The sequence below is a fragment of the Povalibacter sp. genome (genome assembly GCF_036735925.1).
Classification (GTDB): domain Bacteria; phylum Pseudomonadota; class Gammaproteobacteria; order Steroidobacterales; family Steroidobacteraceae; genus Steroidobacter.
This window is the reverse complement of the sequence record NZ_DAINNK010000041.1, coordinates 1-47,968: the sequence shown is the minus strand read 5'-3', so window position 1 is coordinate 47,968 and position 47,968 is coordinate 1. Positions and strand designations below refer to the sequence as shown.

General features: G+C 63.7%; 50 protein-coding genes. 16 read left to right on the top strand and 34 right to left on the bottom strand.

All coding sequences use genetic code 11. The features are described 5' to 3' along the window. Positions 1 to 110: 110 nt before the first annotated feature. Positions 111 to 1,151, top strand: coding sequence for a L,D-transpeptidase (locus V7D81_RS13620; protein ID WP_324317130.1), 1,041 nt, complete (start codon positions 111 to 113; stop codon positions 1,149 to 1,151). Between the two features lie 3 nt (positions 1,152 to 1,154). On the opposite strand, the gene V7D81_RS13615 is transcribed toward V7D81_RS13620, so the two are convergent. The 3 genes from V7D81_RS13615 to V7D81_RS13605 all read right to left on the bottom strand — a co-directional run bounded on the left by V7D81_RS13615 (position 1,155) and on the right by V7D81_RS13605 (position 3,209). Beyond that, positions 1,155 to 1,535 carry a response regulator transcription factor gene (locus tag V7D81_RS13615; RefSeq protein WP_324317128.1) on the bottom strand — a complete coding sequence of 127 codons (381 nt, stop codon included), beginning with the start codon at positions 1,533 to 1,535 and terminating at the stop codon, positions 1,155 to 1,157. A gap of 106 nt (positions 1,536 to 1,641) precedes the next feature. Continuing rightward, entirely contained in the window at positions 1,642 to 2,346 is a 705-nt protein-coding gene (locus V7D81_RS13610; protein WP_324317126.1) for a response regulator transcription factor, read from the bottom strand. A 23-nt stretch (positions 2,347 to 2,369) separates the two neighbouring features. Further along, positions 2,370 to 3,209, bottom strand: coding sequence for a sensor histidine kinase (locus V7D81_RS13605; RefSeq protein ID WP_324317124.1), 840 nt, complete (start codon positions 3,207 to 3,209; stop codon positions 2,370 to 2,372). Between the two features lie 168 nt (positions 3,210 to 3,377). On the opposite strand from V7D81_RS13605, the gene V7D81_RS13600 reads away from it, so the two are divergent. Beyond that, a complete protein-coding gene (locus V7D81_RS13600) occupies positions 3,378 to 4,439 on the top strand; it encodes an AraC family transcriptional regulator (protein ID WP_324317122.1) in 1,062 nt (353 codons plus the stop codon). Positions 4,440 to 4,451: 12 nt separating this feature from the next. Here V7D81_RS13600 and V7D81_RS13595 read toward each other — a convergent pair whose 3' ends face one another. The 6 genes from V7D81_RS13595 to V7D81_RS13570 all read right to left on the bottom strand — a co-directional run bounded on the left by V7D81_RS13595 (position 4,452) and on the right by V7D81_RS13570 (position 9,854). Continuing rightward, positions 4,452 to 5,288 carry a hypothetical protein gene (locus tag V7D81_RS13595; protein WP_324317120.1) on the bottom strand — a complete coding sequence of 279 codons (837 nt, stop codon included), beginning with the start codon at positions 5,286 to 5,288 and terminating at the stop codon, positions 4,452 to 4,454. 44 nt (positions 5,289 to 5,332) lie between these two features. Further along, complete coding sequence (locus V7D81_RS13590; RefSeq protein WP_324317118.1) at positions 5,333 to 6,439, bottom strand: DUF1513 domain-containing protein; 1,107 nt, start codon at positions 6,437 to 6,439, stop codon at positions 5,333 to 5,335. A 214-nt stretch (positions 6,440 to 6,653) separates the two neighbouring features. Continuing rightward, positions 6,654 to 8,048 carry a di-heme oxidoreductase family protein gene (locus V7D81_RS13585; RefSeq protein ID WP_324317117.1) on the bottom strand — a complete coding sequence of 465 codons (1,395 nt, stop codon included), beginning with the start codon at positions 8,046 to 8,048 and terminating at the stop codon, positions 6,654 to 6,656. Next, positions 8,048 to 9,265 carry an imelysin family protein gene (locus V7D81_RS13580; RefSeq protein ID WP_324317115.1) on the bottom strand — a complete coding sequence of 406 codons (1,218 nt, stop codon included), beginning with the start codon at positions 9,263 to 9,265 and terminating at the stop codon, positions 8,048 to 8,050. The genes V7D81_RS13585 and V7D81_RS13580 overlap by 1 nt, the downstream gene beginning before the upstream one ends. Positions 9,266 to 9,418: 153 nt before the next feature. After that, entirely contained in the window at positions 9,419 to 9,640 is a 222-nt protein-coding gene (locus V7D81_RS13575) for a hypothetical protein (RefSeq protein WP_324317113.1), read from the bottom strand. A 76-nt stretch (positions 9,641 to 9,716) separates the two neighbouring features. After that, positions 9,717 to 9,854, bottom strand: a complete 138-nt coding sequence (locus V7D81_RS13570; protein WP_324317111.1) for a hypothetical protein — start codon at positions 9,852 to 9,854, stop codon at positions 9,717 to 9,719. A 149-nt stretch (positions 9,855 to 10,003) separates the two neighbouring features. On the opposite strand from V7D81_RS13570, the gene V7D81_RS13565 reads away from it, so the two are divergent. Further along, on the top strand, positions 10,004 to 10,327 hold the full coding sequence (locus tag V7D81_RS13565; RefSeq protein WP_324317109.1) for a hypothetical protein: 324 nt from the start codon (positions 10,004 to 10,006) through the stop codon (positions 10,325 to 10,327). 221 nt (positions 10,328 to 10,548) lie between these two features. Next, positions 10,549 to 13,299 carry a TonB-dependent receptor gene (locus V7D81_RS13560; protein WP_324317107.1) on the top strand — a complete coding sequence of 917 codons (2,751 nt, stop codon included), beginning with the start codon at positions 10,549 to 10,551 and terminating at the stop codon, positions 13,297 to 13,299. 155 nt (positions 13,300 to 13,454) lie between these two features. Here the strand turns inward: V7D81_RS13560 and V7D81_RS13555 are convergent, their stop codons facing one another. The 11 genes from V7D81_RS13555 to V7D81_RS13505 all read right to left on the bottom strand — a co-directional run bounded on the left by V7D81_RS13555 (position 13,455) and on the right by V7D81_RS13505 (position 25,784). Then, positions 13,455 to 14,126, bottom strand: a complete 672-nt coding sequence (locus V7D81_RS13555) for a nitroreductase (RefSeq protein ID WP_324317105.1) — start codon at positions 14,124 to 14,126, stop codon at positions 13,455 to 13,457. A gap of 636 nt (positions 14,127 to 14,762) precedes the next feature. Further along, positions 14,763 to 15,251, bottom strand: coding sequence for a DNA-formamidopyrimidine glycosylase family protein (locus tag V7D81_RS13550; RefSeq protein ID WP_324317103.1), 489 nt, complete (start codon positions 15,249 to 15,251; stop codon positions 14,763 to 14,765). A gap of 118 nt (positions 15,252 to 15,369) precedes the next feature. Then, positions 15,370 to 16,560 carry an ABC transporter permease gene (locus V7D81_RS13545; RefSeq protein WP_324317101.1) on the bottom strand — a complete coding sequence of 397 codons (1,191 nt, stop codon included), beginning with the start codon at positions 16,558 to 16,560 and terminating at the stop codon, positions 15,370 to 15,372. Continuing rightward, positions 16,560 to 17,714, bottom strand: a complete 1,155-nt coding sequence (locus tag V7D81_RS13540; protein ID WP_324317099.1) for an ABC transporter permease — start codon at positions 17,712 to 17,714, stop codon at positions 16,560 to 16,562. The genes V7D81_RS13545 and V7D81_RS13540 overlap by 1 nt, the downstream gene beginning before the upstream one ends. 159 nt (positions 17,715 to 17,873) lie before the next feature. Then, the gene (locus V7D81_RS13535; protein ID WP_324317097.1) at positions 17,874 to 18,563 is read right to left on the bottom strand and encodes an ABC transporter ATP-binding protein; all 690 of its coding nucleotides are present in this window, start codon (positions 18,561 to 18,563) and stop codon (positions 17,874 to 17,876) included. Positions 18,564 to 18,643: 80 nt separating this feature from the next. Continuing rightward, a complete protein-coding gene (locus tag V7D81_RS13530) occupies positions 18,644 to 19,876 on the bottom strand; it encodes an efflux RND transporter periplasmic adaptor subunit (RefSeq protein WP_324317095.1) in 1,233 nt (410 codons plus the stop codon). Positions 19,877 to 20,087: 211 nt separating this feature from the next. Beyond that, on the bottom strand, positions 20,088 to 20,951 hold the full coding sequence (locus V7D81_RS13525) for a c-type cytochrome (protein ID WP_324317093.1): 864 nt from the start codon (positions 20,949 to 20,951) through the stop codon (positions 20,088 to 20,090). Between the two features lie 114 nt (positions 20,952 to 21,065). Beyond that, the gene (locus V7D81_RS13520; RefSeq protein ID WP_324317091.1) at positions 21,066 to 22,187 is read right to left on the bottom strand and encodes a sensor histidine kinase; all 1,122 of its coding nucleotides are present in this window, start codon (positions 22,185 to 22,187) and stop codon (positions 21,066 to 21,068) included. A 185-nt stretch (positions 22,188 to 22,372) separates the two neighbouring features. After that, positions 22,373 to 23,641: a serine hydrolase domain-containing protein gene (locus tag V7D81_RS13515; RefSeq protein WP_324317089.1), complete on the bottom strand. Its 1,269-nt coding sequence runs from the start codon at positions 23,639 to 23,641 to the stop codon at positions 22,373 to 22,375. Positions 23,642 to 23,654: 13 nt separating this feature from the next. Next, positions 23,655 to 25,046, bottom strand: a complete 1,392-nt coding sequence (locus V7D81_RS13510; protein WP_324317087.1) for a GntP family permease — start codon at positions 25,044 to 25,046, stop codon at positions 23,655 to 23,657. A gap of 273 nt (positions 25,047 to 25,319) precedes the next feature. Next, positions 25,320 to 25,784, bottom strand: a complete 465-nt coding sequence (locus V7D81_RS13505; RefSeq protein WP_324317085.1) for a DUF3465 domain-containing protein — start codon at positions 25,782 to 25,784, stop codon at positions 25,320 to 25,322. A 28-nt stretch (positions 25,785 to 25,812) separates the two neighbouring features. Here V7D81_RS13505 and V7D81_RS13500 point away from each other — a divergent pair, with 28 nt between their 5' ends. Then, a complete protein-coding gene (locus V7D81_RS13500) occupies positions 25,813 to 26,364 on the top strand; it encodes a DUF924 family protein (RefSeq protein ID WP_324317083.1) in 552 nt (183 codons plus the stop codon). A 74-nt stretch (positions 26,365 to 26,438) separates the two neighbouring features. Here the strand turns inward: V7D81_RS13500 and V7D81_RS13495 are convergent, their stop codons facing one another. The 3 genes from V7D81_RS13495 to V7D81_RS13485 form a co-directional block, all read right to left on the bottom strand. After that, positions 26,439 to 26,798, bottom strand: a complete 360-nt coding sequence (locus V7D81_RS13495) for an RNA recognition motif domain-containing protein (protein ID WP_324317081.1) — start codon at positions 26,796 to 26,798, stop codon at positions 26,439 to 26,441. 349 nt (positions 26,799 to 27,147) lie between these two features. Continuing rightward, positions 27,148 to 27,666, bottom strand: coding sequence for a Spy/CpxP family protein refolding chaperone (locus V7D81_RS13490; protein WP_324317079.1), 519 nt, complete (start codon positions 27,664 to 27,666; stop codon positions 27,148 to 27,150). A gap of 141 nt (positions 27,667 to 27,807) precedes the next feature. Continuing rightward, entirely contained in the window at positions 27,808 to 28,239 is a 432-nt protein-coding gene (locus V7D81_RS13485) for an RcnB family protein (RefSeq protein WP_324317076.1), read from the bottom strand. Positions 28,240 to 28,435: 196 nt separating this feature from the next. On the opposite strand from V7D81_RS13485, the gene V7D81_RS13480 reads away from it, so the two are divergent. The 5 genes from V7D81_RS13480 (at position 28,436) to V7D81_RS13460 (ending at position 31,348) form a co-directional block, all read left to right on the top strand. Then, positions 28,436 to 28,981 carry a hypothetical protein gene (locus V7D81_RS13480; RefSeq protein WP_324317074.1) on the top strand — a complete coding sequence of 182 codons (546 nt, stop codon included), beginning with the start codon at positions 28,436 to 28,438 and terminating at the stop codon, positions 28,979 to 28,981. A 92-nt stretch (positions 28,982 to 29,073) separates the two neighbouring features. Further along, a complete protein-coding gene (locus V7D81_RS13475; protein WP_324317072.1) occupies positions 29,074 to 29,646 on the top strand; it encodes a type 1 glutamine amidotransferase domain-containing protein in 573 nt (190 codons plus the stop codon). Between the two features lie 17 nt (positions 29,647 to 29,663). Beyond that, positions 29,664 to 30,389: a glutathione S-transferase gene (locus V7D81_RS13470; protein WP_324317070.1), complete on the top strand. Its 726-nt coding sequence runs from the start codon at positions 29,664 to 29,666 to the stop codon at positions 30,387 to 30,389. A 90-nt stretch (positions 30,390 to 30,479) separates the two neighbouring features. After that, positions 30,480 to 30,989 (top strand): hypothetical protein, encoded by a 510-nt coding sequence (locus V7D81_RS13465; protein ID WP_324317068.1) that lies wholly within the window; start codon positions 30,480 to 30,482, stop codon positions 30,987 to 30,989. 20 nt (positions 30,990 to 31,009) lie between these two features. Next, entirely contained in the window at positions 31,010 to 31,348 is a 339-nt protein-coding gene (locus V7D81_RS13460; RefSeq protein WP_324317066.1) for a DUF2195 family protein, read from the top strand. A 7-nt stretch (positions 31,349 to 31,355) separates the two neighbouring features. Here the strand turns inward: V7D81_RS13460 and V7D81_RS13455 are convergent, their stop codons facing one another. The 5 genes from V7D81_RS13455 to V7D81_RS13435 all read right to left on the bottom strand — a co-directional run bounded on the left by V7D81_RS13455 (position 31,356) and on the right by V7D81_RS13435 (position 35,988). Then, positions 31,356 to 32,327 carry an MBL fold metallo-hydrolase gene (locus V7D81_RS13455; RefSeq protein ID WP_324317064.1) on the bottom strand — a complete coding sequence of 324 codons (972 nt, stop codon included), beginning with the start codon at positions 32,325 to 32,327 and terminating at the stop codon, positions 31,356 to 31,358. Between the two features lie 102 nt (positions 32,328 to 32,429). Further along, on the bottom strand, positions 32,430 to 32,990 hold the full coding sequence (locus tag V7D81_RS13450; RefSeq protein WP_324317062.1) for an NADPH-dependent FMN reductase: 561 nt from the start codon (positions 32,988 to 32,990) through the stop codon (positions 32,430 to 32,432). Between the two features lie 178 nt (positions 32,991 to 33,168). Further along, a complete protein-coding gene (locus tag V7D81_RS13445) occupies positions 33,169 to 33,717 on the bottom strand; it encodes a glutathione peroxidase (RefSeq protein ID WP_324317060.1) in 549 nt (182 codons plus the stop codon). A gap of 15 nt (positions 33,718 to 33,732) precedes the next feature. Further along, positions 33,733 to 35,541 carry a carboxylesterase/lipase family protein gene (locus V7D81_RS13440; protein ID WP_324317058.1) on the bottom strand — a complete coding sequence of 603 codons (1,809 nt, stop codon included), beginning with the start codon at positions 35,539 to 35,541 and terminating at the stop codon, positions 33,733 to 33,735. Positions 35,542 to 35,667: 126 nt separating this feature from the next. Beyond that, complete coding sequence (locus V7D81_RS13435) at positions 35,668 to 35,988, bottom strand: DUF6122 family protein (protein WP_324317056.1); 321 nt, start codon at positions 35,986 to 35,988, stop codon at positions 35,668 to 35,670. A 167-nt stretch (positions 35,989 to 36,155) separates the two neighbouring features. Between V7D81_RS13435 and V7D81_RS13430 the strand changes: the two genes are divergently transcribed. Beyond that, positions 36,156 to 36,503: a DUF6152 family protein gene (locus V7D81_RS13430; RefSeq protein WP_324317054.1), complete on the top strand. Its 348-nt coding sequence runs from the start codon at positions 36,156 to 36,158 to the stop codon at positions 36,501 to 36,503. 78 nt (positions 36,504 to 36,581) lie between these two features. On the opposite strand, the gene V7D81_RS13425 is transcribed toward V7D81_RS13430, so the two are convergent. After that, positions 36,582 to 37,499 (bottom strand): aspartyl/asparaginyl beta-hydroxylase domain-containing protein, encoded by a 918-nt coding sequence (locus V7D81_RS13425; protein ID WP_442958352.1) that lies wholly within the window; start codon positions 37,497 to 37,499, stop codon positions 36,582 to 36,584. 258 nt (positions 37,500 to 37,757) lie between these two features. Here V7D81_RS13425 and V7D81_RS13420 point away from each other — a divergent pair, with 258 nt between their 5' ends. After that, a complete protein-coding gene (locus V7D81_RS13420) occupies positions 37,758 to 38,171 on the top strand; it encodes a lysoplasmalogenase family protein (RefSeq protein ID WP_324317049.1) in 414 nt (137 codons plus the stop codon). Between the two features lie 7 nt (positions 38,172 to 38,178). Here the strand turns inward: V7D81_RS13420 and V7D81_RS13415 are convergent, their stop codons facing one another. From V7D81_RS13415 to V7D81_RS13405, 3 genes are read right to left on the bottom strand one after another with little or no spacing between them, the layout of a single operon-like run. Further along, the gene (locus tag V7D81_RS13415) at positions 38,179 to 38,760 is read right to left on the bottom strand and encodes a hypothetical protein (RefSeq protein WP_324317047.1); all 582 of its coding nucleotides are present in this window, start codon (positions 38,758 to 38,760) and stop codon (positions 38,179 to 38,181) included. Between the two features lie 7 nt (positions 38,761 to 38,767). Then, on the bottom strand, positions 38,768 to 39,454 hold the full coding sequence (locus tag V7D81_RS13410) for a HupE/UreJ family protein (RefSeq protein WP_349257656.1): 687 nt from the start codon (positions 39,452 to 39,454) through the stop codon (positions 38,768 to 38,770). Continuing rightward, positions 39,451 to 39,924 (bottom strand): hypothetical protein, encoded by a 474-nt coding sequence (locus V7D81_RS13405; RefSeq protein ID WP_324317045.1) that lies wholly within the window; start codon positions 39,922 to 39,924, stop codon positions 39,451 to 39,453. Before V7D81_RS13405 ends, V7D81_RS13410 begins: the two co-directional genes overlap by 4 nt. A 182-nt stretch (positions 39,925 to 40,106) precedes the next feature. On the opposite strand from V7D81_RS13405, the gene V7D81_RS13400 reads away from it, so the two are divergent. From V7D81_RS13400 to V7D81_RS13385, 4 genes are all read left to right on the top strand, one after another. Beyond that, on the top strand, positions 40,107 to 40,913 hold the full coding sequence (locus tag V7D81_RS13400) for a DUF3750 domain-containing protein (RefSeq protein ID WP_324317043.1): 807 nt from the start codon (positions 40,107 to 40,109) through the stop codon (positions 40,911 to 40,913). Between the two features lie 17 nt (positions 40,914 to 40,930). Further along, a complete protein-coding gene (locus V7D81_RS13395; protein ID WP_324317041.1) occupies positions 40,931 to 41,848 on the top strand; it encodes an acyltransferase in 918 nt (305 codons plus the stop codon). A 98-nt stretch (positions 41,849 to 41,946) separates the two neighbouring features. Beyond that, positions 41,947 to 42,297 carry a YciI family protein gene (locus V7D81_RS13390; RefSeq protein WP_324317039.1) on the top strand — a complete coding sequence of 117 codons (351 nt, stop codon included), beginning with the start codon at positions 41,947 to 41,949 and terminating at the stop codon, positions 42,295 to 42,297. A gap of 9 nt (positions 42,298 to 42,306) precedes the next feature. Further along, positions 42,307 to 43,560 carry an RNA polymerase sigma factor gene (locus V7D81_RS13385; protein WP_324317038.1) on the top strand — a complete coding sequence of 418 codons (1,254 nt, stop codon included), beginning with the start codon at positions 42,307 to 42,309 and terminating at the stop codon, positions 43,558 to 43,560. A 198-nt stretch (positions 43,561 to 43,758) separates the two neighbouring features. On the opposite strand, the gene V7D81_RS13380 is transcribed toward V7D81_RS13385, so the two are convergent. Both V7D81_RS13380 and V7D81_RS13375 read right to left on the bottom strand, forming a co-directional pair. Next, positions 43,759 to 45,804: an AAA family ATPase gene (locus V7D81_RS13380; RefSeq protein WP_324317037.1), complete on the bottom strand. Its 2,046-nt coding sequence runs from the start codon at positions 45,802 to 45,804 to the stop codon at positions 43,759 to 43,761. A gap of 391 nt (positions 45,805 to 46,195) precedes the next feature. After that, complete coding sequence (locus tag V7D81_RS13375) at positions 46,196 to 47,458, bottom strand: hypothetical protein (protein WP_324317036.1); 1,263 nt, start codon at positions 47,456 to 47,458, stop codon at positions 46,196 to 46,198. Positions 47,459 to 47,968: the final 510 nt, after the last annotated feature.

The window sequence follows — 47,968 nt, the reverse complement described above, 5'->3', positions numbered from 1 at the left end:
GGCTGAAGCCGGCCTCCACAGTAAGCATTCGCCGAATGCGGTGAATTCGCGATGCCCGCTGCAGAAGGCGGCGGCTAAGATCGGGCGCGTTACCGAGGTAAGCGCGCCCCATGAAACAAACCCGCAATCTCTGGCAGGCATTGCTGCTGGCAGCCGTCCTGCTGTCGCAGTCCGTCGGTGCCGTTCCTATCTGGGGTGCCAGGCAATCGCAGCCCGCCGACACGCCGCCATCGCAGTTGAAGCACGGCGAGTGGATCTGGCTGGGCGATGCGATCGACACCGGGCCGATGGTGATGGTCGTGAACCTCAGCGAACAGCGCGCCTACGTGTATCGCAACGGCGTGCTGATCGGCGTCACGACGGTGAGCACGGGTCGTCCCGGCCATGAAACGCCGACCGGCGTGTTCACGATCCTGCAGAAGGACAAGGATCACCGTTCCACCATCTACGACAGCGCGCCGATGCCCTACATGCAGCGGCTCACGTGGGGCGGCGTCGCGCTGCATGCGGGCGGATTGCCGGGCTATCCGGAATCGCACGGCTGCGTGCATCTGCCGAGCGAGTTCGCGCGTCTGCTGTTCGATATCACCTCCACCGGCATGACGGTCGTGGTCGAAGACCGGGCCGGACAGCCGCAGCAGGTGCCGACGCCCGGTTTTCTCGCGCCGGTGACGACGGCAGGCGCCGCGATGAGCTACGAGCCGTTGAGCCAGAGCGAACAATTGCGCTGGACACCGGAGGCGTCGCTGAGCGGTCCGGTCAGCATCGTCATCAGCCGCGGCAGCGGCCGGGTGGTCGTGTATCGCAACGGCGTGGAAATCGGACGGGCGCGAGCGATCTTCACCGGCGCCGGTCCCGTCGGCACGCATGCGCTGATTCTCGCGGCAGGCCCGGCGCAGATGCCGCGATACGTTCCCGATCCGCAAAGCCAGCACTGGCTGCATGTCGGAATCGCGGGCGACGCGACTGCCGGCGGCACGGAGCCGGATCCCGCCATCGAGTCGCGACTGGAGATGCCGCCCGAATTCGTACGGGCGGTCTTTGGCGTGCTGACGATCGGATCGACGGTGCTGATCACGGACGAGGCCATCACGCCGTCGACCACCGGTGAAACGCTCGACGTCGTCAATGCCGATCCGCCCGAGACGTGACGACTACCTGCCGGCGCCGTCGATGACGCGCGCCACTTCATCGACGAGTACGCGACCGGCGAAGGGCTTGGCGAGGAACGCGACGGCACCGATCGCGTCGGCCTCGCGACGGCTGTGGGTGTCGTCGTGCGCCGTGATCACGATCGCCGGCGGCGATCGTCCCTGCGCGGCGAGGCGCTTCTTCAGTTCATAGCCCGTCATGTCCGGCAGGTGCACATCCAGCACGAGACAGTCGGCCTGCTGTGAAATCTCGCTGGACAGCGCGGCGATGGCCGATTCGAAGCTCGTGACGTGAAAGCCCGCGGCCTGCAGCAGCCGGGAGACCGCCTGATTCAGGCCGGTATCGTCCTCCACGATGACAATGTTGCCGCGGGATGTAGCCACAATCGCGCCCTGCAGGACGGCGACGATGTCACCGTGCGGGCAAGCCTGACAGGCACGCGCCGGCGGCTGTATCAGTAGTTGGGGCGATCCGGATTGCCCAAGCGACCTAGCAGGGCGCGCCCAGTCCTGCTGCCTGCGGTGCACCAAGCATCGCGGCGACCGGCGGCAGTTCGTTTTCCGGCGGCTCGTCCTGGATGCCGAGCAGTCGCGCGGCGCGCACCAGATCGGCCAGGGAGTTCAGCTGCATCTTCTCCAGCATGCGCGCGCGATGCGTTTTCACCGTCCGTTCGCAGGTGTTGAGTTCGACCGCCAGTTGCTTGTTCAACGAGCCGTGAACCACGCCCAGAAAGACGGCGCGTTCCCGCTCCGAGAGCAGCGCATAGCGCTGCTGCATAAGCCTGATCTCCTGCTTCGCGCGGCGGCGCTGCGAATCGATGGCGAGCGCGCGACGGACCGACTCGAGCAGGGCCTCGGTCCGCACCGGCTTCGTCAGGAAGCCGAAGGCGCCGGACTTCATGGCGTGCACGCTCGTCGAGATGTCGCTGCATCCGGTGACGAAAATCACCGGCGGCGAGATCTCGCGCGTCGCCAGCGCATCCAGCAGTTCGACGCCGCTCGGACCGGGCATGCAGATGTCCAGCACGATGCAGCCCGGCCGCGTCGCGGCGTCCGACAGCAGGAATTCGCCGGCGCAGCGATAGCCGACGGCCCGCAGGCCGGCGGCGTTCAGTACGCGCGTGAGTCCGGTGCGGAAACTGTCGTCGTCGTCGACGACGTGAACATGGTTTCCTTCGTTCGTTCCGGTGTCCATCGACAGTGCTCCCGCTGCTGGCTTCAGGCGGCCAGTGGAATCGTGAATCTGAAACTTGCGCCGTGACCGGCGTCGTTGTTCTCGGCCCAGATGGCGCCGCCATGGGTCTGCACGATGGCGCGTGCGATCGACAGGCCCAGGCCCATGCCGTCGTGCTTGGTGGTGTAGAACGATTCGAACACGCGTGCCGCGCGACCGTCGGGAATTCCCGGGCCGGTGTCGACGATGCACACTTCGACCGACTTCGCGCCGTGACGGCGCGTCTGTACTTCGATGCGCCGCCGGTCGGCGGCGACTTCCTGCAACGCGTCCATCGCATTGATGATGAGGTTGAGCATCACCTGCTGCAGATGCACGGGATCGCCGGACGCGCGCGGCAGCGCGTCTTCCAGCGCCGAACGGATGACGATGCCGCGGCGCATGGCATCGGAGCGCGACAACGCCAGCGCGGTCTGCACGATCTCGTTGATGTCGATGCGCTCCATGCGCAGTTCGCGCTTCGCCAGCAGCTTGCGCAGATTGCGGATGATGTCGTGCGCGCGCAGGTCGTCGCGACGGATGTCTTCGAGAATCCGGCGGATCTCGTCGAGCGGAACGGGGTCTGCCTGCAGCAGCAGGTCGGCGGCGTCCGCATTGCTCAGGATCGCGCCGAGCGGCTGGCTCACTTCGTGTGCGATGGACGCCGTCATTTCCCCCACCAGTACCAGGCGCGCGGCATGCGTGACTTCCGAGCGCTGTCGCTGCGCTTCGTCCTGCGCTTTGCGGCGACGATGATTCTGGATCATGAGGATCACGATCAATGCGGTCTGCACCAGGAGCAGCAGCGCAATACCGATCTGCAATGGATCGACGCGGACAATCATGCTGGCGTTCTGTGACGTTCCCGTGTACGACAGACCGGCGTGTTCTAAAGATTCAGACTGGCAGCGCCGTATCAGTAAGAGCTGTGATGATTCGGCAACAAATGCGTATCGTCATAAGTAGAAGTTGGCGCTAGTGTTCGCGGACCTTGCCACAGGGACAGAACAATCATGCAGCGGCGAGCCTACGCGGACTTCGATGAGTTTGCGGATTCTCTGAGTGGGGTCGCAGGTCGGTTTGTACCTACCGCGCGTTCATCGAGCGACTGGTGGATCGAGAACGCCAGGGCCGGACGCATCAGGCTGCAACAGGTGCAGGTCGGCGGTGCAACGACATTCGCCGGCGATGGCGCGTCGGATCATCTGAGCCTCGGTCTTCCGCTCACCGATCCCGCGGCGATCCGCATCGATGGGCAGCCGCTCGCGGCCAACGCGTTCGTGCTTGCCGTCAACAACCAGCCTTTCACGTTCTCGAGCCGCCAGCTCACGCGCTGGATTTCGATCACCGTGCCGCTCGAGCGTTTGAACGGCAGCGCACCCGAACTGCTCTCGCCGGTCGCGGGCGGGACGCGCAGTCAGGCGCGCCAGCAGGAACTCGACGAAGTTCGTGCATTGGCGCTGCGCATCTGCGGCGATCAGCAGCCGGTGAGCATCGTGGAGCCCGCGGCGGTCGCGGCGGCAGAGGAAGAACTGCTGCACACGGTGACCGGTGCGCTGGCGGTGGGCGCGCGCGCGATCGATCGGCACATCGGCAGGCCGCAGGTCTCGCGTACGCGCGTCATCGCGCGCTGCCTTGAACTGATCGATGCCACCGAGGGCCAGCCGCTGTTCATCGACGACCTGTGCACGGCCACGCAGGTGAGCGAACGGACGTTGCGGAACATCTTCCAGGAGTATTTCAGCGTCGGCCCGATGCGCCTGCTCAAGGTGCGGCAGCTGCGCGAAATCCGCAGCGCGCTGCTGAAGGGCGATCCGGTGCTCGACACGGTGACGAAGATCGCGGCGCGCTTCGGGGTGTGGGACTTCAGCCTGTTTGCGCGCAACTATCGTGCGCTGTACGGCGAAGCGCCATCGCAGACGTTGCGGCGACCGCGCGGCGTCACGAGCGAGCGGCGCGATGACGGTGCGGTGTCGCCGACCTGGATCGGCTACGCCTCGCGCCGTTTCTCCTTCGGGCTGCCGATGCCGGCGCTCGAAGCTGGCGAGTCCGCTGGCGCCGACCCGCGCAGCTGAGCCGCGACCTTCCTACAGACTGGCGCGGGCGAACAGCAGTGGCCCGTCGAAGTTCATGTCCACCATGCCGGGATCGTTCGCGTCGCGCGAGTCGATGTCGATGGTGAACGTGCGATAGCCCAGGCCGAACACGAGATAGGGATTCATGCGCCAGGTGACGGCGAGGCGCGCGTCGAGGATCTCGCCGTCGACCTCGTCGATGTCGGCGGTGAGATATTGCAGCCGCGCTTCCGCCGACCAGCGCTTCGTGAAGTCGTAGCGTCCCTCCACGCCGATCATCGGCAGCGGCGCCACGCCGGACTCGGCATCGCGCACCACGCGACTGCGCACCAGCGCATTGACGTCGACGCTCGTGATCTGGATGCCGAAGGTCGCCGTCAGCTCGGCGTTGTCGCGCACCAGGAATCGATAGCCATACGTCAGGCCGAACATGGTCAGGTTCAGCTCGCTGTCGACGCGCTCGCCGGGTTCGTACACCTCGTCGTCGAAGAAGATTTCCTCGTCGATGACGGTCGACGCTGAACGGCGCGAACTGAAGCCGCTCAACCGCAGCAGATGGTGATTGCCGGGCAGCAGCGTGATCTCGGCCTGCGGCATCAGTGCGAAATCGTCGAGCCCGAGATCGTCTTCGGCGCTGATCTCCGTGCCCGGCAGCGTGAGCGACTCATCCACCCGCAGGCGGGTATCGATGCTCGCGCCGAGCAGCGTCACTTCGACGCGGAAGCGGTCTTCGACGACGCGCGGCGGCGGATCGGGAGAGTACGACGGGGTCTGGGCCAGCGCGCTGCTGCAGGCAACGAGCGCCGCGGTGCCGAGCACGCACGCCTGCATCCGGTTTGCGAACTTCACGAACAGCTCTCCTTCTGTGAGCTGTCCGGATTATGCATAGAGCCTCAGGTCGCGGCGACCCAGTGGTCGTCCCAGCGCAGCGGAAATTCGCTGTCGAGTTGCAGAAAGTGTGAACGCAGTGGGGTTTTGTCGATCTCGTACGCGGTGCCGTCGCGCTGCGAAGCGACGATCGTACCGTCGGCAAGTCGCGACAGACCGTAGTTCTCCGCGGCCGCGATGAAGCCCAGGAATTCATCGTTCGCCGTCGACCAGCACGCCACGCCGTTGCCGTACGGACAGGCAGCCGCGATCAGCTGCTGCGGTTCGCTGATGGAGATGCTCGCCACGTAGCCGCGAAAATGCGCGCGTTGCTCCTGCGGCGAGGGCAGCAGGCGCAGGCCGGCACCGGGACGGTAGACCGCGACGATGCCGGGCGCATCCGCCGGTTCGCCTTCGTACTGCAGACCGATCGCCGTCGTGCCGTTCGCCGTCATCGCCAGATGACGAATGCTGAGCAGATGATCCGGCAGCCGCAGCTGCTCGCGACAGGCACCGCTGTCCGCATCGATCACGCACAGCGACGGATCCATCGTCGCGATGTTGAGCTTGCGACGGAACGTGCGCGGGTGAGTCATGATGCCGCCGTTGGCGACCAGCAGCGAACCGTCGGGCAGCCACGCGACTTCGTGCGGATCGATGCCCTGCGTATCGATCTCCGCGACGATGCTGAAGTCGGAGGATCGGCGCACCGCCACCACGCCGCGTGCATTCTCATAGTCGTGTTCGGGCGTATAGACGAGCGCGCCGTCGCGCGAGAACACGCCGTGTCCCGCGAGATGCCGTCCCGCCGGCGTCTCGAACAGCTGGCGCACCTGCATCGTGTCGCGACGCAGTTCGAACGCCGCCGTGCCCGGTCGCCGTGCGAAGAACAGCACGCGCTGCGGATCGCGCGGATCGATGGCGCAGCCATGCGCGCGCATCGGAATGCGGGCGCCGAACACTTCGCCCGATTCCAGCGTCACGCCGCCGACGTACTGATCGCCGCGCGCATCCTCGAACGCCGACAGCAGCGTTCCCTGCAACTGCGAGCGGAACCGATAGCCGAGGCCCACGGCCGCCGTGCCGAGTGCCACGGCGGAGCCAATCAGGAAATTTCGTCTGCTCGTGGTCATGTGTTGATCGGAGTAACCGTGACCGGAAGGGAATCCCGCGGGACAAAGAACGCATAAAAAAATAGAGAGAAGAATGGCCGCAAAAAGGCGCAAAAAGCGCAAAGTTCAGAGACAGATCTCGAGGCTCTTCTTTCCGATCTGCGCCTTTTGCGCTTTTTGCGGCTATTTTCTTTCTATGTGTTCTTTGCGTTCTTTGCGGTTACTCCTCGTCTCCTCACAGAGAATTAACGAAAGCCAGCAGCGCCTCGCGGTCGGCCTTCGACATGCCGAGGAACGCCTGCTTCGATTTTGCGCCCTCGCCGTCATGCCACAGGATCGCTTCGCTGACGTTGCGGGCGCGGCCGTCGTGCAGCAGCAGGGTGTGGCCGTTGACGATCTGCTGCAGGCCGATGCCCCACAGCGGCGCCGTGCGCCATTCGCTGCCGCTCGCTTCGAAATCGGCGCGGCCGTCGGCGAGGCCCGGGCCCATGTCGTGCAGCAGCAGGTCGGTGAATGGATGGATCGTCTGCCTGCTCAGCCAGGGTTTGTCGTTCGATTCCGGCGTGGTGAACGTGGCGCGATGACAGGATTCGCAGCCGGCTTCGAGGAACAGCCGCGCACCGCGCTTTACTTGCGGCGAATCGAGACTGCGGCGCGCCGGCACGCCCAGCATCTGCTGATAGTCGACGATGTGAGCAAAGATCTCGTCGCTGATTTCCGGCTCGCCGCCGGTCGGCGCTGCAAGGCATTCCTTCTGCACCGGCGTGCAGTTCTGCTCGGGACGCAGCGAGGAGCTCATGCCGATCTCGGACGAGAAGGCGCCGGCGGTCTGGTGGGCGACGTCGGGCTGATTCGATTTCCAGCCGAGTCGTCCGATCACGGCGCGTGACAGCAGGTGATTCCAGACGTGATTCGGCCGACCCGAAATGCCGTCGCCATCCGCATCGTCGGGATCGGCGCGTTCGAGGATCTGGCTGTCGGGAATGGCTTCTAGCAGGCCCATGCCGAACACCGGCGGAGCGACGCGCGGCGAGAACTGGTTGTCGTGCGCCAGTTCGCCATAGGCGAGATCGGCGAATTCGTATTCCGGCGCGAGCAGCGTGTAGGGCTCGCCATCGGAAAAAGTGCCGTGGATTTCCTTGTGCCTGATGCGCACCGTGCCTTCCGCGGGCACACCGCCGATGGCGAACGGATTGAGATTGCCGCCATAACGCGGATCGGCGCCGGGCTCGTTGTTGTCGCCCGGCACCGGCGTGGCGAACTGGATGACCAGCGAGATCGGCCGTTCGTCGGGGCGTTCCGGCGGGCGTCCGCGGCCATCGTTGTTGTGGCACGCATCGCAGCTGCGCGCATTGAACAGCGGGCCGAGGCCGTCGCGCGCGCCTGCGGTCGCCGGTGCGACCACCCAGGGACTGTTGAAGAAAGCGTTGCCGATGAAGAACTGGCCGCGACGCTGCACATCCAGATTCGCGGCGGGCTGCGCGAATGCACGATGCGTGGCATTGCTCACCGTCGTCGCGCCGCCGGAGTTCGGATCCAGCAGCGCCTGCGTGTCCGGACCGCCGCGCGTGCACGCGGCGAGTGCGAGCATCAGCAGATATAGCGCGGGCGTGCCCGCATTCGATCGCATCAATCGCCCAGCCCTTCGAGATCGGACATGAAGATCTGCAGCGACTGGGCCGCCCGGCCGATGGACAGCGCTTCCGCGCGCAACGCGTCGATCGCGGCCTGCGTGCGGGCACGGCCTTCGGCGTTGTCCGGCTGGATCTCGCGATCGAAGGGATCGCGGAGGGCGGCCAGCGATTCGCGCGTGCGCGCCAGGCGTTCGTCCATTTCCTCGGCGACGCGCGGATCGGCCTGCTTCACCAGATCGGCCAGGCTCGGGCCGCTGACGACGTCGCCGTTGAGGCGCTGATAGCGGCCGAGGTAGACGTGTTCGATGCCCGCGCCATTGGCACGCAGATCGCTGCCCGTCGTATCGCTGAAGCAGGATTGCTCTTCTTCCTGATCGCCGGACAGCAGCGGCACGTTCATGCGCTCGCCCGCCATTTCCACTTCCGCGAGCGCCGCCATGCCCGTGAGCATGCGCTTGAGTCCCGTGTACACGTCGCCGCTGGTGAGGGTGGCGCGGTAGTTGGGCGCATTCGCCGGCGCATCCGGGCTCCAGGCCGCGACGAGTTTTTCCAGATCGCTGACCAGCAGGGTGGTGGCGGCTTTCAGGTAGCGGCCGCGCCGGGCCGGCACGTCGTCAGCGGCGCTCGATACGAAATCCGTGTGCGGGCGCTGTCCGGCCGAATCCGCGGGCTCGTTGCGGTCCTGGCCCCACAGCAGGAATTCGATCGCATGCCAGCCGCTCGCGATGTTCTTTTCGCCACCGGCCTCGTTCTGGGCCGCGATGAGTTCCGGCGTGATGTCCGGAAATGCTTTCGCATCGCCGATGATGTCGAGACCGGGGGCGGCGTTGTAGGAATCGATCTGCACGGCGTCGATGTGATTTTCATCCAGCGGCCAGCCGTTCATCTGCGGCTCGGGTCCGCCTTCGGCATCGACCGGTCCACCATAGAAGCGGAACGCCTCGGAATAGCTGTAGGGCACACGCGCTTCGCGCCAGCGCTGACGTGCTGCTTCGAGCGTCTCGGCGCTCGGCTGTGCCAGCAGCTGATCGACCGCCTGATCGAGTGCGCGGGTCGCGAGCAGGGTGTCTTCGTATGTTGCGTGGACGAGGGCGCCATAGGCGGCAACGACGGGCCGGCGCGGATCGTCCGGAGGCGTACGGCTGCAGCCGGCGAAACACATATAAATGAGCGCCAGCATCGCTGCCGCCGCGACTCGCGTGGATGGAAACATGTCACTCCGGACGGATTGAGTCTGTTGTATCCCGCCCTGTCAGGAGGCAGCGGCGGTGGGACGAGGCCGCGGCGTCCCGGTGCCGCGGCGGGACGATTCTATTCTTAATCGAGAATCAGTCGCAATTACAGCGGCAGTGCTTGCGGGAATGGCTCAATGGCGCGCGAAGGGCACGACCGTCGCGGAGCGGCTGGAAGGAGCGTCTGCGGCGTCGTCGACCAGGCGCAGCGTCTGGCGACGATGCAGGATCTCGCGCAGGTCCGAACCGGCGACGCCGAGTTGTTCGGCTGCCTTGTCGATCGGCAATCCCTCGCAGACGATGAGGCTCACCGCGGACCAGTAGATCGCCGCCTCCACCCGAGTGTGTCTTTCCATGCCGGGGACACCTGCGTCGCCATGACGGCGCTCATGGTGCGGCGGCCCGGCGTGCCGTGGGCAGCCACAGAAATACCTAGCGGACTACGTTGATCGAGAGTCGCTCATCGGTAAGCCGCGACTGGCGGTCGCTCTCCACGAGCCGCTTGCTCACGAACTGCCAGTTGGCGAGATTCTCGATCACCGCGCCGACGAACCGCGCGCGTCGCCTCAAACCGTGCGTTGCGTCGAAAATTTCCCCCGCAAATCCCGCTCAATCGGTGCGAGCAGGCGCAAGAGCGTCTATATTCGGGCCGTCGTTGACCTGTCCGTTGAAAGACAGGCAACGGCTTGCATCGTGTCGGGGGCGCTCGAGGGAAGACGATGACTTTGGCCAGAACAACCTGGATCGCGATAGTCGTGGCGATGTCGGCGGCATCGATCGCGCCGTCCGCACTGCCGCAGGCGAACGATCCTCCGGCCTCATCCTTCGCCACGCTCAAGTTCGAAGGCGCATGCGACGCATCCAACAATCGTCTATGGCTGTCGAACACTCACACCTTCAAGACCATCAGCGTCAAGGTTCGCTGGCGCGCCGCCGGGGGCAAGGACCTCGTCGAGGATTTTTTTCCGGGGCCCAATTCCATTCGTGAGATCGGCTGCGCCGCCGACGCAGAAATTCTCGAAGCGAACTTCGCCGACTTCTGATCGCATCGTTCCGCCGTGCGGCCCGGCGGCGAGACGCCTCGTTGAGACCTCAATGAGCGCGACTTCCTGTATACGCACGATCCAATATTTGGACTGATCGTCCACAGTGACATACTCCGGCCATCGCGGTGGCCTGGCGCCCGCGTGTCGGCGCAGGGAGCGCAACGAGCAGACCAGCGTCGATCGTCTCCATTCAAGCAAAGACAAGAAGGAGTACGCGAATGCATCTGGGGGTCATTTCGTCGCCGCGGCGTACGCGCACGCTGGCACTGGCAGTCGCATCCACGCTCGCCCTGGCTCAGACCGCCGCTGCGCAAGAAGCCAGAAAAAGCGAACTCATCGATACCGTCATCGTGACGGCGCAGAAAAAGGAAGAGAACCTGATCGACGTGCCGATCGCCGTGTCGGCCTTCAACGAGGCGGCGATGACGCGCCGGCAGATCGATCAGGCCACCGACCTGCAGCTCAACATTCCCAACATTTCCTACAGCAAGACCAACTTCACCAGTTCCAATTTCCAGATCCGCGGCATCGGCGTGACGTCTGTCGGGTCGAGTTCCGATTCCGGCGTGGAAACGCATTTCAATTCGGTGCCGCTGAAGAGTCCGCGCATTTTCGAAACCGAGTACTTCGACATCGAGCGTGTCGAAGTCCTGCGCGGCCCGCAGGGCACCCTGTACGGGCGCAACGCCACCGGCGGTGCGGTGAACGTGCTGCCGAAGAAACCGCAAGTGGGCGAGTTCGGCGGCAATGTGGAAATCGAGGCCGGCAACTACAGCGAGCTGAAAGGCAAGGGCGCGATCAACCTGCCGCTCGGCGACAAGGCCGCGCTGCGTGTCGCGGGCATCGCGTATCAACGCGACGGCTATGCGAAGAATCTGTACACCGGCAACGACATCGACGGGCGCGACCAGTGGGCGGCGCGTGCGGCGCTGCGCCTTACGCCCAGCGATGCCACCGACATCACGCTGACGGTCAATCACTACGACGAAGACTCCTCGCGTTCGCGCGTGACGAAGGGTCTGTGTCATCGCGATCCCGCCGGCGCTTACGGCTGTCTGCCCGACCGCCTCGGCTTCGACACCGGCAACATGCGCGGCACGCTGGCCGGCAATCTCGCCGAGTTCGGCCCGCTGCTGCTGGATCTCGCCTCGCTGCCCGGCGAAGCCCCGGTGCTCGATGGTCTCTTCCTCGGCATCGCGCCGATTCCGCCCGCGCTGGTACAGCTCGGCACGGACGTGAACCTGGGTGCGCCGTCATCCACCAGCCTGCGCGAGGGTTATGCCGAGTTCGATCCGACTTACCGGGCGGACGAAACCATCGCCACTCTCGAGTTCGTGCATGACTTTGGTTCGGTGACGTTCACCTCGCTGACGGGCTACCAGGAAACGACGTTCGTCGGCCGCACCGACTACAACTGGAGCATGGCGGGCATGCCCTACAACGGGCCGGCGCTCGACTATCTCACTGCGCTCATGGGCGGCGTGCCGATCAGCCAGATCGATCCGTCGCTGCTGGGCTCGCTCAGCGGCAACATTCTCAATGTCGGCGATCGTTCGCGGAACTATGACCAGTCGGATCAGGACGGCCATCAGTGGTCGCAGGAATTCCGGCTGTCGTCGAGTTTCGACGGGCCGCTGAACTTCCAGGTCGGGCTGTTCTATTTCGACACCGATGTGGACGAGAACTACACGGTCGTCACCAGCGAACTCGACTACTGGGCGCTGGTATCGAGCGCCTATTCGCCGTACGTCGATTCGGCGCCGCCGTACTACATCAACGCCACGCCGTCGGCGGCACTGAAATCCACCGCGGCGTTCGGCGAGCTGTACTGGGACATGACGGACTCGTTCAAATGGACGCTCGGCCTGCGCTACACGCGCGACGAAAAGAGCATCGAGGATCGCCAGATGCTGTTCGCCGTGCCGGTGCTCACGCCGCCGACCGCGACGCAGTTCGACGATTTCCGCGTCGACGAGACGACCTTCAACGAGTTCACCGGGCGCTTCGGCTTCGACTGGAAGCCGGGCTGGTTCGACGATTCGACGCTGTACGCGTTCTATTCGCGCGGCTACAAGGCGGGCGGCTTCAATCCGCCGGCGCAGGACAACGTGGCGCTCGCGAGCGTGCCGCCCGTCTACGATCCCGAGTTCGTGAATGCGTTCGAGATCGGTTCCAAGAACGTGATGGCCGGCGGCCGCGTGCAGGCGAATCTCACCGCGTTCTTCTACGACTACACCGATCTGCAGGTGTCGAAGATCGTGGCGCGCACGTCGGTGAACGAGAACGTCGACGCGCAGATCTACGGTGTCGAAGGCGAGTTCGTGTTCACGCCGGTCGACAATTTCGTGATCGACGCCAACGTGGCCTATCTCAAGACCGAGATCCAGGACTTCAGCAGCATCGATCCGCGCGACGTCAGCAATGGCGATCCCAACTGGACGACGGTCAAGAACATCCAGGACGGTTCGAACTGCGCCGTGCCGACGGCGGTGATTCCGACAGCCATCGGTGCCGGCGTCATGCTGCCCACGGCGCTTGGCGGACCGTTCGGCCTGTGCGGTCCCTTGAGCGAGTTCTTCGGTGCAGTGGATGGCATCGCCGCCAACCTCGACGGCAACGAACTGGCGCTGTCGCCGGAGCTGTCGTTCAAGATCGGCATGCAGTACACGTTCCACTTCGGCAACGGCATGCGCCTGACGCCGCGGGTCGACTACTACTGGCGCGACGACTTCTACGGCCGCATCTACAACAAGCCGATCGACCGGATCGAGTCGTGGGATCTGCTGAATGCCCAGATCGATCTCACGTCGGCGAATGACACCTGGTACGTGCGTGCCTTCATCAACAACATCATGGATGACGACAACATCACGGGCATGTACGTGACCGATGCGTCGTCGGGCCTGTTCACCAACGTGTTTGCGCTGGAGCCGCAGACGTACGGCGTGGCGCTGGGCTTCCGGTTCTGAGAGGCGGAGGATCTTTCTTCCTGTGGGGCCGGCTTTCCCGCGGGATTCCCTTCGGTCACAGCCGGCTCTTGTTGTAGGTCAGGCTTCAGCCTGACCTCCGAGGCCGGCTGTGACCGAAGGGAATCCCGCGGGAAAGCCGGCCCCACAGCGGAAGGTCAGAACCCCCGCAGGATCGCGAACTCCTCCAGCGGCGCCCGATCCGTCCGCAGCGTGTTGATGGGCGCCGCTTCGTCGCGATGGCCGAGCGCCATGCCGCAGAAGAGCATGTGTTCCGACGGAATGGGCAGGAACTCGCCGAGCGTTTTGTACCAGACGGCCCACGCCTCCTGCGGGCAGGTGTGCAGGCCGCGTTCGCGCGCGAGCAGCATGAGGTTCTGCATGAACATGCCGACGTCGGCCCACTGATCCTGTCCCATGCGTCGGTCGAGGGTGAAGAACAACGCCACCGGCGCGCCGAAGAATTCATAGTTGCGGGCGAACTGCTGCAGCCGGCCGGCCTTGTTGTCGCGCGCGATGCCGATGGTCGCGTACAGATCCTCGCCGCACTTGAAGCGCCGCGAGCGATACGGCTCGTGCAGGTCCGGAGGATAGATGGGGTACTCGCTGCCTTCGCCAGCCGGCTGCGCGGGCAGCTTGCTGCGGATCAGCGCCTTGAACTGCGCCAGCGGTTCGCCCGCCAGTACGTGGACCAGCCAGGGTTGCAGGTTGCCGCCCGACGGCGCGCGCTTCGCTGCTTCCAGAATTTCCACGACCGTCTGTTTCGGTACCGGCGTATCGAGGAAGGCGCGACAGCTCATGCGGGTGTCGATGGCGGCGGAAACGTTCATGCGCGTGCCTGCACGGGCCTGGATGACGGGCGGGATCATAGGCGATCGCGGCGCCGTGGATTCGTCCGCCTGTTGCCTGTCCGTGCAACCACAGGAAGGAGGCTCGCGATCACTTCGTGACCGCGAGCCGCGAACCGTCCTCCTGCGAGAGAGTGTGCCGCGTGTACGAAGAATCGGTGAAGGAGTGCGAGGGGCCGGGTTTAAAAAGAAGCGTGCGTAACATTCGTGGTGTTACGCACGCCCTGCATCCGAGATGGCTCAGGGGGATAGTCAACCACCGTCGTAAGCATGTTTAAAACGTTACCGGAGAAACTGGTCCGCAGACATCGGGCCTGCCGACCTCTGCGAACCCACTCACAACCACCCGAAGGTGTCGAGCATGAGTAATGCACGAGGTGTGCCAGTCTCGCCGCAGGCCGGGATCGGCCTGATTGCTGCGTTTTACGCCGCCATCCGTGCGGATACATGCACTCGCGGTGTGCAGGTCGGTGCAGTGCCGCGCCATCGATGCGCAGAATTGATCGGATGATGAATATCTGCTCTTCCTGTGGGGCCGGCTTCAGCCGGCCTCTGACTGTAGGTCAGGCTTCAGCCTGACATCCGAGGCCGGCTGAAGCCGGCCCCACAGGAAGAGGGCTATTCCCTGCGATTCTCCAGCGCCTCGATGGTCTTCGGCCAGTCGTCCTTCAGCAGGCGCGACAGCGAGCGGTCGGCGAGCACTTCCAGTCCGCCGCGCTGGTAGTCGGCGAGGTTCGCCGCACCCTGCACGATGTGCAATGACGCACGCCGCTTCGTGCCCGCCTCGGTCAGCGTCAGTCTGCCGTCGGGGAACTCGAATTCCAACAACGCCAGCCGACCCTTGCCTCGATGGCCGGCCGCATACCAGTGCAGCCGGCCCGCGATCATCAGATGAATCACGAACCAGACATCGCCTTCGAAACCGATGGCGATGCGCTTGCCGAGCCGCCGCAACGCCACGACCTTGCGCCCCTCGCAACTCTGCGGCGTCGGCTCGACCGTCCGCAGCAGAAACGGATTCTTCACCACCACCCGCTGCAGCGGCTGACCGACGATACGGGCCTGCAGCGCTTCGATGTAGACGGTGATGTCGGGCAGTTCGGGCATTGGGAGCGGAAAAGAGCAATGGCCGCAAGAAGGCACATAAGGATCACAAGAAAGAAAACAGCAGATCTGAATTCCTCATTTGAGTTCTTTGCGCCTTTTTGCGGCCATTCCTCCCGACTCAGAGCTCCCGCAGCCCCGTCGTGATCGGCAGTTTCGCCGCGCGCAGGCTGGGCAGCAGTCCGCCGACGAGGCCGAGCAGCAGCGCATAGATGAGAGCCTGCACGAGCAGCGCCGGGGTGACGGTGAAGGCGAAGGTGATCTGGCTGAAGGTGGCGAAGTTCATGGTCGACGCCTGCATGCCGTTGAACGCGAAATACGCGATCAGCATGCCGGCGACGCCGCCGATCAGGCCAAGCAGCAGCGCTTCCACCAGCACCGACACGACGACGGGGAGCGAACCGAAACCCAGTGCGCGCAAGGTCGCGATTTCCCGCGTCCGTGCCGCGACGGCCGAGTACATCGTATTCAGCGCGGCGAAGACGGCGCCGAGGCCCATCAGCACGGCGATCGCAGTGCCGAGGCTGCGCACCAGCATCGTGAGCGTGCGCGACTGTTCTTCGTAGAACTGCTTTTCCGAAAACACTTTCACGTTCAGGCGCGGATCGGCGGTGAGCGCGTCCTTGAATTTCTGCATCTCGCCGGCGCTGTCCAGTCGCACGCGCATCGACTGATACGACGAACCGCGGTTGTACGCGCTCTGCAGCACCGATACGTCGGTCCAGATTTCCGATTCGGCGACGCTGCCACGGTCGGCGAAGATGCCGGTGACGAGCCACTCCGTCGTGCCCCAGCGCAGGCGGCTGCCGACCGTCAGTCCCCGGAACTGCTTCACGGCGCCGCGGCCGACGATGACTTCGAACGTGCCCGGCGTGTAATGCCGCCCTTCGACGATGCGGAATTTCTCGCGCAGCTTGCTGGCGTTGGTCGACGCGCCGCGCAAGGGAACGTTGGCCGCCGTGCCGGTGGTGCGCAAGGGCACGTCGACGACCACGTACAGCTCCGGTGAAGCGATGGCGCCATCGGCATCGCGCCTGACGCCAGGCGCATCGCCGATCAGCCGCGTCTGTTCGAGCGAGAGATTGCTGCCCATTTCGTCCGTCGCGCCGCCGCGCAGGACGATGGCGACGTCCGCAGCGCCAGACTGATCGAGCACGGCGCGGAATCCTTCGGCAATCGACAGCACGCCGATGAGCACGGTGACGACGCCGGTGATGCCAACCAGCGCCACGATCGACGAGCCGAGCCGCTCGCGGATGTTGCCGAGGTTCAGCGCCGTGACGGCGGCGATCTGGGATGCAGTGCCGGCCATTACGCTTTCCTCAGTGCATCGACGATCTTCAGTTGCCACGCCTGTGCACAGGGCAGCGCGCCGGCAAGTGCGCCCAGGCCCACGGCCAGCAGCGCGCCGATGACGTAGGTGCTCGGCGGCATGCCCAGCGCGGGGAAGAACTGTTGTATGAGCTCCCCTAGTCCGGCAGCGACCGCAAATGCAAGGGCGATACCGATCGCGGCACCGAGCAGGGTCAGCAGCAACGTTTCCGCCAGCACCATGGCCGTGACCTGGAAACTCGAGAAGCCGAGCGTCTTCATCACCGCCAGTTCATTGGTGCGCTCGCGCACGGACTGTCCCATGGTGTTGGCGATCACCAGCAACATCGTGAAGAAGACAGCAGAGGCGACGGCGGTGACGATCGCGCCGATGTTGCCCATCTGGTTGGCGAAGCCCTGCACGAAGGCTTTTTCCGTCGTGGTCTTGGTCTCGGTCGAGGAGTTGGTGAACAGCGCGTCGATCCTGGCGGCGATCTCGGCGGAGCGGTCGGGATCGGCGATGCGCTCGACGATCCAGCCGATCTGGTCGCGACCGAAGGCGCGCGCTTCGTTCAGATAGTCGTACTGGAAATAGACAGAGGAGTTGTCGCCATTGGCAGCGTGGTAGATGGCGACGACTTTCAGATCCCAGGTGCCGCTGCCATCCGTCTTGGTCCAGATGCTGGAGCGCAGCGGAATCGTGTCGCCGACTTTCCAGCCGAACCGCTCGGCGACTGCACTGCCGACGATCGCGCCGGTGCGATCCGCCTCCCACGCGGCGCGCTCCGCGTCGGTGACCTTGTATTCGGGATATACCTCGAAAAACAGCTTCGGGTCGGCGGTCATGGCGACGATCTGGTTGCGGTCGTCCTGATAGACGCCGCCGAACCAGTCGTGCGACATCGCGACCCGCACGCCGTCGATGCTGCGCACGCGATTCAGATAGCTCTGCGGCAGCGACTGGATCAGCGACACCTTGTGGATGGTGACGAGCCGGTCGACCCCGGCGAGATCCGCGCCGCCCGTCAGTGCCGCGCGCATGGTCTGCAGGATGCCGAACAGCAGGAACGCCACGACGATGGACGCGAGCGTGAGCCACGTGCGCAGGCGCTTGCGTTGCAGGTTGGACCAGAGCAGGGGGAGATACTTGAACATTCCTGATTCACCTGCTGCCAGTGCGGAGAAGACGCGGAATGGCCGCAAAAGGCGCAAAAGGCGCAAAAGAGAAACCCGGATCAGAGAATGGACGTGCGCGCTGACTCTTCATTCCGGCCTCTCTTTTTTGCGCTTTTTGCGCCTTTTGCGGCCATTCTCTTAGGCCGCCGCGCGAATCAACTGCCCCTTCTCCAGATGCAGCGTCCGCTTCGCGCACGCCGCGGCATGTGGATCGTGCGTGACCATGATGATGGTCTTGCCGTGCCGTTCGTTCAGCGCCCTGAGCAGGTCGAGGATTTCGTCGCCGGACTTGCGATCGAGATCGCCGGTCGGCTCGTCGCACAGCAGCAGCGTCGGATCGGAGACGATGGCGCGGGCGATGCCGACGCGCTGTTCCTGACCGCCGGACAGTTCGCGCGGCTTGTGCCGGGCGCGTTCGCTCAGGCCCACCAGACCCAGCGCGGCATTGGCGCGCTTGCGCCGTTCCGTCGCGGACAGCTTGGTGAGCAGCAGCGGCAGTTCGACATTGCGTTCCGCCGTCAGCACCGGCAGCAGGTTGTACATCTGGAAGACGAAGCCGACGTGATCGGCGCGCCAGCGGCCGAGCGCCGCGTCGCTCATCGTGTCGGTGCGCTGTCCGGCGATGTCGATGGTGCCGCCACTCGGGCGGTCGAGCCCGCCGATCAGATTGAGCAGCGTGGATTTGCCGGAGCCGGATGGCCCCATGAGGGCGAGGAAATCGCCCCTGGGAATGTCGAGGTCGAGGGCGTGCAGCACATGCACGGTTTCGCTGCCGCGCCTGTAGTCCTTGGCCAGGCTGCGGATCTTCACGAGTGTCTCGTCAGTCACGTCGGCTCCCTCGGTCAACGTTGCCAGTGCGTGCCATTGTTGCGGTCATCGATGACAGCTCCTGTCATCGATGCGGCACATCAGCCGGATTTCTGCTTGATGCTGCCGCCGTCCTTCAGACCCTCGACGGGCGTCGCCACGACGGTGTCGCCGGCATTGATGCCCGACAGCACTTCGATCTGGCCGTCGCGTTCGCCGCCGGTGCGTACGGCCACCCGTTCGACTTCATCGCCCTGGACTCGCCAGACGTAGCTGGTATCGCCTTCGCGAATCACCGCCGTGGCGGGCAGGCGCACGGAAGGACGTGTCGCGACGCTCTGCTCGACGCCGCGGTTCTCCAGGAAGCTCACCTTCACGCCCATGTCGGGCAGGATGCGCGGATCGAGCGCATCGAAGCCGATGCGCACGCGCACGGTGGCCTTCTGGCGATCCGCCGTCGGCACGATGTTGATGACGTGACTCGGGATGGTCCAGTCGGGATAGGCATCGAGCACCGCTTCGGTCTTCTGCTCGTCCTGCACGCGATTGATGAAGGCCTCGTTCACGTCGACTTCGATCTCGCGCGAGGACATGTCGACGATGGTGGCGATGCCCGTACGCGTGAAGCCGCCGCCGGCGGAAATGGGCGACACCATTTCGCCGGGCTGCGCGTCCTTGGAGACGACCACGCCGTCGAAGGGCGCGCGGACCAGCAGATCCTCCAGATCCTGCGCCCGCACGCGCAGCGTGCCTTCGGCGACTTCGACGTCGCTGCGCAGCGATTCGAGGCGCGCGCGCGTCGCGGCCACTTCCGACTGCGAGGCGTCGAGCTGCGATTCGCTGACCAGCTTGTCGGCGCGCAACTGTTCGTTGCGGCGCAGGGTCCGTTCGGCTTCCGCGAGTCGTACCTTGACCTCTTCGAGCTTGATGCGCGCGGACTCGAGCTGGCGTTGCGACAGCGCATAAGTCTGCTTGGCAGTGCTGTCGTCGAGGCGCGCAATGAGCTGACCTTCCTTGACGTTCATGCCTTCCTCGATCATCACTTCGGCGACCTTGCCGGTGACTTTCGACGACACGGTGGCCTGCCGGCGCGCGACGACATAGCCCGATGCATTCAGCACCGCGGAACCGCCGCCGCTCGCGCCCGCTGCCGCAACGGCCGTTGCCGTTTCAACTTCGACTGCCGGATTGCGCAGCAGCGCCCAGGCCGCGGCAGCAATGGCGATGGCCAGCACGATGATGAGGAACCCCTTGTAGGGCTTGCCCGAGTCCGACGAGGGTTCGGGGCCGCGTTCGATGCGCAGACTGTCCAGCGCGTTCTGGTCGAGTGACATGTGCGTTGTACTTTTTTCGAAGAAGCCGGAGGGCGCATCGGGAGAACGATGCGGCGGGATTCTAAAGGCTAAACTCCGGCGGCGTTAAGGCGGCACCGGCGAAATGCGCCAGATCGCCGGTCGAGGTCTGCAGGTCAGGTCTGTAAGTCTGGCCTGTAGGTCAGGCTTCAGCCTGACTCCTCAGAAAGGCCGGCTGAAGCCGGCCCCACAGCTACGGCAGTTGCACCGCTCCCTGCTTCGCAAAGGCATCGAGATACCCGCGGATCGCGCCGATTTCCTCGTCGGTGAAATGTGCGAAGCGGGCCCGGGCGACTTCCGACATCAGTCCCAGGTCGCGATCGCCCAGGCCCTTGCCGTGACGCATCAGCCGGGTGAAATCATTGTCCGAATAGGCTGCGACGATCGCGAGGTTCGGTGTTTTCAGGTAGTCCCAGCCTTCCAGTCGCGCGCCATGGCATTCGGTGCAGGACGTCATCACGAGATAGCGGCCCTGCGAGAGCGGATCGGCCGCGTTCGGCGCCGGCACGTACGGCAGATCGGCGATCCGCTGCGCCTGCGGCGTGAACTGGCCGGTGACGATGCCGACGCGACCGAGCGGACGAACGTCCGTGAGGCGCTCGATGCCGTCGGTTTCGGGGAAGCTGCGAACGTAGGCCACGATGGCGGCGAGATCGTCGTCGGTCAGGTGCCTGAACATCGTGGAGGGCATGATCCAGGCGCTGGTGCCGTCGTGCTTGATGCCGTGGCGGATCAGACGTTCGAGTTCGGCATCGGTGTAGTCCTTGACCGCGCTGGTCAGATTGGGCGCCGTGATGTGCACGATGCCGGGCTTGTCGAAGAGATCGGTGCCGGTGAGATCGTGCCCGTGACATTCCGTGCAGCCATACACGGTGGCGAGCCGCTCGCCGCGGCGCACCGAATCGCGGTCACTCGGGGCGTTGAATGAACCGGGCGGAATGTCGTAGGTGCGCGCGACGACGCGTTGCGATGCAACGAACAGCCACGCCGCAGCACACAGCAGCAATGCGGCGGCCGAGGCCACGGTGACACCGAGCCACTTGAGGAATCGTTTCATGGAAGCACCAGCGAAGGACGTCGGTGCAAGTCTCTGCGGAAACCCGCCACGAACCATCGATCTGAGGAGCCATGGCGAAGAGCCACGACTGCCCGGACGCTGGTGAATCGACGGTCAGGTTGGCGCGGTCGCCGACAGCAGTGCGTCGCTCAGCGGCAATGTCGGCAGCGTGAAACAGATCAGCGCGCCCTGATCAGGTTTCGCATCGGCCCAGACCCGTCCGCCATGACGCTCGATGATGCGCTGGACCGTCGCCAGTCCGATGCCGGAGCCTTCGAACTCGTTGGTGCCATGCAGCCGCTGAAACGGCTTGAACAGTTTCTGTTCATACGCCATGTCGAAACCGGCGCCGTTGTCGCGTACGAAAAACGTCGCCATGTGGCCGGCAGTCTGCTGGCCGATTTCGATGCGCGCGTCGGCCGTTTTCGCGGTGAACTTCCAGGCATTGCCGATCAGATTCGCGAGCAGGTCGCCGATCAGCCGGCGATCGCCATGGGCAGTCATGCCCGGCTGGATGGCGATGTGGACGTTGCGCTGCGGATCGGCGTGATGCAGATCGGCCACGACATCGGCGGCCAGCGCGCTGACATCGAGAATCTCGCGATGCAGGGTGTGCCGCGAGATGCGCGACAGCGCCAGCAGCGCCTCGATCAGTTCCGACATCTTTTTCACGCTGGCCTGGATGCGTGTCAGGCGCTCGCGCTGCTGATCGTTCACCGAACTGCCGAGCGATATTTCCAGCATGCCGGCCTGTCCGGCGATGGTCGACAGCGGCGAACGCAGATCATGCGAGACGGACGCCGTGAAGGCTTCCAGTTCGCGGTTGGCGCGTGCCAGCATTTCGTTCGCTTCGCGCAGCTGCTTCTGGCCCGGCGACTGGACGATGCCCGGCCAGGCGCGCCAGAGCATCGCGGCGGTCGGCAGCGATGCGGCGGCCGTGGCGAGTTTCAGCAGTCCTTCGAGCCAGTACTGCGCATGCCAGACGTTCCACACATCCATCGCATGCGTCAGGCCGCACAGCGCGATGAAGATGCTGAACCACAGGAACAGGGCATTGAACGGCAGATCGCGCCGGCGTCGCGCGATGCGCAGCAGGACGAAGGGAATCGCGAGATAGGCGGCCGCGATCAGCAGGTCGGGCACGACATTCAGCCACAGGACTTCCGGCGTCCACAGGTAGCAGTGCCCGTGCGGCATGAAATGGCGGGTACTGAAAAAGGGAACGTCGGGTTCCATCGCTCTGGCTCCTGTCGATTCGCGGTCGCTGCCTTGCGCGATGAACCATTCTCCCGGGCTCGATTGCAGGGGCAATCAGACCGGGGCGGAATCTGGCGGCGGCGTTGCCCGTGTCGTCTCAGCTCAGGCTGAGTTTTCGGCAGATAAAGTAACCGCAGCCGCGACGTATCGGAAGACGGCGACGGCTATTGCAGCGCCTGATACACCAGATTGCGCATGATCGAGCGATAGTAGGTGCGGCGCTCGATGTTGAGTTCCTGCAGCATCATGATGGCGATGAGCTGCTCCTGCGGATCGATCCAGAAGTAGGGGCCGGTGGCGCCGCCCCAGAAGTAGTCGCCGATCGAACCCGGTACCGAGGCGCGACCGCTTTCGATGCGCACACCCACGCCGAGGCCGTAGCCCTGGCCGAGCTGCGGCAACGGCGCCGTCAATCCCAGTTCCTGCACGAAACCGCCATAGCCGACGCCGGGCGGCAGATGGTTGTGGGTCATGAGTTCGACGGACTTTCGCGACAGCAGACGCACGCCATCGAGTTCGCCGCCGTTGAGCAGCATGCGACAGAAGCGTGCGTAGTCGTTCGCGGTCGACAGCAGTCCGCCGCCGCCCGAGAACCATTTCGGCGGCTTCGCGGGGTTGTAGCCGACGACGACCGCCGGACTGCCCGGCGCGCGCTGCGGCTCGGCGAGTCGCGATACCTGTTCGTCGTTCAACAGAAACGCCGTGTCCGGCATCCGCAACGGCTTCGCGATGCGCTGCGTGACGAACTGGTTCAGGTCCATGCCGGAGATCACTTCGACGATGCGGCCGAGCACGTCGGTGGACATGCCGTATTCGAAGGTCGTGCCGGGTTGATAGGCGAGCGGCAGCTTCGCCAGTTTGTCGATCAGTTCGGCATTGGTCTGCTGGTCGTCCATCGTGTTCGCCGCGCGGTTGGCGCGCTGCACGAGCGAGTCGCCGAAGATGCCGTAGGTGAAGCCGGAGGTGTGGCGCATCAGGTCCTGCACCGTCATTTCGCGCTTTGAGGGTTCGAGCACGAGCGTGCGTTCGCCGCCGTCGTTCTTTTCCACGCCGACCTGCAGCTGTTTCAGTTGCGGCAGATATTTCGACACGGGATCGCCGAGCTGCAGCCGGCCTTCTTCCATGAGCATGAGCGCGGCGACCGACGTCACCGGCTTGGTCATCGAAGCGATGCGGAAGATGCCGTTCGCGGGCATCGCCGCGTTCTTTTCCTTGTCGCGCGCGCCGAAGTGCTTCGCATAGGCGACCTGGTCCTTGCGCACGATCAGCACCACGGCGCCAGGGATGACGCCGTCGCGAACGTCGCCTTCAAATTTTTCCGTGAGACGGTCGAGACGTTCCGGCGAAAAACCGGCAGCGGCCGGTGTGGCGGACGAGGCGGTCGTGGCATTCATGATCAACACCGTGGCAAGCAAGGGCACGATCGATTTCATCGTTCATCTCCGGTCATACCAGACCCGTGAGGTAGTAGAGCGCGATCACCGCGAAGACGGCGAGCGTCTTGATGCAGGTGATCGCGAAGATGTCCTTGTAGGACTGCCGGTGCGTCAGGCCGGTGACTGCCAGCAGCGTGATGACGGCGCCGTTGTGCGGCAGCGTGTCCATGCCGCCGCTGGCCATCGCGGCCACGCGATGCAGTACGTCGGGAGGAATGCCTGCGGCCTGCGCAGCGGACATGAACTGTTCCGACATTGCCGCGAGCGCGATGCTCAGTCCGCCCGAGGCCGAGCCCGTGACGCCGGCGAGCGTGGTCACGGTGATCGCCTCGTTCACCAGCGGATCGGGAATCGCCATCAATGCATTCTTGATGACGAGAAAGCCGGGCAAGGCGGCGATGACCGCGCCGAAGCCATATTCGGATGCCGTATTCATCGACGCCAGCAGCGCGCCGCTCACCGCCGTCTTCGTGCCGTCGGCAAGTTTCTGCAGCAGCGGACGGAACGCGAACGCCAGCACCGTGAGGATGCCTGCGACCAGCGCGCCCATCACGGCCCAGATCGCCGTCACCGACGACACCTGCGTCACCAGCGGCTGCGCAAGTCCTGCGAGCTGCGTTTCGAGGACCGGCTCGTGCACGCGCGGAATCCAGCGCGTCAGGAGCAGATTCGCGACGCCCACGACCACGAGCGGCAGGATCGCGATCGCGGGATTGACGACCTGCGTCGCCGGCAGCGGTTCGGGTTCGTTGCTGTGTCCTGCGCCATATCCTTCGCCATTGCGCTGCGCGACGCGACGGCGCCAGTCGAGATACGCCATGCCCGCCGCCAGCACGAGAGCGGCGCCGCACAGTCCCAGCATCGGCGCGGCCCAGGCAGTGGTGCCGAAGAACGTCGTCGGAATGATGTTCTGGATCTGCGGCGTGCCCGGCAGCGCATCCATGGTGAACGTGAACGCGCCGAGCGCGATGGTGCCGGGAATGAGGCGCTTCGGAATGTTGCCGCGCCGGAACATTTCCGCGGCGAAGGGATAGGCCGCGAAGACCACCACGAACAGCGAGACGCCGCCATAAGTCAGTACCGCGCAGATCAGCACGATGGACAGCATGGCGCGCTGTTGGCCGAGCGCGCGGATGACGGCGGCGGAGATCGACTGCGCGAAGCCCGACATCTCGATCAGCTTGCCGAACACCGCGCCGAGCAGGAACACGGGGAAGTAGAGCTTCAGGAATCCAACCATGCGCTCCATGAACAGTCCGGTGAAAACCGGAGCGACGGCCGATGGATCCGTCAGCAGCACGGCCAGCAACGCAGCGAGCGGCGCGAACAGGATCACGCTGTAGCCGCGATAGGCCGCGATCATCAGCAGCGCCAATGCGCCAATCGCGATGACGAAGCTCATCAGGATCCCCCGGAACGCCGATCGAATTAATTCATCAGTTGATGAGTTTCGGCGGAGAGTGCCCCGGCAGGCTGGCAGTTGTCAATTTGGGCGAAGACGGAGGGTTTCGAGCGGGGATCACGGAAGAGGAAGGTTTCACACGGAGATCACGGAGACCACGGAGTTAAAGATGGGGAAGAGCTTCTTCTGTGGGGCCGGCTTCAGCCGGCCTTTGCACTTGAAGAGGCCGGCTGAAGCCGGCCCCACAGAGAAGAAACTCCGGTTCCGGACTCCTTACTGATACCGTCGGCCGTTGTGTTCCAGCCAGCCGTCGGGATGGCGGCCCTGCGGATCGCGATGCGTCCAGTGGATGACGCCGCCCTTGTCGTTCCATTCGTATTCGCCGAAGAATGCAACGGTGTCGCCTTCGCGCAGCGATTCGATGCGCGGTGCGAGATCGATGTTGTGCGCGATCAGCAGCGTCTGGCCGGAACCGAGTTCGAGCAGGAACCGTTGATGACGCGAGCCTTGCCGATCGTCGGACAGCAGTTTGCGAACCACGCCCTGCGCCCGTATCTGCAGATTGCTCTGCTGATTCTCGAAGGCGCGTGCGAGCACGGTCTCGGCGTTGCTTTCACTGGCGCCCGCGGGTGCCGATGAAAGCGTGGTCGACGGCGCGGGCGTGCCGACCGGTGCATTGCGTGTAGCGATCAGCCAGCCGCCGCCGACGATCAGCAGGGCGATCAGGATTCTTTTCATCGGTGCGTCGATTCCCGGGAGCAGCGTCGTGACTATCGCAGAAAACCGGATCGAGGAAGTCATCCGCTTCTGGTTCGACGAGTTGACGCCGCAGCAATGGTTCGTGCGCGACGATGCCGTCGATCGCAGCATTCGCGAGCGATTTCTGCCGTTGTATGAAAGCGTGAGTGCGCATCCTGCGGAGGTCGTGCCGACCACCGCACGGCAGGCGCTCGCGACAGTGCTCGTGCTCGATCAGCTGCCGCGCAATCTGTTTCGCGGTTCGGCTCGGGCGTTTGCGACGGATGCCCGGGCGCTGGCCATTGCAGAGCAGGCCGTCGCTTCAGGCTGGGATCGGGAGTTGAGCGCGCCGCAGCGCATGTTTCTGTACATGCCGTTTCAGCATGCGGAGGATCGCGAGATTCAGTCGCGTTCCGTGGCGCTGTTTGCGGCGCTGGGCGTCGAGCAGTCGCTCGACTATGCGCATCGCCATCAGGAAGTCATCGAGCGATTCGGGCGCTTCCCGCATCGCAACGCGGCGCTCGGCCGCGAGTCGACGCGCGAGGAAATGGAGTTCATGAAGCACCATCCAGGGTTCTGACGGCCCCTGAAACGACTGTGGGCCGGGTTTTGAGGCCCGGCCCACAGAAAGGGATCAACTGCTGGAAGCAGCGATTACCAGCGACCGCCGCCGCCGCCGCCGTAGCCGCCGCCACCACCACCGCCGTAGCCGCCACGGCCACCACCGCCGCCGCCGCCGAAGCCGCCACGACCACCGCCGCCACCGCCGCGGGGCTTGTCCTGGGCTTCATTGACCTTCAGCGGGCGTCCGCCCATGTTGTGGCCATTGAGCGCCTGGATCGCGCGTTCCGCGTCGCCGCGGGGCATTTCGACGAAGCCGAAGCCACGAGGACGGCCGGTTTCGCGGTCGTTGATCAGGCTGACCGAGTCCACGGTGCCGTGCTGCGCAAACAGCTCGCGTACGGCAGCTTCATCGGCGGAAAAGGGCAGGTTGCCCACGTAAATCTTGCTCATTCAAAAAAGACCTTTGAGAAAGCCTGCAGCGCTTCGTGCTTGAAGTCGGAAGCAGGCGGAAACTGACAACGACCTTCCTGCCCCGGGTGGGCGCGGATCGGTCTCCTGGATCGGGAACAACCGGTTTTGGATACCTTGGGCGGACTTTGTTACCGATCAAGGAAGGCAAAAGGCAGGGTCTCGAGCCGGTCGCGACTATACCCGTTTGTCGGGGCGCGGAAATCACCATTTATGGGGGATTGGTCACAAAGAGGGGCGGGATTTCCCTGAATCCGGCCCCTGATCGTTGCTGTGACAACGACTTGGGCCCGTAAGGCCCTCCGCGTTGCCGGGGAGGGCCGGACGGGGCTTACGAGGTCGCCTGATCGGTGGCGTCCCGGTTGCGGCGCTCCTTGAACCGCTCGCGACGCTCCTCCCAGCGGGCCTTGCGTTCGGCCAGCAGCTGCGGGATCTGCGCCTTCTGCTCGGGGGTGAGCAGCGCGTAGATCTGCGTCTGCGTATCGCTCGACTGCTGGATCGCGTCGGCGGCGAGCTTTTTCCGGTCGGCAATCAGCGCCGGATACTTCGGATCGTCGGGCATCGTGCTGGCGAGCGCGGTGCGGTTGCTGCGCTGTTGATCGCGCAATGCCTCGCGCTGCTGCCGGGTGTTCGCGAAGACCGAGCGGACGCTCTGCTTCTGTTCGTCCGTGAGATCGAGCTGCCGCAGCGTTCCCATCAGCGGCGCGCCGCCGTGACGATGCATGTGATGGCCGTGGCGTTGGCCCGCGTCCTTGCCGTCGGCGCCGACACCGGCATAGGCGATGCCGCCGGCAATCGTGAGTGCCGCGCAGGCGGCGAGAATCGACGTGCGCAATCTGTTCGGGGTCATGAATTTCTCCTGGATCGATGGACGAATCGGCTTCGTGATGACGCAGAGTTCGACAGCTCCCGGAGCGTCATGCTCCGGGAAGACTGCAGGACTTTTGTAACCAAATGAAAGCATCGCGCCCGTTCAGCGATCGTTTGAGCATCAGTAGAAGATGCCGTTGATCACCTGCATCACGACACCCGTCGTGATGGCCGCGAGCACCACGTCGTTGTCGACGCGCACCCAGTGATAGCCGCGCGGCGGCGGACGCAGGCGATAGGTGCCGTAGTCGTAGACGACGTAGCGCGGCGCGTAGTACGCAGCCGGCAGACGCGCGCCGCGATACCACGCGTGCGGACGATACCCGTGCGGCGGCGCGTAGCGCACGACCTTGTAGCGGCCCTCGTGGCGATGATCGTAGTGGCGGTCATGGCGGTGATCCTTGCGATCGTCCCGGTGGCGATGGTCGCGGTTGTCGCGACGATCGTTCCAGACGCGTTCGTCGCGCGTGCGGTCGCGTGCATGCGAATCCGCCATTGCGACCGTTCCCATCAGCGTCGATGCAGCCAGAGCAGCAACCAGCAGGCGTTTCATCGTGATCTCCTCGAGCCGGATCATCCGGCGCGGGCACACTATCGCGCGAGCCGGCTGATGCATCGCTGAACGATTCCGGTCAGTCTGCGTTCAGCCCCGCGGCACGCATCCGGACGAATTCAGTAAAAATCGCAGCCGGATTCCGCTGGCCGTGCCGCAGGCCGCGCGGTACTTTACGCGCAGGGAGGACAGGGAAATGACGGTCGATCTCGGTAATCAGGCGGTGTTGCGGGTTCGTGGCGAGGACACCGTTTCCTCGTCAACGCGGCTGTCGTCCGATCCTTTCGAGATTTTCCTCGAAGCGATGCTGCAGGTCCGGCTCGAATGCCACTTGTGGAAAGCCCACTTCATCCACCTGTCCGGCCATTCGCTGCCGGAAGGCACGTCGGCCGACTATCGCGACGTCTGGGATCTCATGCTCGCGAAATGGATTCCCGAGTACTCGCCCGAGAACTATCGTCGCTATGCGCCGCTGTTCGACAACGCGCTGCGCGACCTGCGCCTGCGTTTCGATCGCCTCATCGTCGTCTTCAGTCGCGTGCTGCCGCGCGACGTGCGCAAGCGCATGGAGAAGGCCATCCGCCAGCTCGACTTCGCCGCGGCCAGTTACAGATGGATTCCCGCCCGGACGCATATCGAAGATCCGGCCGTGCTGTTTGCCGCACGCTTCAAAGGCGTGATTCGCGTGCTGGGACTGATCGCGCGCGATGCGGATGAGCGGCTGCGCACGATGGTCGATTGAACAAAGCTCTCCGGTAGCCCTGTAAATCCGTGCCCGGCCCGGAACCTTCTGCATCGTCATGTCTTGGTTCCTCACAGCAGAGGAGAAGTGCCATGGCCCAGATCAGCAAGGCGAAAGTAGCGATTCTCGCTACACACGGATTCGAACAATCCGAACTGCAGGTTCCCCAGCAGAGACTGCGCGATGCCGGAGCGACCGTGACGGTCGTTGCGCCGCAGGCCGGCGAAATCCGCGGCTGGAAACACAAGGACTGGGGCGACAGCGTCAAGGTCGATCGCACGCTCGACGAAGCGAAGCCGGACGAATTCGACGCGCTGGTGCTGCCGGGCGGTCAGATCAATCCTGACCTGCTGCGCGTCGATGAGAAGGCGCTGAAGTTCGTGCGCGCCTTCCTCGAGTCAGGAAAAGTGGTTGCTGCGGTGTGCCACGGCCCGTGGCTGCTGGTCGAACTCGACGCCGTACGCGGTCGCAACGTGACTTCGTACAAGTCCATCAAGACCGACGTGAAGAATGCCGGCGGCAAGTGGGTGGACAAGGAAGTGGTCGTGGACGACGGCATCATCACCAGCCGCAATCCCGACGATCTCGACGCGTTCTGCGCCAGGATCATCGAGGAGATCGCCGAGGGCAAACATGCACGACGTGAGCAGCGCAAGGCCGGCTGAGCGGACGGATCGTCGCCATGCAGTATGAACTTCATTACTGGCCCGGCATCCAGGGCCGCGGTGAATTCGTGCGTCTCGCGCTCGAATACGCCGGCGCAGCGTATGTGGATGTGGCAAGAACCGATGAGGCTCACGGCGGCGGCGAGGAAGCGCTGATGCGCGCCATGCGTAGGCCGGAGCTGCGGCATCCGCCGTTCGCGCCGCCGTGGCTCAAGGCGGGCGAACTCCCCACCGGTCAGCCCGCCACCATCCTTTTGTTCCTGGACCGCCGGCATGATCTCGCGCCACAGGAGGAGGCCGGCGAGCTGTGGGCGCATCAATTACAGCTCACGCTCGCCGACTTCCTCGTCGAGATCCACGACGTGCATCACCCGATCGGCGTGGGTCTCTACTACGAAGAGCAGATCGAAGAGGCGAAACGCCGTGCGCAGGATTTCCGCAAGCATCGGGTGCCGAAGTTCCTCGGCTACTTCGAGACGGTTCTGACGCGCAATGGCGCCGGCTTTCTCGTCGGCAGCCGATGCACGTACGCCGATCTTTCCCTGTTCCAGATCGTCGCGGGACTGCGCTACGCGATGCCGAAGTGCATGCACGCCGCCGAGCGCAGAGTCCCTGGTGTCGTCGCGTTGCACGACCGCATCGCGTCCGAGCCGCGCATCGCGGCGTATCTGGCGTCGCCGCGCCGCATCGCCTTCAACCAGGAAGGCATTTTCAGACACTATCCGGAGCTCGACGGCCCCTGAGCCGGAGCGCAAGTGTCCCGTCGCGCTTTGACGGCGAAAATGCCGTCTCGCTAAGCTGTCCGCCGTCGCCTCGCCAGGCGGGAGAATTCCATGGCAGACATGCTGTACGACGGCACCGTCCTCACCTGGACGGGCAAGGGAAAGTTCAAGGCGACTTCGGGCATGCCCGGGCATCAGACGCCGGCGGATCAGTGCCTGCCGGAAGCGGGGCCGGTACCCGAAGGGCTGTATCGAGTGCCATTGATCAAGGGGACTTCGGCGCGCGACGACGGCGCCGGCATCTGCCGCCTGGAACCGTCGTGGCGCGTCGAATCCATTCCGCGCGGCGCCGAGGCAGGTGCATGCGAACCGTACTGGGCGAACTGGGGCCACAACCGCGTCCGCATCGAGCCGGCCAACGCAGCGACGCGGACGACCTGCAGTCCCGCACGCAGCGGTTTCTATCTGCACGATTCGACCAAGGGCTACAGCCACGGCTGCATCGAAGTCGACACGACTTTCTTCGGCGTGTTGCGGTCGGCGATGAAGCAGGGGACGAAGGTGTTGACGCTGCAGATCAAGTACAAGCCCGGTTCGACCAATGGCGGTACGAAGAAATGAACCGGCGCGCGTTCGCAGTGATGGCAATCGGTCTCGTAAGCGCGTGCAGCAGCGCGCAGGGCGACGTCGCCATCGAGAACTCGCTCGATGCATGCATTGCGTTACAGCCGGCGAAGCTTGCGAAGATCGAAAGCGCCCTGTTCCTGCCGACGACCTGGACGGTGCGCAAGAGCACGGGCGAGTGCGGCTGCAAGTCGGCGTTGATTTCCTATCGCGTCACCGCCGGTCCGCGCAGCGAAGTGATCGCTACCGGCGTGCTGTCCTCGCTGAACAAGCAGAACTACGCCTTCCTGATCAATCCCGATGCGGGCATTGCGTACGGCGAGCGATACTCGTTGTTCATCGGCTGCGCCGGCTGAACCCGGTTCACCGCTTCGCTTTGTCCAGCCATACGCCCACGCCCTGGGCGTTCAGCTCCACATCCGTCGCCAGCAGCGCGTGCAGCTTCTCGTCGCTGTCGGTCGATCCGCAGCGCCGCAGTTCGGTCATGTAGATGTCCTGGAATGCGGCCTTGAGGCGCGCATGGCGATCCGGTGCGGCCGCGAGTTCGAGCGCCGCTTCGACCATCGCATCGACCTGGGACAGCAACTGCTGCGCGATGTTCTCGGGATTGCCGACTGCGCCGTAGTGCGTCAGATACAGCACTTGCGGCTGCGCCCGTAACATCCGCTCGATCGAGGCGCGCAATGCCGGCGGATCGAACTGCACTGGCGCCGTGGCGGGAATGACGTGCCGGCCGCGCGGCGTGGTCAGTGCCGGATAGGCCAGCCCCAATGTATCGCCGGTGAACCACCCGCGGCTCGCTTCATCCCAGATGCAGTCGTGATGCAGCGCATGTCCCGGCGTCTCTGCGAAGCGCAGCGGACGATCGCCGAGTTCCAGAACGAGATCGTCGTGGGTTTCGAGCACGCGATCGGCCGCGACCGGTACCAGTTCGCCATAGTCGCGCGCCGCGATTTCGGCACCGTAAACCCCGCGCACGCCTTCCATCAGCTTCGTCGGATCGATCATGTGCCGCGCACCGCGCGGATGGACGACGAGCTTCGCATTCGGCAGCTGCTGCATCAGCAAGCCCGCACCGCCCGCGTGATCGAGATGCACGTGCGTGAGGATGACGTAATCCACCGCCGATCGATCGAGGCCGAGATATTCCAGTGCGGCGAGCAGGCGCGGTACGGAGTTGTTCGTTCCCGTATCGACATAGGCGGCGCGACCGTTGCCGACGATGAGATGACTGGCATCGAACAGCTCGTGCACGAAGCCCGTGTCGATCACGCTGATGTCGTGAGCGAGCTGCTGGACGAATTGTTGCGGATGGTCGGGAGAATAGGTCGACATGTCGGTGGCGGCGTTCGCTGGCGAGGATGTCATTCTGCCAGCATCGCGGCGGTCTGAAGACCGCATGGGCCGGCGCTGCGCTGCGGGCGTCGGGCTGCCACGTCAGCCATTCGAGCTGCGCACGAATTCCGCGAAGCCTGTGACGAACTGCCGCAGCTGGCCGCGGACTTTCTCGTCGATGAGGTTGCCGTGTTCGTCGAACACGCTGCCGGCGCGCGACACCATCAGCCGGCCGGCGAACCAGGGTTGTGTCCGCAGCGTGCGCAACACCGGCAGCCACGCGTTCTGCGACAGCTGCGTGCCGAAGGGACCGGGCGAAGCGCCCATGACGGCGACCGGTTTGCCGCCGAAGACGCGGGCGATGTCGTCCGCCGGCCGACTGAGCCAGTCGATGGCGTTCTTCATCACGCCGGGAATGGAGTTGTTGTACTCGGGCGTGCACAACAGCAGGCCGTCGGCGGCGGCGATGCGATCCTTCAGCGCGGCGACAGCTGCAGGAATGCCGTCGCTCGCTTCGAGGTCGCCGTCGTAGAGCGGGATGTCCCGGATGCTGCCGATCTCGATCGTCGTCCCGGCTGGTATCAGTTCAGTCGCGGCGCGCAACAGGGAAGTATTGAAGGACTGACGGCGCAGGCTGCCGGAAAGGCCGATGATCGTGGTCATGAGGCGAGTCTCGAAGAAGTGGGGCTCGCCGATTCTGTGCGGTGCGGACAGGGTCGGCTAGTGCGGGAATGCCGGGCTCTTCTGTAGGTCAGGCTTGTAGGTCAGGCTTTAGCCTGACTCCCTAAAGAAAGGCCGGCTGAAGCCGGCCCCACAGGCAGAATGGGCCCCACTGAGAGGTCTAGGATCCCTTCGCCAGCGCCGCCTCGATCGCCTTCGTGAGTTCCGGGCTGTCCGGTGTCACCTTGCTGCCGAAGTGCGCAATCACCTTGCCGTCGCGGCCGACCAGGTATTTGTTGAAGTTCCAGCCCGGCTCCGCACCGGTCTTCGCGGCCAGTCCCTTGAACAGCGGATTCGCGTCCGGCCCCTTGACGGAAGAACGGCTGAACATCGGGAAGGTCACGCCGAAATTCTGTTTGCAGAATTTCGCGATCTCGCCTTCGTCCTCGAATTCCTGGTTGTTGAAGTCGCCCGACGGGAAGCCGAGCACGACCAGGCCCTTGCCTTCGTAAGTCTTGTAGAGCTTTTCGAGCCCTTCGTACTGCGGTGTGAAGCCGCAATGACTGGCGACGTTCGTTACCAGCAGCACCTTGCCGCCGTAGGTCTGGCAGATGTTCTCGGCCGGTCCGAGCAGTCGGCGCTGGCTGGCGTCGATGTCGGACTTGGGGCAGTCGATGGCATGCGCGCTCAGGCCGAACAGCGAAAGTGCGATCAGTGCGGTGAATCTCATGCGCAGGTCCTCCGGTCAGAAGCTGGGTTTGAAGCTCGCGGGCGGGTACTGCCTGCAGCCTTTGGCGCCGAGCGTAGCGTATTCCTTCGGGTCGAATTGCGCGTTTGTGCTGAAGGCGAGCGCATAGGCTTCGCAGTGCAACCGCTGGTCCGCGAACCGGTCGGCCAGCATGCGTTCCTTGACGCTGGTGGCCGTGACTTCCTCGTTCATCATGCGGATGCCGCCGCCTTCCTGCGTGTCGAGGATCAGCGTCTTCGGTTCGCCGGCAGCATTTTTCCAGGCACTCCATTCGACTTCGTTGCCATCGCGGCCCTTGCCGGGCGAGCCCGCGTACGCGAACTGTGCCCAGTACGACATCATGCTTTTCGACAGGGCATCGCGTGCCGCGTGGCGTTCCGGCGGATACATCGCGTCGGGCGGCAGGAAACCGATGTTCCAGTCGCCGAACACGAAGGCGATCTCGGTCGAGTGCGCCGCGCCCACCGCAACCGACAGGTCGATGTCGCCGAGCTTGCCGCCTTCATCCCAGTCGAAACGATAGGCGAACACCGCCGGCTCGATCGGACTCATGGCGCGCGCCAGCGAATCGACGCCGGTGTACTTCCACTGCAGGCTCGGATAGTTCGCGAACTTCACGTAGTCGTCGGGCGATTTCTTCAGCACCTCCTGCCAGCGCGGCAGGCGATACATGTAGATGCGGCGCTCGTCGCGATTGGTGCCGAGGATGACCGGCACGCGGTTGTAGTCGCCCGAGGCGAACAGCTCGATCACCGGACGCGTCGGATACACCGTGCCGTCGGCGATCTTCTGGGTCGAGGGATAGTTGCGCGCGCCTTCGGGGTTGTAGAGCTTGAGGAAGCCGGCGACGGACTGCGCATGCAGCAGTTCCGCGATCTGCGCGTCGGTCATGGTCGTCTGCAGTTTCTTCGCTGCCGCACGATCGGTCGCCTTGCCGTCGCGCACCAGAATCTTGTTGACGATCTCGCGGCTGCTGAAAGCCGTGCCGGGTTCGGCGTCGTCGCTGTAGTTGACCGCGCTCGCGACGCTCATCGTGCGCAGGCCGCCGCTTTCGACGATGGCCTTGTGGAAGAGGCCTTTCGCCTGCGGCGAGATCATGAGGCTCAGCACATTGAAGCCGCCCGCCGACTCGCCAAAGATCGTGACATTGTTCGGGTCGCCGCCGAACGTCGCGATGTTCTTCTGCACCCATTGCAGCGCGAGCTGCTGATCGAGATCCGCCCAGTTGCCGGAGCGCGCCGGGCCTTCGGCCACATTGGCCAGCAGGGCGGGATGACGGAACCAGCCGAGCGAACCGAGCCGGTAGTTGACGGTCACGACGACGACATCGTGCGTCTGTGCGAGCGTCGAGCCGTTGTAGTCGGCGGCGTAGCCGCTGTTGTTGCCGCCGCCGAAGATCCAGAACATCACGGGCAGCGGCTTCGTCGCATTCGCCGGCGCGTACACGCTCAGATACAGGCAATCCTCATCGCCGACGATGCCGTCGCCGTCGCTGTCAGCCACGCCTTGCGTGAGCGGCGAGACGAATTGCGGACAGACGTGCTCGTCGCGATCCGCGGCGAACACGCCTTGCCAGGGATCGATCGGCTGCGGCGCCTGCCAGCGGCGTTCGCCCACCGGCGGCTTCGCATACGGGATGCCGAGCCAGGCGCGACTGCCGTTCGGCTGTTCGACGCCGCGCAGTTCGCCTGCATCGATTTTTCTGACCAGCGGATCGGCCGCAACCGGTTCGGGCGCGGGTTGTTTCGAACAGCCGTGGAGCATCAGGGCGACGATCGCGAATGCGATCGGGTGGCGGCAATGCATGTGAAATCCCCCGGAAACGCGTTGTCTTTGTAACGTCGAGGTATAGCGCTTCCGGATGCAGGTGTCCCCGCTCTTGTCGTTTCTTGTAGAGGTCGTTCAACCCGATGGGCATTCTCCTCTTCTGCTTCAGCCAGCCTTCATCACGATGCAATCGACCCCGTCGAGCGCCATGTGAATGACGAGGCCGAGCCCGATCAATCGCGTCCGGCGCGACACGGTCAGCAGTCCGTAGACGACGATCGCCGGCCACCGGTGCAGTGGATGAAAGCCGATGCTGCAGCGGTTCGGATCGTAAAGAGGCTCGGCGAGCAGATGATCCAGATCGACGATCATGGTCGCCAGCATGATCAGACAGGCGCGGCGCCATTGCTGGCGAAAGAACAGCCAGGCGATCAGGCCGGGCACCGCAGCGTGCAGGAGAAGATGTGCAATCGAACGCGCAGACATGCGCGGACTGTCGCAGGTCCTGCGCCGCCTGTCGCGACGAATCCTTGTCGGCCACGGCCGGCCGGTCTCGGGATCGATGCGGTCGTATCGAGTACGCGTTTCATGGGATGGTCACGGACCGCGGTCCGGGTTCAGACTCGGGCCATCTCACCTGCGGGGAGTGCGCGATGAAATCCATGCATCTGTGGACTGGAGTCCTGGCTGTGTCGTTCGCGGTCGCTGCGCTCGCGCATCACGGCTGGAGCGGCTATGACACCACCCTGGTCAAGCTGAGCGGGACGATCGAGGCGTCGAGCTACGCCAATCCGCACGGTACGGCGACATTGAAGACGGACGACGCCACATGGAAGGTGATTCTCGCGCCGCCCGGGCGGATGGAGAGTCGCGGTCTGTCGAAGGAGATGCTAGTCGCGGGCGCGTCGGCGCAGGTCGAAGGCTACGTGCATCTCGAGGACAAGAGCGAAATGCGCGCGGAGCGCATCACTGTCGGCGGCAAGACGGTCGAGCTGCGTTAGACGCCGATCCCTTCTTCTGTAGGTCAGGCTTCAGCCTGACATTCTCCGGCCGGCTGAAGCCGGCCCCACAGGAAGAGCTCAGAAGAAAATCAGGTACACCAGCCCGAGGATCAGCGCCCACTTCACCAGGTAGTACGCCGGCTTGTTCCATTTCTTCAGCCGCACGCCGACGAGCCGGATCCTGTAGAGGTATTCGAAGACGTGATTGAGCACGCCGACGTGTTCGCCCGGCACGTTCTCGGTGGCGGCGGCCTTCACCATGCCGCGGCCGATCACGCGATTGACCCAGCGCAGCAAGGGATTCGACAGCGGCCGCTCGATGTCGCAGAAGAGAATGACGCGCGTGACGTCGGTGCGGTTCTCGGCGGTGTGGATGTACGTCTCATCGAACATCACCGCCTCGCCGTCCTTCCAGTAGTACTTCTCGCCATCGACGACGATGAAACACTCGGGCGAATTCGGCGTGACGAGTCCCAGGTGGTAACGCAGAGAGCCGGCGAACGGATCGCGATGTTCGCCGAGCCGCGAGCCCGGCGGCAGCACGGTGAACATCGCGGCATTGATCGACGGAATGCCGGCGAGCAGTTCGGCCGTCTTCGGACACAGCGCCGCAGCCGAGGGCAGGAAGTCGCCGTACCACTTCAGGTAGAAACGTTTCCAGCCGGTGCGAAAGAATGAATTGAAGCCGATGTCGTTGTGCTTCGCGGCAGCGCGGATGTAGCCCTCGTCGAAGAGCTTCAGCGCCTCCTCGCGGATCATCTGCCACTGCGCCGTGACGGGCGCGAGTTCCGGGAACTGCCTGATGTCGGCATACGGCTTCGCGCGTACCGCCGAGAACAGGTACATCAGCGTGTTGTACGGCGCCATCAGGTTGGCGTGATCGGCGAACAGGCGCGAGAACTTGTGATGCACCCGACCGCGGAGCTGTACGTAGGCGGCGGTCGACAGGAAGATCGCGATGAGGATGTTCCGGGCGGTCAAGAATCCATTCATGATGCCGGCATTCTACCGCCGGGCCCGCGGGTTGCGTCCAGATAGGCAGAATCATTACGACGCTTTCATCATGACGGCACTGCGCCGCAGACGAACGAATCGATCGAGAGCAATTCACGCGACCGCGACGCCATGCCCGATCGGTCACGTCGTCAGCGCGGGTGCGGGTCCGCTCGATGTTGCCGAATCGGCCTATGCCGCAGGCATTGCTCGAACAGGTACGGCGCGTCCGCAGTCCGCCAATCAAATGAGAAAAAAACAATGCTGGCCATCAACGACGACAAGACGCTACGACTGCTGGTGATCTTTGCGCTGGTCGCGGCGACCGCGTACCTGATGCTGTCGGTGCAGCAGCCGCAGCCGGTTCACGTGATCTTGAAGACTGCCCTGTGTCTGTTCCTGGCCGCGGCCGCATGGCGTGCGCAGCGGCCGTTGCTGGTGCTGGCATTGCTGTTCTCGGCGAGCGGCGACGCGCTGCTCGGTATCGACGCCGCGCTGCTGCCGCTCGGCGCGCTGCTGTTCATGGCGTCAGACAGCCTGATCGCCCTGTCGAAATTCCTGTGGAGTGCGCCGTGGGTCGGTCCGACGATCTGGATCACCTACGCCGCGGCGCAGTTGCTGATTGTCTGCGGGCTGCTGGCTTCCGGCGAACCGGCGACGGATCGAGCGTCGTAGCAGAGGGCTATTCGATTCGCGCGCGCCCCACGTCGATGCGCGCCAGCTTCGAGTAGTAACCGCTGGCCTCGAGCACGATGACGGCGGGATCGTCGCTGTCGTTGCGCCAGTACCAGCCGTGACGCCCCGTGAACGGCGCGACGAATGAACCCGAGCGGCCCTGATCGGTATCGCCCGTTTCGTAGCTGCGGAAGTAACCTTCCGGCCAGCTGCCTGCGGTGGGCTCGCCGTGGAATTCGAAATGCACCGGTCCGCCCTGCACGCTCCAGTGATAGAGCAGCGGTTCGCCCTTTTCCAACTGCGCCTTGTATTCGAGTTCCTCGCGCCCGTTCACGGCGATCTCGATGCGCGCGTTGCGCGGCTTGCGTTCGTGCGAGTGCGCGACGATCTCCTCGCCGCCGGCGCTGTTGACCTTGAGCTGACCCATGGTCTTGAGTCCGAGCAGTTGGCCGAGGCCCGTCGGATCCTTGCCGAACTCGGCAGGCAGCACCGCGACCAGCACGATGACGACCGCCGCGAGCAGCGACAGCGCCGTCGTCGCCAGCAGTTTGCGTTTCGATACGGCAGGAATCGCGGATGGTGCTTGCATGGGAGACTCAGCCGGCGAGGACGTAACTGCTGATCTGGAATCCCGCGAGCACGAAGCCCGCGGTCATCAGCAGCGCATTGGTGGCGTAGGCGTGACGCAGGAAGCTCGTGGTGCGACGCCAGTAGTTCATCGCGATCAGCACGGCGCCCAGCGCCAGGAACTGGCCGATCTCGACGCCGACGTTGAACGAGATCAGGTTGGTCACCAGTCCGTTCGCCGACAGGTTCAGTTCCTGCAGCTTGGTCGCGAGCCCCATGCCGTGAAACAGACCGAACACCAGCACCGCCAGGCGCGGCGCCGGTTCGAAGCCGAACAGCGTGCGGAAGCCATCGAGATTGTCGAAGGCCTTGTACGCGACCGACAGGCCGATGATGGCGTCGATGAGATACGCATTCACCTGCCAGTTCCACAGCACGCCCGCCAGCAACGTGGCGCTGTGACCGAGCGCGAACAGCGATACGTAGAGCGCGACGTGGCGCAGTCGATAAAGGAAGAACACCACGCCGACCAGGAACAGCAGATGGTCGTAGCCCGTCACCATGTGCTTGGCGCCGAGATAGATGAAGGGGCCGATCTGCGGCCCGGCATTGCCGGCGAGGAACTGCTGATCGCTTTCGCCGACGTTGTGCGCGCCCGCCAGCGTCGCGAACAGAAGGAATGTCGCGGCGAGCAGCGTACGCGCGAGCGGTTTCACTGCGACGGTCCGGCGGGAATCAGGTACAGCGCATGGCAATCCGTGCAGGTCTGGTACAGATCGCCGCCGGTCGCGAACAGCGCCTCGGTGTCCTTCGCTTCGATGGCTTCGAGCACGGTGCGTGCCGTGTCGGTCATGGCCCGCGACAGTTTCGTCCAGTCGTTCTGATCGCGCGCGCGTCCGGGGAGCATGAGCAGGTTCCCGGATTCCAGCACCGTGACGGCGTGACTGCGCAGGCGCGTCCACTCCTCATCCGTCGTGGGCGCGAAATCGCGCGTGCCTTCCGCCGTTTCTTCGGAACCGGTGGAGGCCCAGAGCGCGCGGGCACTCGGATCGATCATCCAGCCCATCAGTTCCTTGACGCTCGTGGTCGTATCGAACGATGTCTGCGACGCAGGCGGCGCGGGGGGTGCCGGCGAGTCACAGCCCAGTAACAGCAGGGTCAGGGCGGCCGGCAGCAGGATGCGCATGATCGTTCTTGTGATGACCAGAGGATGGCGCGGATTCTCCGCAAAGGATGTACGGGCTCGCAACGCCGGCGCGTCGGGAATTGTGGAGACTCGCTCGATCCGCCACGGCGGAGCGAGTTCCTGTACGCGCGGTCGCAGCTTCGGGCACAGTAGCGCCCGCGATTCCAAGGTTGTCGTTGCACATGCTGTTCACCCGGAAAGTCCGTTTCCTGTTGCTGGCCCTCGTCTGTCTGTTCGCTGTCGGCTGCCTGACCGTCACGGGATCGCGCGACTGGCGTTCCGCGAATCGCGGGCCGTCCGGCCTCGCGCCCGATCCGCTCGCAACGCCGGAAGCCGTGGTGCAGGTGTACTCCGCGCGCACCGTGAGCTGGAAGGGCTACTTCGGCGTCCATACCTGGATCGCTGCCAAGCGCAGCGATGCCGACAAATTCCTGATCTATGAAGTCATCGGCTATCGCCTGCGCCGCACCGGCAACGTGGTCGTCGTGCGCGACGACCGTCCCGCCGACGGCTACTGGTACGGCAATCGTCCCGAACTGCTGAGCGACGTGCGCGGCGCAGGCGTCGATGCGCTCATCGATCGCATCGAGGACGCGGTGCAACGCTATCCCTATCGCGACGCCTATCGTGTCTGGCCGGGACCGAACTCGAACACCTTCACGGCTTTCGTCGCGCGCGAAGTGCCGGAACTGCGCGTCGATCTGCCACCGACCGCGATTGGCAAGGATTACCTCGGCCTGAAGTCGGTGGGCGCAACGCCCAGCGGCACGGGCGGACAGGTGAATCTCTTCGGCGTGGCCGGCGTGCTGGTCGGCGTGGAAGAAGGCGTTGAAGTGAACCTGCTCGGTCTCACCTTCGGCGTCGATCCGCGCAGCCTGTCGCTCAAACTGCCGCTGATCGGACGCATCGGCCCCGGCGGCAATGCCGAGCCTGTGACATTGAGCCACGGCGCCGCCGCAGTTCCCGCGGTTGCCGACAACGCTACCTGACCCGCATAGTCCGGCGGATGCGTATTCCTCTGCCGACCTGGCTACGCGTGCCCGTCGCCACGGTGCTGTTGATCGCGAGCACGGTGCTGCACGTCACTCCGCTGTTCGTCATCGCCCTCATCAAGGCCTGCGTGCCGGTTCATGCGATTCGCGGCGTCTGCGATCGCGCCCTCATGGCGATTGCCGAAAGCTGGATCGGCTTCAACTCCGCGATGATCCGCACGCTGACGCGCCTGCGCTTCAGCGTCGAGATCGACGCGACCTTGCGCTACGACGGGCACTACCTCGTGCTCGCCAATCATCAAAGCTGGGTCGACATCCCGGTATTGCAGGCGATCTTCAATCGCCGTATTCCGCTGCTGCGGTTCTTCCTGAAGAGCCAGCTGTTCTGGGTGCCGCTGCTCGGGCTCGCATGGTGGGCGCTCGATTTCCCGTTCATGAAGCGCTATTCGAAGGAAACGCTCGCGAAGCATCCTGAACTCGCGGGCCGTGACATCGAAGCGACGCGACGCGCCTGCGAAAAATTCCGGCATATCCCCGTGTCGGTGATGAACTTCGTCGAAGGCACGCGCCTGACGCCGGCAAAGCATCGCCAGCAGGAGTCGCCGTTCCTGTATCTGCTGCGTCCGAAGGCGGGCGGCGTCGCATTCGTGATCAATGCGCTCGGCGATGCATTGCAGTCCGTCCTGGATGTGACGATCGTCTATCCGGAAGGTCGCAGCACCCTGAAGGATCTGTTCGCCGACCGCATTCCCGAAGTGCGTGTTCACATACGCGAGCTGCCGATTCCGGCTGCACTCGCAGTGGGCAGCTACGAGAACGATCCGGCGGTGCGCGAGCAGGCGCAGCAGTGGATCAATGAGCTGTGGTCCCAGAAGGACGCGCGCATTGCCGCGATGCGTGCGGACGGGCGGACAGGGCAGCGCGCGGGATAACGCCTCGGCGTGTCGATTTGCGTCGGGCTCGTTCGTCATGGCTCCCGAACCGGGTGATTGCCGCCCGGCCGGAACCGCAAATTTCCTGGAGAGATGCCATGAAGTCGTTCGCCATCCTGTTTCACGAAGATCCTTCCGTACTGACTCAGATGAGTCCGGGCCAGATGCAGGAGGTCGTCGCCCGCTACTCGACCTGGTTCAACACACTGCGAGCGACTGGCCGGGTCCAGATCAGCGCGAAGCTGAAGGACGATGGCGGCAAACACCTGCAGCGCCAGCGCGAACAGGTCGTCGCCAGCGACGGACCGTTCGCGGAAGCCAAGGATGTCGTCAGCGGCCTGTTCATCCTCGAGTCCGACAGTTACGAATCTGCCAGAGCGACGCTGGCAGATTGTCCTCATTTCGATTTCGGCTGGATGGAGCTGCGCGAAATCGAATTCGTCAAATGAGATGCCGACGTGAGTGATGCTCACACCCTGCTGGCCGACCTGTTTCGTCGCGAGGCAGGTCGGCTGGTGGCGATGCTGACGCGACGCGTGGGTACGGCCCGGATCGACCTGGTCGAAGATGCGGTGCAGGACGCGTTGATTGCAGCGATGCGCACCTGGCCATTGCAGGGAATTCCGCGCAACCCGCCCGCCTGGCTTCATACGGCTGCTCGCAATGCGCTGACGGATCGGTTGCGCCGCGCGCGCTTCGAGGTGCCGACAGAAGTCGAGTCCAGTGCCGAGAAGGCGTCGGACACGAGTTTCCCGGGCGAGGAGGCACTGCAGGACGAATTGCTGAATCTCATCGCCTACTGCTGTCACCCGGCGTTGTCGGCGCCGGCACGCCTGTCACTGACTCTGCGGCTTGCCTGCGGCCTCGGCGTGGACGAAATCGCGGGCGCGCTGCTGGCGACGCCGCTATCCGTTGCCCAACGCATCGTGCGCGCCAAGCGCGAGCTGCGCGATCTCGCCGTGTCGTTCGAATTGCCGCCGGTGCGCGAAGTCGTCGAAGAGCGCCTGCCGACCATCCTGCAGGCCATCTATCTGTTGTTCGACGCCGGGTATCTCAGTACGCGTCACGAGCAGTGGTCGCGACCGATGTTGTGCATGGAAGCACTGCGTCTCGCCAGAATTCTCGCCGCGCATCCGACGACCAATGAGCCGCCGACACACGCGCTGGCTGCGTTGCTGTGCTTTGCGGCTGCCCGATTGCCCGCACGCATCGACAGAGACGGTCAGCCGATTCCGCTGGCTCGCCAGGATCGATCGAAATGGGACCGCGCGCTGATCGCCGAGGGCTTTCGCCATTTCGATGCAGCGATCGGCGGTGGCGCCCTCTCGCGCTATCACACCGGAGCCCCCCTCTCCCCGGCGCGTGGAGCAGCCGCTCCCCTCGCCGCGACCGACTTGAAAGCAAGACTCACTCACTACGATGCGCTCGATGAGTTGTATCCGAGCGCTGTCGTCAGCCTGAACCGCATCATTGCCCTGCGTTACGCGCAGGGAGCGCGAGCCGCCCTGGACGAATTCATCTCAAGCAGCTCGCTGCAAGACGTGCAGGACTCGCTGGTGTATCGCGCCACACTCGGCGAGTTGCATGCCGCTCTGGGCGACCATGAGAGTGCCGCCGTCGCCTATCGCGCGGCTGCCGACCTTGCAGGCAACGATGCGCTGGCGGAGTTGTTTCGTCAGAGGGCAGTCGCGGTTGTCGAGCGGTCCGACTGAAGAAGCCAACCGGCGGCGTAGTTGCGGGTTGATCGCAGATGGGTCGTCAGGCGATGCAGCCGAGTTGTGTAGCGCGTAATTGGGTCATGTCTGCTTCCGACCCAAAGCAGACATGGCTCGGTGCTAAACCGATCCGGACACTCGTCCGAGTGTCGCTCGCGGCGCCGCACGACTCCTTCGCAATCGTATGCGCCTTAGTCAGGCTGGCCTGACAGTCTCCACTCCGCCGGCCGCGGAAGGTTGCGTTGCGACGGAAACCAGCGCTTCGGGGAACTGGATCGTCGCTGCTCGGAATTTGCCGAGTATCTCGCCTCGAACTTCGTCGCTGACGCCAAGCACCGCACAACCGATCTCCCCGAGCTCCTCTCGTCGAGCCGCATCCGGGACACTGTTGACCCAGTGCCGATTTCGGGTCATTTCGACGATTGCGTTCACGGTCCTGACACCGTCTGGCAGGTAATCCTCGATGTCGCCAGCCCTAAGCGTGAATACATTCTCTATTGCGAGTCGATTCCGCTCGTTTACAAGAAGTGCGCGATCAGCATCAGTGAGGGTCGCTTTCAGCCGGACAAGGCGGGCGCTGAGATAATCGTAGAATTTCCGCAGCTCCTCCAAATTGCCGGATGTGACAGCGTTGCGCAGATTTCCAACCAGAGTGGATCGATCCATGCTCTTACCACCAGTCAATACATCCCACTGCTTGTCGTAGCTTTCTTCGAACAGAGCACCCACGCCGTTGGCGCCGATCTCATTGAGGTAATCCCGATCCGCGATCGTATATGTCGGTGTCTCAAGTCCTGCAAGCACGGTGCGGTAGTCGGAGAAATTACCCTTTCCCCCGACCTCGATCACTTCCACAGCGGAGCTATCACCCACAAGGCGCGCTAAGTAATCTAACAATGAACCGATCACCAATCTGTCACTGATTCCTTCTACGAGCACTACCTTGTCGGCAAAGAAAAGGCGCTCGTTGTTGTGACTATTGATCATTCGCACCAGGCTCGCCTTGTTTGGCAGGTTGACATCACGCAAGGCAACTCTTCGCGTACCGCCGGACGATCCACGGAAGACTCTCGTGATGCTGTCAATTGTTTCCGGCGTTACAAATGTTGGCGAGTGAGTCGACACGATGAATTGACTCTGCCTCTCGGGTGCGAGGTCCCGGAAAAGGCCCAGGAAGATCCGCTGCCATCTAGGGTGAAGAAGGAGCTCCGGCTCGTCGACAAGGACCAGACCGCCGCGAACGTTGAGCGCGAACAGGGCCAAGAGGAAATGCACGATTTCTCTCTCGCCGGAGCTAAACATGTCGGGAGTGATCTGCCTCCCGTTTTTCAGCAACGTGAACTGATATTGAAGTTCGTCAACATCAGAGCCGAAATCCCATCGGTAGCCCATTTGCCGCAGATAGCGAGAGAGGACTTGCACGTCCGTCATCGCTTCAAAAACTTCTGTAACTATCTTACCGCGCGACCTTGATGCCTCCCGGGATGCTTTTCGAAACAGCCTCACGAAGTGCTGCGCCCCCCACTGCATGAGGTTGACCGACTGTCCCGTCGCCGCGTTATAAGTCGTCCGCATCCCTTGGAAGTAACTCTGTTCGTTAAGTTGACCTGCCTGAACAGTGAAATTTCGCTCAGCAGCCCTTTCTGATGAAAAGAAAAACACTGGAGACGTAAGTTTCATGCCAGGAACGGCGGTTGCGACTCGGTGAAAAATGAAGAAGGTTCTCAAATATTCAAGAAACGCCCATGCCGGCTCGGTCTCGACCGGCTGTTGCAGAACGAGATCGTCGATTCGGTAGCTAAAGAATTCCGACGCTGCAATCTGGTCGACTCGCGTGAGCGGCGCGTAACTTTCATAACGTCGCTCCCAGTAGTCGAGTTGATCGTTCAAGGCCGCGAGGTTTGTGCCGATCGCGCGAATGTTGTCGATGTCTTGTTGTTCTGGAATCAGCTCGATGTAAATGCGTTGAGGTCCGTCTTCTCCGGAGTGCTTCGGGAACATTCTTCTCGTCAATCGATCGTTGTAGATATCGACGAGATCGATTCCCGTTCGGTTGTCGTCGTGATGGAAGTCGTACTGATGGATAAAGTACTTCGTGAGCGTGAGGGCGAGAATCTTCTGAAGATTCGTTTTGCCGCCACCGTTCGTTCCGATCAGGATATTCACCCCCTTGTCGAAGATGAACTCGGTCGACTCCTTGTAGGACGTTACATTCTCAATTCGGAGTTTTCTTATTTTCATTGCTTGATCTCCGGCATGCTGGGTGCTGAGACTATTAATGTCCTGCTAGTTCGCGGTGCTTGTTGCGGTGCTCGCGCTTTCGCCAGCTGATAGTGCACAAGACAATCTGATTTGAACCTCAAGGTTGCAGATCGGCTTTACGTATTTCGAGAGGGGATCTGCTCCTAACCGCGACCTTCACCAGGGCAGTCTCACTGAGCGCGCCGATCGTAATCTCTACTGTGTTCTTCGACGTGATCCGTGACGACGCTTTCGCGGTTCCGGCCCGGCACCGAAAATCGGTGGAGGGAATCGAAGGAAACGAGAATTTTTACTTTTTTCTCGATGATTACGATGCGGTCGCTGATGACGTACCGCGATTCGTACGCGGGCACCATAGTAGGCGGTGGGCCTATTCCTCTGCGTTCTGGGAGCCCTTGCCGCGAACCCGGTCGATCATTGATGCCGCCACAGCGGCCGGCGAAGCATCGTGGTGGGTGCGTCCAAATATTCTCAGGGGTTCACGCGCTAGGATCTCGATGGTGCGCTGAGCCATGAGGCTCATCGCTGAACCCGCCTGCTCGTCGTCAATGCTGGCCAAGTGTTGCATGTGATCCCGATATCCCTGAAACGCCTTGGATGTCGCCTCCTTGAATGCGTAGTCCTCTTGCACACGCACTGTATTGCCGTACTGAATCGCAGCGAACCAAGTCAACCAGACCAACGGGGCGGCGAGCGTGATGCGGTACAGGACGAACGACCAATATTCCCCTGGTGGCGGCTTCAGTGTCGACAGGTAGACAGCGAAACCCGCGAGTAAAAGAAGTGACACGACGAAGGCGCCCATCCAAACCCATTTCGTCGTCTCGAGATTGCCGCCCCTAGCCGCGAACGCGGCAGCTAGTCCTGCGCTGGCACCCTTCGGCAGTAGCGAGTCAATCAATTGTTGTTGATCCGCGCATTTCTTCTCTAGGCCCTCTGCTCTTGTTACCAAGGCGTCGAGCCGGTCTTTCAGCTTTACTCCGTCAGTTGCGAGTACCTTCAGGCCCTCAGCGTATTCTGCAACTTCGTTCGTCGACTCCTTCGCCTCTACCAATGCAGCCGCTGCTGCTGCTTTGCTGGTATCGATGTCTTCCAGCGCGGTAGCAGAGGCCTCCTGCTTCTTCTCGATGTCCGTGTGAATCGCATCGATAGTGTCTGCAACGTTGGTCGCTTCATCAAGCCGCTGAGCTTTCTGCGCTAGCTCGCCTTGAGCAGTATTGATGAGCGCCAGTGCTTGCGAAAGCTCTGCCGATAGGTCGCCGACCGTCGCCATTGCCTCATCCTTCTGAGAGAAGACGACCATCGTATGGATCGCGTTCAGCAGACTGAGAAGACTGCCCAGGAACGAGGGAAAGTGGTTGTATTGACCGGCTTCGAGCTGCTGAGCCGCTCCAGTCAGACCAGGAAGGGTGGTGGCTGCAACTGACCGAGCGACATGAAAGCCAGGCGCGAATCCATTTGGCGCGCGAACTCTGTTCAGCCAATGTGAAACGGTCTGAACCGCTTCGTCCACTTGCGCTAACGATGAGTTCGGCAAGTAAGGTTGCCAGCCGCTAGGATTCGCGGCTGCCGTCTCCAATGTCCGACCCCAGCTTTCGACAACACCAGCGACCTGCTCCCGAATAGCGTCCATGACTTCACCCGCAGCTTCTTGTTGTGGTCCGATGGTGTCTGAGTAGTCGCGCCCCGCGCAACCTTTTCCGCCTCAAGGCCCATATGAAGGAGCGCTGTCATAGGTCGCTAGTGCTGCGGGCCTGCTGTCAACAATCGGGGAAAGCCAGGTCTTCGGATCCGGCCTTTTTCGTCTGTCGATCGAATTCCTGTGGCGATAGGCTGCCAGGTGTCTTCAGCGGGTCCGTGCGAGGGCTGCGATTTCGCAGCGAAGGTGCCGCTCTCTCACGGGTCCTACGCGGCGTTCAATCGCTACATGAACTGCGCGCGGTGGAAGCCCCGCAGCGCGGCCCCACGATTGAGGCTACGAAGAGCCTTCGTAAGGATCAACCGCGAGCGACCGGCAAAGGGGACTGGTCTATTCCGCGACGCTGGCAGCTCACCGAGCCGCGCCATGCTCGCATGTCCGCTCCTGGCGTGCGCCGTGAAAGGCGGCGCTTTTCCAGTGGGTGCAAATCCCACCCGGCAACCG

What these genes read in the sequence shown, in the direction of transcription:
- V7D81_RS13555 (WP_324317105.1), bottom strand. Translation starts at nt 14,126, where the DNA reads ATGAACGTTTCCGCCGCCATCGACACCCGCATGAGCTGTCGCGCCTTC.
- V7D81_RS13455 (WP_324317064.1), bottom strand. Translation starts at nt 32,327, where the DNA reads ATGTCGACCTATTCTCCCGACCATCCGCAACAATTCGTCCAGCAGCTC.
- V7D81_RS13420 (WP_324317049.1), top strand. Translation starts at nt 37,758, where the DNA reads ATGCTGGCCATCAACGACGACAAGACGCTACGACTGCTGGTGATCTTT.
- V7D81_RS13395 (WP_324317041.1), top strand. Translation starts at nt 40,931, where the DNA reads ATGCGTATTCCTCTGCCGACCTGGCTACGCGTGCCCGTCGCCACGGTG.
- V7D81_RS13585 (WP_324317117.1), bottom strand. Translation starts at nt 8,048, where the DNA reads ATGCGATCGAATGCGGGCACGCCCGCGCTATATCTGCTGATGCTCGCA.
- V7D81_RS13550 (WP_324317103.1), bottom strand. Translation starts at nt 15,251, where the DNA reads ATGCCCGAACTGCCCGACATCACCGTCTACATCGAAGCGCTGCAGGCC.
- V7D81_RS13460 (WP_324317066.1), top strand. Translation starts at nt 31,010, where the DNA reads ATGGCAATCGGTCTCGTAAGCGCGTGCAGCAGCGCGCAGGGCGACGTC.
- V7D81_RS13470 (WP_324317070.1), top strand. Translation starts at nt 29,664, where the DNA reads ATGCAGTATGAACTTCATTACTGGCCCGGCATCCAGGGCCGCGGTGAA.
- V7D81_RS13400 (WP_324317043.1), top strand. Translation starts at nt 40,107, where the DNA reads ATGCTGTTCACCCGGAAAGTCCGTTTCCTGTTGCTGGCCCTCGTCTGT.
- V7D81_RS13435 (WP_324317056.1), bottom strand. Translation starts at nt 35,988, where the DNA reads ATGTCTGCGCGTTCGATTGCACATCTTCTCCTGCACGCTGCGGTGCCC.
- V7D81_RS13480 (WP_324317074.1), top strand. Translation starts at nt 28,436, where the DNA reads ATGACGGTCGATCTCGGTAATCAGGCGGTGTTGCGGGTTCGTGGCGAG.
- V7D81_RS13515 (WP_324317089.1), bottom strand. Translation starts at nt 23,641, where the DNA reads ATGAAATCGATCGTGCCCTTGCTTGCCACGGTGTTGATCATGAATGCC.
- V7D81_RS13610 (WP_324317126.1), bottom strand. Translation starts at nt 2,346, where the DNA reads ATGGACACCGGAACGAACGAAGGAAACCATGTTCACGTCGTCGACGAC.
- V7D81_RS13565 (WP_324317109.1), top strand. Translation starts at nt 10,004, where the DNA reads ATGACTTTGGCCAGAACAACCTGGATCGCGATAGTCGTGGCGATGTCG.
- V7D81_RS13475 (WP_324317072.1), top strand. Translation starts at nt 29,074, where the DNA reads ATGGCCCAGATCAGCAAGGCGAAAGTAGCGATTCTCGCTACACACGGA.
- V7D81_RS13600 (WP_324317122.1), top strand. Translation starts at nt 3,378, where the DNA reads ATGCAGCGGCGAGCCTACGCGGACTTCGATGAGTTTGCGGATTCTCTG.
- V7D81_RS13445 (WP_324317060.1), bottom strand. Translation starts at nt 33,717, where the DNA reads ATGAGATTCACCGCACTGATCGCACTTTCGCTGTTCGGCCTGAGCGCG.
- V7D81_RS13450 (WP_324317062.1), bottom strand. Translation starts at nt 32,990, where the DNA reads ATGACCACGATCATCGGCCTTTCCGGCAGCCTGCGCCGTCAGTCCTTC.
- V7D81_RS13525 (WP_324317093.1), bottom strand. Translation starts at nt 20,951, where the DNA reads ATGAAACGATTCCTCAAGTGGCTCGGTGTCACCGTGGCCTCGGCCGCC.
- V7D81_RS13520 (WP_324317091.1), bottom strand. Translation starts at nt 22,187, where the DNA reads ATGGAACCCGACGTTCCCTTTTTCAGTACCCGCCATTTCATGCCGCAC.
- V7D81_RS13540 (WP_324317099.1), bottom strand. Translation starts at nt 17,714, where the DNA reads ATGTTCAAGTATCTCCCCCTGCTCTGGTCCAACCTGCAACGCAAGCGC.
- V7D81_RS13510 (WP_324317087.1), bottom strand. Translation starts at nt 25,046, where the DNA reads ATGAGCTTCGTCATCGCGATTGGCGCATTGGCGCTGCTGATGATCGCG.
- V7D81_RS13590 (WP_324317118.1), bottom strand. Translation starts at nt 6,439, where the DNA reads ATGACCACGAGCAGACGAAATTTCCTGATTGGCTCCGCCGTGGCACTC.
- V7D81_RS13490 (WP_324317079.1), bottom strand. Translation starts at nt 27,666, where the DNA reads ATGACCCCGAACAGATTGCGCACGTCGATTCTCGCCGCCTGCGCGGCA.
- V7D81_RS13405 (WP_324317045.1), bottom strand. Translation starts at nt 39,924, where the DNA reads ATGCGCATCCTGCTGCCGGCCGCCCTGACCCTGCTGTTACTGGGCTGT.
- V7D81_RS13465 (WP_324317068.1), top strand. Translation starts at nt 30,480, where the DNA reads ATGGCAGACATGCTGTACGACGGCACCGTCCTCACCTGGACGGGCAAG.
- V7D81_RS13560 (WP_324317107.1), top strand. Translation starts at nt 10,549, where the DNA reads ATGCATCTGGGGGTCATTTCGTCGCCGCGGCGTACGCGCACGCTGGCA.
- V7D81_RS13620 (WP_324317130.1), top strand. Translation starts at nt 111, where the DNA reads ATGAAACAAACCCGCAATCTCTGGCAGGCATTGCTGCTGGCAGCCGTC.
- V7D81_RS13575 (WP_324317113.1), bottom strand. Translation starts at nt 9,640, where the DNA reads ATGGAAAGACACACTCGGGTGGAGGCGGCGATCTACTGGTCCGCGGTG.
- V7D81_RS13495 (WP_324317081.1), bottom strand. Translation starts at nt 26,798, where the DNA reads ATGAGCAAGATTTACGTGGGCAACCTGCCCTTTTCCGCCGATGAAGCT.
- V7D81_RS13485 (WP_324317076.1), bottom strand. Translation starts at nt 28,239, where the DNA reads ATGAAACGCCTGCTGGTTGCTGCTCTGGCTGCATCGACGCTGATGGGA.
- V7D81_RS13505 (WP_324317085.1), bottom strand. Translation starts at nt 25,784, where the DNA reads ATGAAAAGAATCCTGATCGCCCTGCTGATCGTCGGCGGCGGCTGGCTG.
- V7D81_RS13440 (WP_324317058.1), bottom strand. Translation starts at nt 35,541, where the DNA reads ATGCATTGCCGCCACCCGATCGCATTCGCGATCGTCGCCCTGATGCTC.
- V7D81_RS13380 (WP_324317037.1), bottom strand. Translation starts at nt 45,804, where the DNA reads ATGAAAATAAGAAAACTCCGAATTGAGAATGTAACGTCCTACAAGGAG.
- V7D81_RS13430 (WP_324317054.1), top strand. Translation starts at nt 36,156, where the DNA reads ATGAAATCCATGCATCTGTGGACTGGAGTCCTGGCTGTGTCGTTCGCG.
- V7D81_RS13580 (WP_324317115.1), bottom strand. Translation starts at nt 9,265, where the DNA reads ATGTTTCCATCCACGCGAGTCGCGGCGGCAGCGATGCTGGCGCTCATT.
- V7D81_RS13375 (WP_324317036.1), bottom strand. Translation starts at nt 47,458, where the DNA reads ATGGACGCTATTCGGGAGCAGGTCGCTGGTGTTGTCGAAAGCTGGGGT.
- V7D81_RS13530 (WP_324317095.1), bottom strand. Translation starts at nt 19,876, where the DNA reads ATGTCACTCGACCAGAACGCGCTGGACAGTCTGCGCATCGAACGCGGC.
- V7D81_RS13415 (WP_324317047.1), bottom strand. Translation starts at nt 38,760, where the DNA reads ATGCAAGCACCATCCGCGATTCCTGCCGTATCGAAACGCAAACTGCTG.
- V7D81_RS13390 (WP_324317039.1), top strand. Translation starts at nt 41,947, where the DNA reads ATGAAGTCGTTCGCCATCCTGTTTCACGAAGATCCTTCCGTACTGACT.
- V7D81_RS13605 (WP_324317124.1), bottom strand. Translation starts at nt 3,209, where the DNA reads ATGATTGTCCGCGTCGATCCATTGCAGATCGGTATTGCGCTGCTGCTC.
- V7D81_RS13545 (WP_324317101.1), bottom strand. Translation starts at nt 16,560, where the DNA reads ATGGCCGGCACTGCATCCCAGATCGCCGCCGTCACGGCGCTGAACCTC.